Genomic DNA, 57671 nt, shown 5'->3' on the forward strand with positions numbered 1-57671 from the left:
TCCGGTCTATACCGACCTTGCTCCCATCGGAGTACTGCAACTGAGCGGTAGCTTCACGGCGGAGGATAATGCTGCCACTGTCTATCTGCACCTGCTTCCGGGAACGCTGGCCGAGGCTCAGGTTATAGCAATCAAAGAGGGAAAGACCTATACCGGCACTTTGTCCGGTACCGTAGACGTAGGTACTATGTACACAGCTGAGGTAGCCATGCAGCAGTCTGCAACATTCGATGATGCTGCGGCATCGGGAGAGGGCGAAGCACCTGTGCTGCTTACTACAGGGAAAAATACCAAGGATAATCCGTATCTGATAGCTTCCCCTGCTAATCTGCGGTGGTTAGTGAAGCAGCTGGCGGATGCCACAGATAGCAATCCCACTACCGAAAAGTATTACCGTCTGACGACGGATGTTGAGGTGACTGCGAGTACGTGGGTGCCGATAGGAAATGGTAATGGTAATAAATCTTTCGGTGGTTATTTTGATGGAGACGGACATATCATTAGTGGTACACTGCAAGGAGATGCTGGGTATTTCGGTTTCTTCGGTATGTGTAACAAAAACAGCGAAATCACTAATCTGCACATGGCGGCAACGGTGACAAGTACCTCATCATCGGGAAGCTCATGTATCGGCAGTGTGGCCGGATATACTAGTGCTAAGATTACAAGATGTAGCAACAGTGGAAATGTAACAGGAAACAGTTATACGGGTATAGCGGGCGGCATTGTCGGGGCGACTGATTTCATTTCCGGTTGCATCAATACCGGGAAGATTGATGGTGGAAGTAATAACAATATGAGTATTGGTGGTATTGTGGGCAATCTTTATCAAGATTGTAGCGATTGTTACAACGGTGGCGAAGTAACCAGTCAAAGTGTTGGAGCCATGATCGGTGGTATTATAGGTACGCAGGGTTTCGGCTTTAAATCCAATCTGGAAGACTGTACCAATATTGGGAAAGTGGGTAGTTCCACTTCCCGCTATACTGGTGGTATTGTGGGAGTTCAAAATGCCGGCAGCTCTGCCTTTATACATTGTATTAATCGTGGTGCAGTGACGGGGTATGGCAACTATACCGGTGGTATTATTGGATGGGTGGGATCTTCTAATAGTTCTTTTCATTTGTGCCACAATAGCGGTGCTGTGATGGCAGAAGAGGGTAGCGTTGGTGGGCAAATAGGAGGATACTATTCTGGAACTACCATAACATTATTCTATAGCTGCTGCACCAACACCGGCACCCCGGACCAATGGATAGGCAGCGATGCAGATTATAAACCAACGCAGTGCGAAGAACACCATTGATTTATAATGTCTTACCCCATCCTTCTCCGACTCTTAACCCACACGAACGGTTACTCCTCGGAGGAGGCTATAGTGAGACCAGTAGTCTCCCCTTATGTGAGAGTAGTAGTCTCACCCTACCTGAGACCAGTAGTCTCACTATAGGAGAGACCCTTAGTCTCACCACACCCGAGACCAGTAGTCTCATTTGACGTCAGACCTCGGTCTGTCTCCCGGGCCCGTCCCGGTGTCCTCACGCCTTGGTGCGTACTCTTATGGGCAATGCCCCCTTGCCTGATGCCTGCATCCGGGCCACTCGGCACTGAATACGTTGACAAATCATGCAAAAGAAGCTAAACTTAAAACACTTCAACATTATGCAGAAATATAAACTTGTGAAACGCGGCAATCCCTCCAAGCCGGATGCCCCGAAGAAATGGTACGCCATCCCCGTGTCCTACGAGGCACAGAGCGTGAAGGTAATGACCCGTGCTGCCACGGAAAACACTACCACAGCCCCCATCGAGCTGGAAGGTTCGCTGGAACTGCTGGGTGAGTACGCCAAGCAGCAGTTGCTTCAGGGTCACACCGTGCGTGTGGGCAATCTGGGCACCTTGCGCATCACCTTCAAGAGCGCAGGCGTGGACGACATCACAACGTTCAATGCCGGACAGATGATACGCGAACCTCGCATCATCTTCACTCCCTCGAAGGAGCTTCGCGAATCGGTCGTTCAGAACCTTCAGTTCCAGAACGGCGGTGTGCTCGAAGATGGTGTCAGCTATGCCTCGCTTTCGGACTATAAGCGTGCGAAGGGCATCACCGGCGGTGGCAGCGACAATCCCGGTTCGGGTGGCAATCCGGGCGGTAGCGGCGGTGGCAACGATGGCGACCAGAGCGAGAATCCTTTGGGATAACGCGGCAAACGCATCGCTGTGAGCGAAAAGACAGAAGGCTGAATCTATCGAAAAGATTCAGCCTTCTTATTTAACGTCAGTTCGATACAACTAGAGTATCTCAATTGTATTGCTCTTCCTTATTAATAGCATTGCTCTTCTTTAGTCAATAGCATTACATTTTCAATTATAGCTTCACCTCATTCTCCAACGCTTTGTGTTCAATGAAATCTTTCACATTTTGCAGCGTCGTAGTAGCGATATTTGCCAGTGCTTCGCGCGTGAAGAATGCCTGATGGGAGGTTACAATAACATTGTTGAACGACAGCAGGCGTGCCAGCGTATCGTCGTCAATGATCTTGTCCGACTGGTCTTCGTAGAAGTATTCGCTCTCTTCCTCGTACACATCCAGTCCGGCCGAACCGATTTTCTTGTTTTTCAATCCTTCTATCAGGGCATTGGTATGAATCAGCTGTCCGCGTCCGGTGTTGATAATCATCACGCCGTCCTTCATCTTGCTGATGGAGTAGTCGTTGATGAGATATTTGGTCTGTTCCGTGAGGGGACAGTGCAGGGAGATGATGTCCGAACTGTGGTACAGTTCGTCGAGGGTGGTGTAGACCACTTGGTGCTCGCGGGCGAAGTTATGGTCGGGATAGAGGTCGTAGGCAAGAATGTTCATGCCGAAACCACGCAGGATGCATATCAACTTCTTGGCTATCTTTCCGGTGCCGATGATGCCGGCTGTCTTGCCGTACATGTCGAAACCCAACAGGCCGTGCAGGGAGAAGTTGCCGTCGCGGGTACGCCAGGTGGCGCGGGGAATCTTCCGGTTCAAGGAAAGCATCAGGGCAACGGTGTATTCGGCAACGGCATAGGGGGAGTAGGCGGGTACGCGTACTACGGTGATGCCGCAGTCGGCGGCGGCTTTTAAGTCTACATTATTATATCCGGCGCAACGCAGGGCCAGGAGTTTGACACCGTTGGCTGCCATCAGTCGCAGGACTTCGGCGTCGGCGGTGTCGTTTACGAAGATGCAGACGGTGTCTACGCCTTGTGTCAGCATCACGTTATGTTTGTTCAGATGTCCTTTGTAGTAGCGGAGCTCGAAATCAAATTCCCGGTTCTTTTCGTTGAAGGACGCTTCGTCATAGGGTTTGCTTCCGAAAAATGCAATGGTATGTGCCATGGGGTTACAGTTTTTTTTGAATGTTATATAATAGTATAAGGAATAACAAGCGGGGGATTGATAAGGTTCAAGGGGATATACCGATGAGGTAGGTTCGTTTCATTAGAAACTATTGGCCTTTTCAATTAAAATGCCTCCTTATGTATAACTTTCTGCACAAAATGCTTTTTGGTGTGCTATATTATTGTACCTTTGCGCCCGAAACAATAAAAAAAGATTTAGATGAGAAAAATTTCGTTGATTAGCATTGCGATGTTAATCGTTTCAATTCCAACTTTCGCAGGAGATTATCTAACTAATACGAATCAGAATGCTGCTTTCTTGCGTATGATAGCCCGTGGTGCTTCTATCGACCTCGACGGTGTATATAGTAATCCTGCCGGCCTGGCATTCCTTCCTAAAGACGGCTTTCAAGTAGCGTTTACCATACAGAGCGCTTATCAGACGCGCGACATTGCCGCAACAAGCCCCCTATGGACTATGGACGGACAGACCACTACCCGCACTTATGAGGGAAAAGCATCTGCTCCCGTCATTCCTTCCATACATGCTGTATATAAAAAAGGTGACTGGGCACTTTCCGGTAGCTTTGCCGTAGTGGGCGGCGGTGGAAAAGCATCTTTCAACAGCGGTTTGCCTATGTTCGATGCTGCGGCCATCAGCCTGGTAAATGCAGAAGGTCAGGGAATGCTGAAGCCTGATATGTATAATATCAACTCCGCCATGGAAGGCCGTCAGTTTATCTACGGTTTCCAGTTGGGACTAAGCTATAAAATCAATGAGCACTTCTCTGTTTTTGGTGGTGCACGCATGAATTACTTCACAGGTGGCTATAAGGGTTTCCTGAATGTGAAACTGAAAGATGGCGTTGCCGAACAGCTGGGAGCTGCTATGGTGGGGCAGCTTGTGCAGGGTGGAATGCCTTTGGAACAGGCTCAGCAGGTAGTGCAGCAGCAATCGGGAGCATTACTCCAAAAGCTGAATGATACAAAGATCGGACTTGATTGCGACCAGACGGGTTGGGGACTGGCTCCGATTATCGGTGTAGATGCCAAGTTTGGCAAACTGAACCTGGCTGCAAAATACGAGTTCAGAGCTAATATGAACATTGAGAACGATACACATGAGTTTGACTATCCGGCTGCAGCCGAAAAATATATGGAACCTTTCAGAGATGGTGTGAATACTCCGAGTGATGTCCCTGCCATGTTGTCTGTAGCAGCAGGCTATGAATTCCTGCCTTCACTCCGTGCTTCGGTAGAATATCACTTCTTCGACGACAAGAATGCCGGTATGGCCGAGGGCAAGCAGAAAGCGTTGACACATGGCACGCATGAGTATCTGGCCGGTGTGGAGTGGGATATCAATAAGCTGCTTACCATCAGTGGCGGTTATCAGAAGACCGATTACGGATTGAGTGATGATTTCCAGTCGGATACCAGCTTCTCCTGCGATTCATATTCTGTGGGTCTCGGTGGCCGTATCAACCTCAGTGAGGCATTGAGTTTGGACGTTGCTTACTTCTGGACTACCTATAGCGACTATACTAAGTCGAGTCCCCGTGGTTTGGATGCTTCAATTGATAAGGATGTTTACAGCCGTTCCAATAAGGTGTTCGGTGTCAGTGTAAACTATAAGTTCTGATTTCACAATCCTACCTTTATATATGGAGAAAGCCGTCTCGGACATTGTTTCGAGGCGGCTTTCTTGTTTCTGCATGCAGAGGTTAGAAAGAATATTGCACCAGCAAATTTATCCGGTTGGCATGGCTCGTGGAGTCATCGAAGTTGGTGCGCCAGCCGCGCAAGTATTCGGCTCCTACCTGCATGTTCGGAGTTACATTCCAGAATGCATTGGCAACGAAGTATTGTCCGTAGCGATAGCTGCTCGGTGTGTCGTTGGGATAACCGTTCTCTGAATAGAGGCGGGACATACTGTAAGTGCTTGAAAGGAATACCCGGGGGCAAATGTTGTACTGCAAACCTGCATACCATCCCAGCATAGGCAGTGCCTGCATCTTCCCGTCTTTCTCCGGGTTGGGCACGATGTCCACATTCAGATTGCTGATATCATTCAGGTATTGTCCGATACCTTTTCCGTAGTTTGCCTGCCCGAAGACTTGCCACTTCTTGCCCAGGCTGAAGGTGGTGGAAGCTTGTACGCCGTAACCGGTGACGCTGGACGCCTTGTCGCTTTCGGTACTGGTGTACGTCATACTGCGGATAATACCTCCTACGCGCAGATGACTGTTGCTGTTCCAGCCGTATTGTGCATAAGCGGTGAAGTCGGGCATGCGTTGCTGGGCAATGCTCAGTTGGTTGTTGGTAGTACCGTCTACTGCAGGGGCTTCGATGGAAGCGTTGAAGCGGAAGTTCTTCAGCCCTTTGTAGGTGTAGGCCAGTTGCGTGGCACGATAGAAGGCGGCACCGTTAGGTCCTTGGAAGTCGATGGTGGAGGGGAGGGCGCCCAAGTCCATGAATCCGCCGTAGTTGTAGCCCACCGTTATATTGCGGAAGGACATATAGGCGTTGCGCAACTGGAAGGTCTTGCCGCCACCACGGAAATTACCGGCTGTGTATACCACGAAGTCGCCCAGTAACCGGGTATGGCCTACCAACTTCAGGAAGATGGTGGCTGTGCTGGCATCCATCTGGAACTGGTTCCTGATTTTGCTGCTTGCCGGGATGTCTGCCGGGATGAAGTCGATATTGTCTACAATACCTCCGAAGTCGTACTCACCTGTGGCACGGACATAGCCGCCGATACCCAACGCGAATTTCCCCTGTTTATCCATCAGTAGGAAGCGTGGTGCCTGCGGGTCGTGGATGTAGGGTAGCTGCGACTCGTTCATGATGCGGACTATCTCGTCGCCCGCCTTGTCGATGGTAACCATGACGATGCCGTTGGAGGCCTCGTCGTCGATAACTACTTTGTTTTGTGCATAGGTTGCGGACGCTGACAGTCCGATGCTGCACGAGAGAAACATTGCTTTAAAGATTGTTTTCATTTAAGTTAGGTTTTGGTGAATGTGCTTTGAACAACTTAATTTCAAAATGGTTTTGCAGAGCGGATGAGAAAGCCTATCTTTGCACCCGATTTAACGATTACAAATCTCAAATTGTACTTTGTACATGGTTAAATTGTACATGTTATGATGCCGTGAATAGCGGTCGTGTATTCTAGAACACCACGTAAAAAACAGGAGTATGAAGCAAAAAGTATCTGTACCTTTTATGCTGCTGGGCATTTTGTTTAATGTCTGTCTGATAGCAGCCAATCTTCTTGAAACGAAAGTTATCCAGGTTTTCGGTATTACCGTAACTGCCGGATTGCTGGTTTTCCCTATTTCTTATATTATCAATGACTGCATTGCCGAAGTCTGGGGATTTCGCAAAGCGCGCCTGATTATCTGGAGCGGCTTTGCCATGAACTTCTTTGTGGTTTTGCTGGGACTGATAGCGGTGGCATTGCCTGCCGCACCCTTTTGGGAAGGAGCACCTCATTTCAACTTCGTCTTCGGCATGGCACCGCGTATTGTGGTGGCCAGTCTGTCGGCATTCCTTGTCGGCTCGTTTCTGAATGCATACGTGATGAGCCGCATGAAGGTGGCAAGTGGTGGACGGAACTTTTCTGCCCGTGCCATCTGGTCGACGGTTGTTGGAGAGACGGCCGATTCATTGATATTCTTTCCGGTAGCATTCGGTGGAATCATTGCATGGAGGGAACTGCTGGTGATGATGTGCATCCAGATCGTATTGAAATCCATGTACGAAGTGCTGATACTGCCGGTAACCATCCGCGTGGTGAACGCCATCAAGCGGATTGACGGTAGCGATGTGTACGACGAGGGAATATCCTATAACATATTGAAAATAAAAGAAATCTAACGAGATATGGACAGAAAAAAAGCATTAGTAGTTTTCAGTGGTGGGCAAGATTCCACCACATGCCTCTTTTGGGCAAAGCGCGAGTTCGAGGAGGTGCATGCACTGAGTTTCCTCTACGGTCAGAAGCATCAGAAAGAAGTGGAACTGGCAAGGGAGATAGCCCGCAAAGCAGGTGTGGAGTTCGAGGCGATGGATGTTTCCTTTATCGGCAAGTTGGGACACAATTCACTGACCGATGCGACGATGGTGATGGATCAGGAGAAGCCGGCAGACAGCTTTCCGAACACGTTTGTACCGGGACGCAATCTGTTTTTCTTGAGTATTGCTGCCGTATATGCCCGCGAGCGTGGTATCAGCCACATTGTAACGGGAGTTTCTCAGACCGATTTCAGTGGTTATCCCGATTGCCGGGATGCCTTCATCAAGTCGCTGAACGTGACGCTGAACCTGGCGATGGACGAACAATTTGTGCTGCATACTCCCTTGATGTGGATTGATAAGGCCGAAACTTGGGCGCTGGCAGATGAACTGGGAGTGCTCGACTTGATCCGTCATGAGACGCTGACCTGCTATAATGGCGTACAGGGCGATGGATGCGGACACTGCCCGGCATGCAAGTTGCGCCGTGAAGGATTGGAGAAGTATCTGAACTCTAAAAATATATCATTATGACCGAATTGAAAGACCAACTGTCCTTGCTGGGCAGTAAGACCGAATACAAGCAGGATTATGCTCCCGAAGTGCTGGAAGCGTTCGATAACAAGCATCCCGATAACGATTATTGGGTACGTTTCAATTGTCCCGAGTTTACCAGCTTGTGCCCCATTACCGGGCAGCCTGACTTTGCAGAAATCCGCATCAGCTATATCCCCGATATCAAAATGGTGGAGAGCAAGAGCTTGAAGCTATATCTTTTCAGCTTCCGCAATCACGGAGCTTTCCACGAAGACTGCGTGAACATCATTATGAAAGACCTCATCCGGTTGATGAATCCGAAGTATATCGAAGTGACGGGTGTTTTTACGCCCCGCGGTGGTATCTCTATCTATCCTTATGCCAACTATGGACGTCCGGGTACGAAATACGAAAAGATGGCGGAACACCGGTTGATGAACCGGGAGTGAAATCTTCTTTTACCTACAAATAGCGATTGCTGCATATACTATAACCGGTATATGCAGCATTTTTTTTACCTGCTTATTGCGATTGACTAGCCTTCTTTTTATGATGACCTTTGCACCGGTATTAGTAATAACATCTTAATCATTATAAAATTGAAAGCGCATACATTAAAACCTTCCATTCTGCTCATCTTTTTCTTGTTCTCTCTGTCGGCCTACTCCCAAAGAGGGGAGGAGGGAATGCTTTCGGGCAGAATCATATCTACAGAGAAAGAAACTGTAGATTTTGCAACGGTCTATCTGAAGGGTACAAGCTACGGCGGTACTACCAATCAGGAAGGGCTTTATCATCTGAAGGCTCCTGCAGGCAACTATACGCTGGTTGTATCGGCTGTGGGCTATCGAACGGTGGAGATGGCTGTGAAGCTGGCAGCAGGCGGCAGAGTGAAGCAGAACCTGACGATTACTCCTGAAACGCAACTGTTGGATGAGGTTGTCATTGTATCTACCGGAGTGAGCCGCGTGAAGCAGTCGGCATTCAATGCTGTGGCGGTAGATACGAAAGAGTTGCAGAATACGACGAAGAATCTGAGTGACGCACTGACCAAAGCACCCGGCATGAAGCTCCGCGAGGCGGGTGGAGTAGGATCGGACATGCAGTTGATGCTCGACGGTTTCAGCGGAAAGCACGTCAAGGTGTTTATTGACGGTGTGCCGCAGGAAGGCGTGGGCAGCTCGTTTGGACTGAACAATATTCCCGTGAATTTTGCCGACCGCATAGAAGTATATAAAGGTGTGGTGCCCGTAGGATTCGGAACAGATGCCATCGGTGGTGTCATCAATATCGTCACCAACAAGAAGCGCAGGAAGTGGTTCCTGGATGCTTCCTATTCTTATGGTTCGTTCAATACCCATAAATCGTACCTTAACTTCGGACAGACCTTCAAGAATGGTTTCACGTACGAAGTGAATGCCTTCCAGAACTACTCGGACAACGACTATCATGTAGATGCTCCGGTAAAGGACTTCGAGACGGGCAGCTTCAACGAAAGCGAGAAGTACCGTGTGAAGCGCTTCAATGATACCTACCATAACGAGGCCGTTGTGGCCAAAGCGGGTATTGTGGACAAGAGTTGGGCGGACCGCCTGATGTTTGGTTTCACCTATTCCCACATGTATAAGGAAATACAGACGGGCGTGCGTCAAAAGACGGTATTCGGTGAGAAGCACCGCCGGGGGCATTCGCTGATGCCCTCGATGGAGTATAGCAAGCGCAACCTGATGACTAAAGGCCTCGACGTAGTGCTGACTGCCAACTATAACCGCAACGCCACCACCAATGTGGACACCGCCCGCTACGAATATAACTGGCGTGGCGAAAAGAACCCCTTGAACAGCCCCGGTGAGCAGTCCCGCCAATACTCCCGTGCCGACAATGACAACTGGAACGGTACGCTGACCTTGAACTACCGCATGGACCGGATGCAGATGTTGACTTTCAATCATGTACTGAGCACTTTCCGGCGCGATAATACCTCTCTGCTTTCCGTTGAAGAGCAGACAGACCCCATTGCCAAGGAGACCCGAAAGAATATTTCCGGTTTGTCTTACCGGCTGATGCCTTCCGAGAAATGGAATCTATCGGCATTCGGCAAGTACTACCATCAATACGTGGCAGGTCCGGTGGCTGAGACCGAGACGGGCAGTAACTACATACGTACCAGCCGCACGGTCGATTCGTGGGGATATGGCGCTGCCGGCACTTACTTCATCCTGCCCGGATTGCAGGCGAAGCTTTCTTACGAAAAAGCTTATCGTCTGCCCTCCATCGAAGAGATGTTCGGTGACGAAGACCTGGAGACGGGTGATGTTGGCATTCGTCCCGAGAACAGCGATAATGTTAACTTGAATCTTAGCTATTCCAAAGCCTTCGGCAAGCATTCGATTTATGTAGAAGGCGGGGTGGTTTATCGCAATACGAAGGATTACATCCAGCGTAATATTCAGGATTTGAGCGGTGGAAAAGAAGGTGCCACTTATACCAATTACGGCAGGGTGCTGACAAAAGGATATAATGTGTCGGCACGTTATGGACTGGGTCGTTGGCTGAGTGTAGGCGGAAACTTTACGCAGATGAATGTGCGTGATAATGAGAAGACACAAATCGGAAGTACCGGTAATGCAGTAGAGAACCTGGGTTATAAGTCACGGGTGCCGAATGTGCCTTATCAGTTTGCCGATTTCGATGTGAACTTCTATTGGCGGGACCTTTGGAAGAAGGGTAATTCGCTTACCGTGACTTATGATAATCAGTATATGCACAGTTTCTCCTACTATTCGCAGGCCATCGGCAAAAACAGCGATTACGTCGTTCCCGACCAGTTCTCTCACAATCTGGCTTTGAGCTACAGCCTGAAGAACGGACGCTACAACCTTTCATTCGAGTGCCGCAACCTGACGAACGAAGACTTGTACGACAACTTCAGTCTGCAAAAGGCAGGGCGTGCATTCTACGGAAAGGTGCGGATACATTTCGGAGATTGATAAATGGGAATTCAGCACAGTTTTATTTATGTTTTTCCCTCCTTATCTTATTACTGCAATGAATTCAGAAATCATTGCTACAATGATCTCTGAAATGATTGCTGCAATGATTTCTGAAATCATTCAAAATGCTCCATAGGGCTTCAAATTATCATTCAACAGTATTATCATTCACTAACATATTAATAAATGAAGCAAATGAAGAAAAATTATCTTTTAGCCGGCCTCTTCGCTATAGCGATGACCGGAATGACTTTGACGTCTTGTACAGATACCGATGAACCGGGCACCGGTTCCGGTTCCGAATCTAAGGGCAACTATGTGATAGCTGCCACAGCCACCGTTTCGGGCAGTTCGGTCCCCGTATTGCTGACTGCCGAATCGCTGGAAAGCGGTGAGATTACCGCTGCCGGAAACGGTCTTGTGAACGACGGCGCTTCTTACTGGGTGTTCTACGGCAACCGGTACCTGTACGCCCTGAACTACAACCAGGGAAATGCCGGCACAACCCAATCGTTCGTTATGAACGCCAACCATGAACTGGTAAAGCGTACTCAAGAATATAACGTCAACCGCTTCACTACTTACGGTTACTACGATAAGTACATCATGACCACCTCTACCGGTGCCGGCCCTACGGAGCTGAACGATGCGAACGGTTACACCCCGAAATCTTTCCTGATTTCTTATCTGGATGTAGAGAGCCAGACTTATACAAGCAACAAAGTAACCAAAGAGACTCCGTTCCTTTCCGAAAACTTCCTGGGCAATGGTGAGTATGTAACGCTGGCCGGTATAGACCAGGTGGGCAGTAAGATTTATGCCGCTGCCATCCCCATGGGATTGAGCCAATATGGCTGTGTGCAGAAAAACGAAGACGGCAGCTACAAGTGGGTGCTTCCCGGCAACGAAGACCTGATAAAGACTGAATCGGGCGGCAGCAACAGCAGCGCTTACCTGAAGGATGAACTGCAGTGGACTCAGTACCCCGACGAATGTTGGATGGCCATCTTCAGCGACGAGACATTGACATCGCCCCGACTGATCAAGACCGATAAAATCAGCTATGCTGCCGGACGTTTCAAATCGCAATACTATCAGATGAACTGGCTGGCCGACGACGGATACGTATATGTCTTCTCTCCCAGCTATGCCAAGACCATGACCGATAGCCGCCAGCGCACCACGCTGCCTGCCGGAGTAGTACGCATCGACACCAAGACCGAAGATTTTGATCCCAACTACTACTTTAATCTTGAAGAAGAGGCGGGCGGGGTTTCCTTCCTCCGTACCTGGTACATCTCGGGCAATTACTTCCTGATGCTGATGTACGACAAGCCGATTACCGACTCTGATAAAGTAGCCAATCAACTGGCCGTATTCAATGCTTCGACCGGCGCTCTGACCCATGTCACCGGTTTGCCGGATGATGTTTCCGGTTTCGGTAATACTCCCTACATGGAGAAAGGCAATGCATACGTTGCCGTTACCACTGCATCGGGTTATCCGTCCATCTATAAGGTTGAACCCTCCGGTGCAGTAGCAACCAAAGGACTGACTGTGAATGCAACTCAACTGAACGGTGTAGGACAATTGATTCCATAATGAGAAAGCTATTTCGTAACATACACCTGTGGTTATCTGTTCCTTTCGGACTGATCATCACCATAATCTGCTTCTCGGGTGCCGCACTGGTCTTTGAGAACGAGGTGATGGAGCTGTGCCACCGCGACCTCTACTATGTAGATAAAGTCGGGGCCTCTCCACTCCCCATGAGCGAGATAAAGCAAAAGGTCGCTGCCACGTTGCCGGACAGCATATCAGTGAAGGGCGTCACTACCTCACTTAATCCGGAGCGTACCTGGCAAGTCAAACTCTCCAAACCTCGCCATGCTTCGGTCTATGTAGATCCCTACACCGGCGAAGTGAAAGGCAAGCACGAGCGTGCCCCGTTCTTCATGACCATGTTCCGTCTGCATCGCTGGTTGCTGGACAGTAAGCCGGATGGAGGCATCTTCTGGGGTAAGATGATTGTGGGCACTGCCACCCTGATGCTTGTACTGATACTGGTCTCGGGCGTTGTCATCTGGTGGCCTCGCACGAGGAAGGCATTGAAGAACAGTCTGAAGATTGTGACCGGCAAGGGGCTGCGGCGTTTTCTGTATAGCTTGCACGTGGCAGGTGGCATGTATGCCCTGCTCTTCTTGCTGGTGATGGCACTCACCGGGCTGACGTGGTCTTTCCCTTGGTATCGCACCGCATTCTTCAACCTGTTCGGTTTAGAGGCGACGCAAAGAGTCGGTTGGATATTCTCCGTCCATGTAGGCAGTTGGGGAGGGATGACTACCCGTATTCTGACATTTCTTGCTGCATTGCTGGGGGGAACGCTTCCATTAACCGGATATTATTTGTGGATACGCCGTTTGTATTCTGCGAAACGTAGAAAAAAGTCGGTAACACCCTGATGACTGATACTTTGCACCTAACTTTTGTCTTATCTTTTATGATAGTGCAAACTATTATGCTTATTTTTGCTGAATTATTAAAAACGACAAAGTCTGCAGAAATATGAATAAGGACAAAACTCGTAGCTTCCCGGTTATAATGTGCAATTTCCATAGAATATGAGGAAGAACCTAAAAACGTGGCAAGGATGGCTGTTGTTTGGAGGCTCAATGGTCATTGTGTTCGTCTCAGGACTGTGTATTTCGGTTTTGACGGACCGGAGAACCGAAGTAGAGGAGCTGTTTAATAATCATAAAACGGCAATTAAGGGAATTGAAGCCCGTAGCGAACTCTTTAAGGATGATTTCTCTCGTGAATATCAGACCTGGAGTGAAACGGAAAAACCTGATTACCAAAGCGAGCTCAACAAGTATGTAGGAGGCGATATTCTGGAACGGCGCCCCGAGATGGTAGTCCTTTGGGCAGGATATGCTTTTTCTAAAGCTTATTCCACGCCACGCGGACACATGCATGCTATTGAAGATAGCCGTGCTTCCCTCCGCACCGGCGCACCCTTGACGGATACTGACGGTCCGCAACCTGCCACTTGCTGGACTTGTAAGAGTTCGGATGTTCCCCGCATGATGGAAGCTATCGGCGTAGATACTTTCTATCGTAATAAGTGGGGCGCACTGGGTAGTGAAATCGTCAATCCCATCGGCTGTGCCGATTGCCACGATCCCGAGAATATGAACCTGCATATCAGCCGTCCCTCCTTGATAGAAGCTTTTCAGCGTCAAGGCAGGGACATTACAAAGGTTTCTCCTCAGGAGATGCGTTCGCTGGTATGTGCGCAGTGCCATGTGGAATATTATTTCAAGGGTGACGGCAAATACCTGACTCTTCCTTGGGATAAAGGCCTTACTGTGGAAGAGATGGAAGCATATTATGATGAGGCCGGTTTCTCTGATTTTATCCACAAGTTGAGCCGTACCCCGATAATAAAGGCGCAGCATCCTGATTATGAGCTTTCCAGAATGGGCATTCATGGACAACGTGGTGTGTCGTGTGCCGATTGCCACATGCCTTATAACAGTGAAGGCGGTATCAAGTTCAGCGACCATCGTATACAAAGCCCTCTGGCTATGATTGACCGTACTTGTCAGACTTGCCACCGCGAGAGTGAGACTACTTTGCGCAACAATGTTTACGATCGTCAGCGTAAGGCAAACGAAGTACGCGACCGCTTGGAACAGGAGCTGGCAAAGGTGCATATTGAAGCAAAGTTTGCTTGGGATCATGGAGTTACGGAGGATCAGATGGAAGGCATATTGGCGTTGATCCGTCAGGCACAGTGGCGTTGGGATATGGGGGTGTCATCTCATGGTGCTTCTTTCCATGCGCCGCAGGAAGTGCAGCGTATCTTGTCTCATGGACTGGACAGGGCTATGCAAGCTCGTCTTGCCCTGTCCAGAGTGTTGGCAAAGAATGGCTTCACAGAGGATGTGCCCATGCCGGACATTTCGACAAAAGCCAAGGCACAAGAGTACGTCGGCTTGGATATGGATGCCGAACGGGCTGCAAAAGATAAATTCTTGAAAAATGTTGTGCCGGCCTGGTTGGAGAAAGCTAAAGCTAACGGGCGTTTGCTACAAAAATAAATCGTATTCTGTTGTATGTGGAGTAAACCGTGGGGGTATAAGGAAGGTTTTGCTTGCGGAGCAGGTTTGTTGGCTTCGGGCTTGCTGTTGCAAGAAACAGTTGGAGGAGTGCGTTGGGAACTGTTTGCCTGGCCGGTCAACATTATTGTTCTTGTGTTATATCTGCTTCTGCTGTCAGTGATGCACATGCTTCGTAAACGAGTGTATGGCTTCTACTGGCTCAGTCACCATACCTCTGCGGTTTCTTCTCTTGTTTGTGTGGTAGCCGTCACGGTGGTGATGGGATTTCTTTCAAAAAAGATGCTTTCCTTCTGGCCGTTTGTACTGTTTTATGTGTGGCTGGCGTCTTCTTTGGGGCTGACTGTTCTCCGCACCTCTTTTCCATTAGAGCTACGCAAGATTCCTTTTTTGCTCAATCATGTCGGGCTTTTCATTGTTGTGCTGGCAGCTACCTTCGGCAGTGCCGATTTGCAACGCCTGAAAATGGTGGCCCAAATGGAAGAGGCTGAATGGCGGGCTATGGATGAAAAAGGCAGGTTGGTAGAATTGCCGTTTGCTATTGAACTGAACTACTTTACCATCTATGAATACCCTCCTAAACAGACATCGGAAGGCCGGACGGAAGAGGGTATACCGCAACGTTTTGTCTCTGCTGTGACTGTTTATACACAAGAGGGAAGTGCCGTGCAAGATACGATTGAGGTGAATCATCCTTTGAAGGTGTCCGGCTGGAATGTCTATCAAGTAGGGTATGACGCTAAAAAAGGACGATGGAGTGATATCAGTATATTTGAACTGGTGCGCGATCCGTGGCTACCGTTCGTTTATGCCGGAATCATTATGCTGATGTTGGGAGCGGCCTGTCTGTTTGTTCATGGGCGCTTTGGTATTTTTGCCACTTGCCTTATTCTTGTATTGGTCTTTGTCTGTTTCAACTTTTTCCGGCCGGCTATACAGAACGAGACACCGATGCCTGCTTTACAAAGCCCTTGGTTTACGCCGCACATTGTGGCTTATATGTTTGCCTATGCCATGCTTGGAGCCGCTGCGTTGATGGCGGTCTACCTGCTCTGCTTCAAGAAGAAAAGCATTGAATGCCGGGAGATGAATTTGTGTGATAAACTGACTTGGGTAGGACTTGCCTTTATGACTTTGGGCATGCTTTCGGGTGCTATTTGGGCAAAAGCTGCCTGGGGACATTACTGGGAGTGGGACCCTAAGGAGACTTGGGCGGCGGCAACTTGGTTTTCCTATCTGGTATATATTCATTTCCGCTTGGGACGTCCTTCGGCACATTGCAAGGCATTGGTCTTGTTGCTTGTCGCTTTTCTATTGATACAGATGTGTTGGTATGGCATCAATTATCTGCCTTCGGCACAAGGGGTAAGTGTGCATACTTATTGAGCCGCCAAAGATAGAAAGACAGAGAAGCAACTCCCTTTTCCCACCTTGGAACGTACTTCTATGCGCCCTGACAGCTTTTCAATGATTACTTTACTGATAGAAAGTCCCAAACCGCTTCCCTGGCCAAACTCGTCACTCTTATAGAAACGGTCGAATATCATAATCTGTTCTTTCTCATCGATGCCCTTACCGCTGTCTTCCACGTATATGCAGACTTCATTCTGTTCTTCAATAACTTTGCATCCCAACGTTATGTACCCTTCTTGGGTAAACTTATTGGCATTGTCCAAGAAGTTAGAGATAACCTGGATGAAACGTTGACGATCTATGTCTACGGGCAGGTATAGGGCTTCGTCCAGTTTGAGATGGAATTGTAGAGAAGGCTGTATCAACGGCTGGTAAATTGCATAGATTTCTTTGACGATTCCGGTCATATTCCATCTCTCTATTTCAAAACTCATATAGCCGGAGTCCAGGTGTGATATTTCCACCATATCATTAATAAGCTTCAGCAGCAGTTCATTGTTGCGGTTGATAATATCGAGCATGCTTGCTTTTTCATCCGGGCTTATCTCGTCGGAACCTTCACCAACCAATACATTTGTGAATCCCACGATGGAGTTGAGCGGAGTACGGATTTCGTGGCTGATATTATTGAGGAATGATTGCTTTAGCTCTGCTTTCTCGGCCATTTGTTTGGCCAGAATCAGTTGCTGTTCGCGGTCCACCACTTCCTGGATGTTCTGCATGATACCTGCCAGCATCATTTCTCCTTTGGCATCTTTCAGACTGCGGCAACGCAACTCATACCATTGATATTCTTTCTTTTCTGCATCGAAACACAGGCGGGTACGCCGTATCTGTGTGTCCGTTGACTGGCACAGGGTTTCGTAAAGTGCACTTAGTAACTGCCAGTCGTCGGGGTGTGCAAATTTAGAGAATTCAGCTCTTGAGAATTGGCGTTGATGCAGTCCGGTCAGCCGTGCATAGTTCTCATCAAACTCAATGACGTCTCCCTGCATATTCCATAGTGACACTTGACCACCATCGGTAGAAAGAGTTAAACGCTTATGAACCTTCTCGAGCATTTCCATGTTTTTCCGCTCAATCATGGAGCGTCGGCGTATGCGTAGCAGGCTGATGGATATGAAGATAAAAGAGAAAATAAATAAGGCTGCCAATAAGTAAAGTTCCTTGCGGTAATGGTCGTAAAACGGATAATTGATGATGCGCGTATGCTTGGGTACCTTGTTTATATCATTGCTGTTGTAAGCAGAAAAGCGTTTCCAGTCAAGTATGTATTCCTTCTCCAAATCTCTGATTTTAGGCATACCGATCTTTTCTTTATTCATCAGTCGTACGGATAAGTCTACAGCTGTCCGGGCAGAAATCTCTTCGGTAGCCATATAGCCGCCTACAATTTTGGATTCTCCTCCAAAGCCTTCGCGTATGCAACTGAAAGAAGGGATATTAAGTGCATTTACTATCGGGAGTGCCACCAGGTCAAACTTATCCAGCAGGAATACTTTTTTATCCTGTTCACTTTTTGATTTCTCCATCATGACGAGTAGGGACAGCCCTTTTATATATCGGAATGGATAGAGATAAATGGTCTGTTCGTTTTCTTTTATGCGTTCGTTTGCCAATGCGGGCATAAGGTCATAATACTCAACCATGTCATTAATTTCTTTGTACTTGTCTTCCAATGCGTACATTGACTGCTGTCCTAAGATCCGCACATTCTTCCTGTCTACCGATCGGGTCAGCAAGTCAAAGGAGGCTCGTCCCAGAAAAGTCAGGTCAACATTGAACACGATTTCCATGCCTGTATCGGGATGCAATGCTTTTATGAATTCTATGTTACGTCTAAAGTCCGGTGTATCCCGTAAAACATAAATCTTTCTGGATTCGTACTCTTTCAGAAGCTTTTCGTTGGGGAAATTCACATTGCAGGCTACTACCGGAATGGAGGTCAGGAGCTGATGACGGGTAGAAAGCATCGAATAGGTAGCCTGGTCGCCTATGGGTAGAATCAAGTCTATCGGCTTGTTCTTGAGGAGTTCCAGATATTTCCTGATATGGTTGATTTCTTCTTTTTCAGTGAGCTTGTTGCAATCAAGATAGAATTTATCAAACACGGGTTCTATACCTTGCTTCCTGAATTCCTGTCGGACGAGCTTTTCAAAGTTCAGGCATCCGGTTTCATTGACTGCAAACGAGTATATAAGGGAAATATGCTTCTTTATTCTGTGGTTTGCAACATACCATCGTCTGAAGTTATATCCTAATAAAAATATACCCAGTAAGAGTATACAGGCAAGTATGTTTTTATATTTAAGGTTGACAATTCCCATGCTTTTATTGTATGTCTGACAAAAGTAATATAATTTCTATAAAGGGAGAAATATATTACAAAATATCGTAAGCATCTCATTTGTTTTTCCTATGGGGAAAATGTATCTTTGGTGCCGATTAATACAAATACTTAAATATTTATCATGAAAAAGAAACAAATCGTACAACTATTTGGCTTGCTCGTATTTTCGGTGAGCGTACAAGCTGTAGCAAAAGACAAAAACACGCCTTTGTACAAGGATGCCAAGGCACCGGTGGAACAGCGCGTTGAAGACCTCTTGTCACGGATGAACCTGGAAGAGAAGATTTACCAGCTGAACCAATACACATTAGGCTTCAACAACAACATTAATAACCTGGGTGAAGCTGTAAAGAATGTGCCGGCAGAAATCGGTTCAGTCATCTATTTTGAAGCAGACCCGCAACTGCGCAACGGGTTGCAAAAGAAGGCGATGGAGGAATCCCGTTTGGGCATTCCTGTACTTTTCGGTTACGACGTGATACACGGTTTCCGTACAGTTTATCCTATCCCTTTGGCACAGGCATGTTCCTGGAATCCGGCATTGGTGGAGCAATCCAGTGCAGTGGCTGCACAGGAAGCGCGTATGTCCGGTGTGGACTGGACATTTTCTCCGATGATTGACGTGGCTCGTGACGGCCGTTGGGGACGTATAGCCGAAGGGTATGGCGAAGACCCGTATGCTACCGGAGTATATACTGTGGCCTCCGTCAAAGGTTATCAGGGTGATGATATGTCTTCGGACAAACGTGTGGCAGCTTGCTTGAAGCATTACGTGGGCTATGGTGCATCAGAGGCCGGACGCGATTATGTCTATACCGAGATTTCCCGTCAATCATTGTGGGATACTTATCTGCCGCCTTACGAGGCCGGCGTAAAGGCTGGTGCGGCAACTCTGATGAGCGCCTTCAATGACATCAGTGGTGTACCAGCTTCTGCCAATCATTATACGTTGACGGAGGTGTTGAAGAATCGCTGGAAGCATGACGGTTTTGTGGTTTCCGACTGGGATGCCGTAGTGCAACTTGTCAATCAGGGGGTAGCTGCCGATACTAAAGAAGCTGCAGAGAAAGCCTTTATGGCAGGTGTAGAAATGGATATGACCGATAATTGTTATCAACGGCACTTGGCAGAGCTGGTGAACGAAGGAAAAGTTCCGATGCAGAATATTGATGATGCCGTGCGCCGTGTACTCCGCATCAAGTTCCGCTTGGGCTTGTTTGATAATCCTTATACTAAAGAGGTGAAGCAGGAAGAACGCCTTCTGCTTCCGCAGAGTCTTCGTGCTGTGGAGCAGATGGCAGAAGAAACCATTGTTTTGTTGAAGAATGCCGATAATGTCCTGCCACTGTCCGGAGCCAAGAAGATAGCTTTGGTAGGTCCGTTGGCCAAGAACCAGGCTGATCTGTTGGGCAGCTGGTCCGCGCATGGACGGGCTCAAGATGTGTGCAGTATTTATGATGCCATGACCCGTGAGTTTGCAGGTAAGGCAGATATTGTTTATGCACAGGGTTGTGATTTTGACGGTGAGAACCGGGATGGTTTTGCCGAAGCATTGGCCGTGGCAAAGAATGCGGATGTCGTTGTGCTCTGCCTGGGTGAGAAACGTGGATGGAGCGGTGAGAATACTTCCCGGTCTACTATTGCATTGCCGGCTGTCCAGGAAGAATTATTGGCCGAGTTGAAGAAGGCAGGTAAGCCTGTTGTCGTGCTGCTGTCGAACGGTCGTCCTTTGGAATTGGTGCGTATAGAGAAACAGGCGGATGCCATTGTTGAGATGTGGCAGCCCGGCGTTGCAGGTGGTAAGCCGGTAGCCGGTGTGCTGTCCGGGCGTGTCAATCCTTCCGGCAGGCTGGCCATTACATTCCCTTATTCTACGGGGCAGATACCTATCTATTATAACCAACGTCCTCCCGCCCGTAAAGGTAATCAGGGTCGCTATCAGGATATTCCGAGTACCCCTCTGTATGAGTTCGGATATGGTTTGAGCTATACCGATTATAAATATGGCACCATGAAGCTTTCTGCGGACAAAGTGAAGCGGGGTGGCAAGTTGACTGTAGAAATCCCCGTAACCAACGTAGGTGGCCGTGATGGTCTGGAAACAGTACATTGGTTTATTAACGATCCTGTCAGCTCTATCGCTCGTCCCGTCAAGGAACTGAAGTTCTTTGAAAAGCAGTTGATCAAAGCCGGTGAAACCAAAGTATTCCGCTTCGACATTGATGCGGAACGTGATCTGAGCTTTGTAGACAGTGACGGCAAACGTTTCCTGGAACCGGGTGACTACTATATTATAGTAAAAGACCAGAAGCTGAAAATAAGTGTGGAATAGAGTACGCATGATAATAGGTATTATAGCAGGTGTTGTGGCTGTCGTGGCTATTGCGGGAATGATATTTATCAATCAGCCGCGTTTTGGCCGTACACCTCGCGGAGAACGGTTGGAGCGGATTAAGAAATCGCCCCATTACAAGGACGGGCAGTTTCAGAATTTGCATACTACCGTGATGATGACTTCTCAGAAAGGGCGTTTGGGCGCTCTTTGGGGATTCTTGTTCAAGAAAGAGAAGAACTTGCGTCCGGAAAAGGAAATTCCGGTGGTAAGGACAGATCTTAGGAAAATAGGGAAGGATGAAAATGTGCTGGTATGGTTCGGCCATTCTTCCTATCTCATACAGATAGATGGAAAACGTATTCTGGTAGATCCGGTGTTTTGCATGGCTTCTCCGGTTTCGTTCATCAACAAGCCCTTCAAGGGAGCAGATGCCTATAAGCCTGCCGATATGCCGGATATTGATTATCTGGTGATTTCGCACGACCATTGGGACCATTTGGATTATCAGACGGTGATGCAGTTGAAAGACCGTGTGGATAAGGTTATCTGTCCGTTGGGAGTGGGTGAGCACTTTGAATATTGGGGATTTGACAAGGAACGTCTGGTGGAACTGGATTGGTTTGAAGATGCTGTTCCGGATGAAGGCTTCATGTTCCATTGTCTGCCTACCCGCCATTTCTCAGGGCGTTTTCTGAAGTCTAACCAGGCACTTTGGGCGTCTTTCCTCATCGAAACTCCTTCACAGAAAATCTATATGGGTGGAGACGGTGGATATGATACACATTTCGCAGAAATAGGTGAGAAATATCCGGGCATCAATCTGGCTATCCTGGAGAATGGGCAGTACAATGAGGACTGGAAGTATATTCATACCATGCCCCAATACCTGGGACAGGTTGCCAAAGACTTGAAGGCAGAGAAGGTGCTCACCGTTCATCATTCCAAATATGCTCTGGCAAGGCATCCTTGGGACGAACCTCTGAAAAATGCAGTCGGCCTCAAAGAGAAAGATTCGCTGAATGTTTTGATGCCTGTGATAGGGGATGTGGTTCGTCTGGAATAATTATGAATGATGGTTTGGCGCGTAAAGCGCCAAACCATCATTCATTTAAAATTTCTTTCATTGCTTCTTCATACTTCTTTTCATCTCCCAACATTTTCTTCAGTTGCTGTGTCAGCAATTTCAGGTGCAGGCTTTCGTCGGCAATCAGTTTAGTGAGCAGCTTCCGGGCAATGTCTGCCGATTCAGTGCTGGCTGTAATCCGTTCTTTTACCGATTTGTAGAATTTGATGGTGGCCACCTCGGAGTGTGCAGCCAAAGTCAACGCTTCGGTAACTGTTCCGCCTATATTTACATTTTTGCTGTCGTAAGGCTTGGGCAATGTTCCACCCAGCGCCACGATGGCATCCCGCACATGAGCATAATGTTTCATTTCAACTAAAGCGATGCCAAGCATCAATTCACCGATTTCGTCTTCAAAGACAGCTTCCTGCTGAGTGTATTGCAGGATGGCGGTGATTTCCGAATATTCCGCACTTTCTATGGCCGGATAGAACCATTCGGGTTGCACACCGTCGTTGGGTTTCATGTCATCAGGCTCTACCCATTCCACGTCCTGGTTCGAGTACTTTAGCACATCTACTAAGGCATCTGCCATTCTATCTACATAATTGATCATAACAGTTAAGTTTTAGAGTTATGCAGGCGTAACAATCGGCAACAGCGCTTGGTTTAAGGAAATGCTTAAAAAGCACGTCCTTTATATACATTCGATTCGGATAGTGGAACCAAACGACCGTTTAGTGTTAAAGTATTCGAATTGTAGTTGGGGCTGATTCTGGCCGTTGCATTGTTGCCACCATTTGTAAGTGTGATGAATACTTGTGCCGATATACCTACACCTTGTACACTGAAATTGCAGTTCAAGTTTCCCCTCTTGTCGGTAGTTATCTTCAATTCTCTTGTAGTACCGTCCACGGTAATTCCACCAATTCCGTTGGGACCTGCAATGGCACTGTTGGACGCGATTTGAACGGATGCTTGGTTGCCGTTCATCATTACAAAGTTTGTAGTGGGCGATACGTATGCGCTCCGTCCTCTTTTAAAGACCAATTGGTCGGCTTCCAATACAAACTCTCCTTTTTGCAATGCCTGAACTGCTATGGCGTATGCCCGTTCGTTTTCTGCTTTTTCACGTGCCTTCTCGGCTTCACGCTGTGCCTTGCGCTCTGCACGGCGTGTCTCACTCTTGCTTTGTGCATACATCAAGGTCGATGCACTTACCAATACCAATGCGATCAATGTAATGACTCGTTTCATAATTGTTCTTCTTTATTGGTTAATATTCTTTGGTAGATTAACAATTGAAAAGTGAAAAGGATGCAGTGATATTCATAATAAATGTCAGACTTAACACTTCTTAATCCAGGGTGAAGGTTTTTCTTTGTCTATGAATATTAACATCTTATGCATTTCTAACATATAATTGCGCTAATTTGCATGAAAATACTCGGAAAAATGCTCTTTGAGTTGTTTTTTTATTCAGCTTTTATTAATTTAGAAACCAAAATCTAATTGGGGATAGTAAAAAAGTCCTGACCCGCAGGCAAATAATATGAGAATACAATTTGAAATCAAGGAAAACCTATCAGAAATTGTTGATGAGATTCTGAATAGCGAGAAATGGATTGCTGTTGTGAAAGAAGACATCTCAGGTCGAAAACTGGTTGCCATTCGTGACCAGAATTTTGATTCGGAGGCGTCTGTCGAAATTTATGCCCGTGAAATTACTATCAAGACCGCATGGTCCAACTACACCTATCGTCTGTTTGTAATGGGAGATAACATTTGGTGCGAATACAATGGGGCCTATCGTGGATTGCTGGAACAGAAACTGCTGCCTACCATTACTCCCAAAGAAGGTTTGCTCAACTCCGAGGTTTTGGACAGCTCTTTGTACGGACATGAAAAAAGGAAACTGAGAGAGTATGCCGAAGACAATGTGAAGTTGAAGAAATTCCGCCGTGAGAACTTCAATGAGGATCGCAGCGGGATAGCTCCGTTCGATCATCCCAAAAGAGTATATGATGAGTTTATAAAGGAAGATTATGTGACTCCTTCGAAGAAGGAATAGTGTCTCCTTATAGGGTGGGGTGGATGACTTACATGCAATACCCATTCTACGGATATAAAGAGAAAAGTTCTCCGGCATTAAGAGAAAAAGTACAGAAGATAGGAAGAAAAGTTCTTTTCTTTAGTAATAATTCTCTGTTCAAAGCTTGCGAACGGATATTCACAGTGCTTGAATATGTATTCGCGCCTTGCGAACAAGCGTTCGCAAGGCGCGAATCTCAATATACAAATATATAATCTTTATGTGCTTCAGAAGCACATATTTGCAAGTGCGTTGGTTGTTATTGAAAATATGAAGAAGATAAAGACTGCTTTTATTGGTGCAGGGTATAGAGGAAAACAGCTGTTGCGATTGCTACAGAATTTTTCTTTTTTTGAAATAGTGGCAGTGGCAGACCCCGGCATTGAGCCGGCTGATATGCCTGGAATTGTTTGCTATAATAGTGGGGAAGAAGATTATCTGAATATGCTCGACCGGCATAAACCTGAACTGGTGTTTGTTGCTTCTCCTTGGCAATATCATGTCCGGCATGCCATGCAGTGTGTGGAATGGAAGTGTCATGTTGCTTTGGAGATAAAAGGAGGGCTTTATTTAGATGAATATCAACCTTTAATCAATTTGGCAGAGCGAACGAATTGTCGTGTTTATCCTTTGGAGAATACCCTTTTCCGTCGGGAAGTTCTGGCGGTTCATAATATGGTAGATGCGGGTATGCTGGGAGAAATCGTATATATGCGTGGTGGATATCGGCACGATCTTCGTCATCTTCTGCTGGATGATGCCGGGAATATCGGAAATCGGAAAAAGACAGAGAGTGTATGGCGAAGCAAGTTTTATCAGAACGAGAATGGAGACCTTTATCCTACGCACGGTTTTGCTCCCCTTTGCCTGATAGCGGGTATCAACCGAAAAGACAGGATAAAATATTTGACATCATTTGCCTCGAAACCTGCGGGAATGTTACAACGGATTAAAGATTTGGGTGGAAATACGGACATAAAAATTACCATGGGAGACATCATCTCTACTCAAATGGAAACAGAAAATGGAATTTTGATATCCTTAGTTCATGATACTACCTTGCCGCGTCCCCGTAGCCTGGATTTCGAAATTCAGGGAACAAAGGGGATTTGGCAAGGAGACCGGCGTTTAATCTATTTTGAAGGCATCAGTCCTGACGAAGCATGGGAAGCCGATTATGCTTATGTAGAACGTTACGAGCATTCTTACTGGCAGCAGTGGGGAAGGGAAGCTTTAGAGCAAGATACTCATCATCAAGGCATGGATTATATCATGCTCAAGGCTCTGGAAGCGGATCTGAAGGGGGAAGTCCCTTATCCGGCAACCGTCCGTGACCTTGCACTGTGGACTTCCGTCACTCCGTGGTCGAAAGTTTCGATTTCGGAGCGGAGGACTGTTGCTTGTTGCTTTTGCGGTGCGTACGGAAGATGAACTTTATTTCTATTCTTCACGTACTTAATATATTACCTTACTTAGCTTTTTGTACACTTATAAGTGCTTGGCTTACTCTGTCAACGTCTTGCGCGCTTCGCGGTCGGGGTCATAAACTACTTCGCAGCGATCGCTCAGCATCATTGTGGCACCCTTGTCCGGCATGTATTGCGGCCATTCGGGTAGGCTTGCACAATTGGGGTTGCCCGTACGCATGAAACTCAGCAAGGCATCGGCCATCTTCGTGGAAAGGTCGCGCGGACGTTTGCCTCCACCCGTATGGGTAAGCATGATGTCGGTATTCTTCAACCAGAAGCTGATATCCAGGCAATGAAAGGCACGCATGCGCCCGTCGAATAAGGGCGGCTCCCAGCCGAACCATGCCAGGTAAACTGGCGCGTTTTGCTGTGCCTTGGCATTGATGGCTTTAATCACTTTCTCTCGGGAACTCATTATCAAGCCGAGCAATTCAATGGGTTTCTTGTCGGGAAACGCTTTTTCATAAGCCGTCACAATTTTTTCGCCGTTCTTGCCCTTCATTTTATCCACTATTTCCACCAACTGCACCCTGTCCATCTTTTCAAGGGCGGCATTGTCGCGGCTCATGGAGAACTCGCATGTAGTGGTGCTGAATAACATGGGAACATGGGCCGAAGGAGCTTCCGGATCGGTATAAAATGTATCCATCGGGATGTGGAAGCCATCACCCACAGGGCCGAAAGAACCACGCATCATGCCGTTGCCACCCTGCTGCTTGTCATACTTAGCAGCTGCTCGGTTGGCGAGGGCGATGTAGTCGAGCCAAGGCATTTCTTGCAATTTATTTATCTGTGAAGGCTGTAAACCGGCCTCTTTCAGGATGTATTTGCCCAGTTCGGCACTGTAATTGTTATCTATTGCTCCCGTGATGTTTCCGCTCAGGGCAATAGCTTTATGCAATAGACCCTTCGTCTCGGCCATGGCTACCAGCGTGCAGACTTTGGCTCCGCCACCTGACTGGCCCATGATGGTGATGTTGCCCGGATCGCCTCCGAATTGTGCGATGTTGTTGTGTACCCACTTCAGGCCGGCTACAAGATCGAGGATACCGGCATTACCCGACTCGGCAAACTGCTTCTCATTCACCCTCGAAAAGTCGCTGAAGCCGATAGGACCCAGCCGATGGTTTAATGAGACGAATACAATGTCTCCGTAGCGGCTGAGGTTCTCGCCCCGGTAACTGTCCTGCTCAATGCCACTGCCGTTTGTAAAGCCGCCTCCATGCAGCCATACCAGCACAGGACGTTTCTTACGGTCGGTCAAGGCGGGCGTCCAGACATTCAGCATCAGACAGTCTTCGCTGACGTCATAGTAATTCCAATGGTCGGTGAATGTACTGTATGTGTTGCGGTACTTGCCTGTCGTAACCTGCGGGGCTGTATCGCCCCAAAAGACCGCCGGACGGATGCCCTCCCAAGGCTCGGGTTCACGGGGCGGCATGAAGCGATTTTCGCCTACTGTACTTGCTCCATATGGTATGCCACAGAAGGTGTATATACCTCTTAATATATAGCCGCGCACTTTGCCATACTGAGTTTGTGCTACGGCAATGGAGTCTCCTATATATAACTGTTGCCCGTCTTGCGAAACGCTACCCGGTTGTTGCCCTGTCTCTCCGGCAGAGCAAGCGGAGAAGGCATACACGAAAACACCCGCGCAAAGCAGGGAGATGCCTTTCATGATTTTCGATTTAACTGTTTTCATACGCAGTGAACTTTTTTCTATTACAAAGATGAACATTATAAAAAAAGAATCCACACACGGCTATGCAAAGGATAGACCGCGTGCGGATTCTGCATCGTCCATCACAATCTTTTTACTCAACCCTAATAATTGTCCTATAAAGTAACTTCACCTTCCAGGCGGATATCTGCTGAAGAGGTACCGATAAGCAATTTCACCTTACCGGGCTCTACTACGAACTTATCTTGAGCTTCATCCCAATAAGCGAAATCCTCTTTGGGAATATCAAGCACCACTTCCTTTGTATCACCGGCTGCGATAGGCACCTTATTGAATGCTCTCAACTGTTTCATCGGGCGTTCTACCTTCGATTCCGGATAACTGGCATACAATTGCACCACTTCCTCACCGTCGCAGTTGCCCGAATTCTTCACCAATACAGTCACGGTAACCTTATCCTTGCTCTGCTTGACAGACTTGATTTGCTGGTAGTCGAATGTCGTATAGCTCAAGCCATAGCCGAAGGGATAAAGCACATCGCCCTTGTAGTACATGTAAGTACGTCCGTGGCGGATGTCATAATCCATCATGTCGGACAGGTCGGTAATGTCCTTTACCCACGTCTGGGTGGTATGTCCGGAGGGATTGACCTTACCAAACAAGACGTCGGCCAAACCGTTACCTTGTTCCTGGCTGCAATGCGTAATGTGCAAGATAGCAGGCAGATTTTCCTGGCTCCAGTTGATGGTGTATGGGAAACTGCTAACTAGTACCAGGATGGTATTGGGATTGGCCTTATACACCTGCTTCAGCAAGTCTTCATCAGGCAACATCAGCGATTTCCTATCCACAGCCTCTCGTCCGTCACTCGGTACGGGGCAGAAGAACCAGTCCGGACGTGTGCCATACGGGTGGTTACCCACGCATACCACAGCTACATCAGCCTCTTGGGCCGCATTCACGGCTTCATCTATCGCATTGTTGGCAGCATAAATCACTTCTGTCTGTCCACCTTTCACGGCGTTGCGAATACCTTCCAAGATAGTAACCTCATATGCTGGTGTGCCGCTATACCAGTCTTGCACAATCTTATCGGCATAAGGGCCTATCACGGCTATCTTCTTCAGCTTGGAGGCATCAAGGGGCAGCAGATTCTTACTGTTTTTCAGCAGCACCACCGACTTGGCCGTCACTTCGCGTGCCAATTGCTTGGCTTCCTCACGTTCGTAAGGAGGCACTTCGTTGGGGACGGTACCGATGTTCTTATAAGGATCAGCAGAATCCTTTCCGTCCAGTAAGCCCAGCCTCAGGGCTACGTATAGGTTGCCACGAATAGCCTTGTCAATGTCTTCCTCGGTCAGCAGGTTCTTTTCCAAAGCTTCCTCGATATAAGGTTTATAAACATCCAAGAATTGTCCTGTAGTAGCCTTTACCACTGCAGCCGCCCCTTCGGCCATACTGGGATAAGCATGGTGGGCATTGACCAGCAGTTTCAATGCGCCGCCATCTGTGCAGATAATGCCGTTGTTGCCCCATTTGTCGCGGGTAATCTCCTTCAAACAAGGATGCACGCACATGGCCGGACCGTTCCATCCGTTATAGGCAGCCATGAAAGCATGGCTTCCACCTTCAGTGATGCCTTTGTAGAAAGGATAAGCATAATATTCGTAGAATAGGCGCATATCGAAGTTGCTCGATGTGCTGTCTCTGCGGTCTTCATTACTGTTGGCCAGGAAGTGTTTCATCAGGGCAGCAGTGCGCCAATAGCGTGGGTCATCACCTTGTAGGCCTTTGATGTTGGCTACTGTCAGCCTGGCAGTCAGGAAGGCATCTTCACCGTAACTTTCTTCCGTGCGTCCCCAGCGCGGGTCGCGTGCCAAGTCGGCATTCGGAGCACGCATCACCAAGGCTGTACGCTTATCTTCAGGGCGTTGCATGTAGTAGCGCGCTTCAAGGGAAGCCTGCTCGCCCACCTTCTTCACTAAGTCTACATCCCAGGTGGCACCCAGTCCATACGATTGTGGGAAAATAGTCGTAGGCCTATTGGTAGGGATTATTTTCCCATTCTCCCCCTTCTCACGCCCTCCCCAGGCAGCAGGGCCACCCAAAGCCAATCCGTGTAGGCCCTCATGGTGACGACAAGGTAATATGCCCAAACGGGGCACAGCCAGGTCACTGCCGAGTAAAGTAATTTTCTCCTCCAACATAAGCTCTTCCAGTAAGGCGTCGATGCGCTTTTCATCCGATAGCTTCGTGTTCTGAAACTTGTAAGTTTTCTGCGCCCCGACCGACAAGCAAGCCATCATGAGGCACGACACAACAAATAAAGATTTTATTCTCATGGTTATATAAATTTAGTTCGCAAATCTTATATGCAGTAAATTTAGTTCTCTAATTCAAAAAGAATGTGTGGAAAACGGATCTTTTTGATAAGCACATGTTTCTTATCACCAACCCGGATTTTGCTTCAAAACACCGTCAGACAGCAGAATCTGGTTCGTGTTGACCATCATCAAACCAGCCTTGTTTATAAAGTTCTGGGGATTGAACGAGATGGTAGCGGGACCACCGGCTGTCAGCACCTCAACGCCGTCTTGCTTGGCCAATTGGGTAGCTGCATAATCTATGCCTTGGCGCAGCAAATCGTAATAGTTGATGCCCTCGAAAGCAAATTCAAACTGACGTTCGCGCATTATGTTCTCTTTTGTAGCCTGCTTTTCGGTGTATAGCGGAGAAATATTACCGTCTTTATCCTTAAAGGCACGCTCTCGAACCATGTTGAAATACTGTTGTGCCTTGGGACTGCCCAGCTCGGCTGCCATCAACAACACGTCGGCATAGCGAACTCGAACGAAATCCTGGTGGTTTGAAATCATCAAGTTACCCGTACCGTTTTCCATACCGGCATGCGTACCATTGGCAAAGGCCAGCGGAGCATACTTCTTGATGTAGTAACCGGTGTATTCCTGCGATTGGACAATACAAGTTTGAACCAGCTGATTTTCTTCCAATCCCTCACCTTTTATATCAATTACAGAAGCTGTACGCCTGGTATCGCCATTCTCATATTCTTCAACGAATTCTGGATTCACCGTAGCATACCCCCAACCTTGTGCATAAGGAGCCACGCCTGTTGAGGTACGCAAGGCAATATTCACTTGCCAACGATTACCGTCCGAACCGGCCCAGTTGACACTGGCTGTACATTTTACGGTCAATACTGTCTCGCTGTTACCATCACCGGCATAATCGCCATATAAGGTAGTCACATCGCCTACTTCTGCTTTCTGGGCACAGGCTGCAGGCCACAAACGCCGGTACTCAGGTACTAAGGCGTATTCTCCCGAAGAAATAATGTCTTCTACGGCGGACAATGCATCGGCTTTGCTCACGCCCTCAGGCTCCTGACCATAATAACCGGTGTAGTACAAATAAGCGCGTGCCAAGATGGCTTCACAGGCATACTTGGTAATCTTGCCGTCGTTTGTCTCCGATTCAGCTTTGGGATAAGCGTTTGCCGGGATATTTTCGATGGCAAACTTCAGGTCATCGAAAATCAGCTTATACACGTCAGCGGGGTCTGCTTGCGGTATATTCTCATCAGTAGGTTCGGTAAGCAAAGGAATGTTGCCGAACTGACGCACCACATCGAAATATAAGAAAGCACGAATGGCACGGCACTCGGCCATATACTGAGTATGCATGCTGCCCGTTTCGTTCCACTGAATGCCATTTTCGCGCGTGATCAATTCGTTGCAACGGTAAATGCCCGCATAATAACCAGACCAGTTGGAACCTGTGGAAGAAGGCATTTCAGAGAGGTCAAAACGGTCGGTCACACGCATGCCGTTACCATCGGAAGCACCCGAACCACCGAAACATTCATATCCCATTACTTCAGCGCTAACTAAGATATTGACAGCGCTACCACACGTTGCACGTCTATAACCATCGTAGCAACCCAACAAGGCACGATAGGCGTCTTGCTCTGTCTTATAAAAATTTCCTGTCGTAGATTCGGTCTTTGATTCCACATCCAAGAAGCCCTTAGTGCAAGAAGTCATTCCTAAACTCAGGCATAAAATGCCTGTTGCAATTATGTTAGACCTAATATTTTTCATATTCATACGTATTTTTATAAATTAGAATTTAAGATTTACACCTACAAGAACAGTACGGGGACGCGGATAGTAACCGTAATCTAGGCCCGATACCCAAGAATTGTTGGAAGAACCGAAGCCGATTTCTGGATCCATACCGTCATACCCGGTAATGGTGAATAGATTTTGTACCTGGAAGTACAAGCGGGCCTGGCTGACTGCTTTACTTTTGAACAATTTTGCGAAGTCATAACCCAACGTAAGGGTACTCAAACGCAGGTAGTCACCATTTTGTATAAACAAGTCAGAGAACTGATAGTTGATGTTGTTGTCCGTAACACGCGGAATCCGGTTGCTGGTACCTTCACCGTGCCACCGGTCGAGGATAGCCGTTGTGTAGTTCGGCGTAGGACGGGTATGGTTACGGTAAGACTGTACAATCTGCTGTCCAAAGGCGCCGTTTGCCACGATGGAGAAATCGAAGCCTTTGTAATTGAAGCCTAAGTTCAAACCCAATGTGAAATCAGGAATGCCGTTGCCCAAGTTCACCTTATCGTTGTCGTTGATTCGTCCGTCATGGTCTTGGTCCACAAAGCGCACATCGCCCGGCTGTACATTCGACTGCAGGATGCCGTTGCCTGCAGCACGCCAGTCTTCTATTTCCTGCGTGTTCTGGAAAATGCCGGCAGTTTCATAGCCCCAGAAGTAACCGATAGGCTGGCCGTTTTCTGCACGGTAGAATTCGGTAGCATTATTGTACAATTCATCGCCTGCGCCATGGATGATGCCGTCGCTGGTAGGAATATGACCTACCTTATTCTTGTTGTAGGAACCGTTCAGCGTGACGTTATAATTAAAGTCTTTACCTACAGTGTCGTTCCAAGTTAAAGCCAATTCCATACCGGTATTCTTTACGTCGCCACCGTTGATGTAAGGAGCGCCCGTACCGGCTGTATTCAAAATAGGAGCTGTGAGCAACCAATCCTTTGTTTTCTTCACATAGAAATCGAAGTTCATGCCGAAACGACTGTCGAAGAGGCGGGCATCGAAGCCGATATTGGTCTGCTCGGAAGTTTCCCACGTCAACTTTTCATTAGCCAAACGGCTGGGATAAGCGCCCCAGTTGTTACCCAATGCTGCAGCCTCGGTAGACGAATTTTGATGGGAGTTACCGAAATAGTAATATATATATTGTGACGTGATAGGTGCCAGGTATTGGTAGTTATTGATGTTCTGGTTACCTACCTGTCCCCAACTGACACGCAGTTTGAAGTAGTCGAGCCAGCTGCGGGTACTTTCCATGAACTTCTCGTTGGTCATGATCCAGCCTGCGGAGATGGAAGGGAAATAACCGTAACGGTGTCCACGGGCAAACTTGGAGGAACCGTCGGCACGTATCGTAGCATTCAGCATGTAGGTTTCTTTCCAGTTCCAACCAAAGCGGGCGAAGTAAGAAACCGTGCGGGTTTCATCCAGCGGATAACCGCTGACACCCAAACCACTGGCAGTAGAAGCAGCTGTGCCATTAGTGACGTAAGCATGTTCCCAATCATCAAATCCTTCTTTCAAGGAAGAATTGCTGCCACTTAAGTAAGTGCCGTTGTATTGGTAGGACTCCATACCGATCAAGGCATTGAAGGCATGGTCGTTTACTTTCCAGTCATAAGTAGCCGTATTGGTCCACGTGAGTTCCAATACATGTTGCATGTTTTGGGTAACATTGGTATTTGTGTTACGGCTTGTCGAACCGAATTGGTATATCGGGTTGAAGTTACGGTATTCGTTGGTGCTGTAGTTAGCACCGAATACGGTACGAATCTTCAGGTTCTTGACAGGCTGTAATTCAGCATAAGCGTTGCCGGAGAAGAAGACGTTCTTGTTTTGGTTATGGCGCATCATCATCGAACCGTAGGGGTTACCGTCTTCTTGATTCCAATCGGAATTGGAGGTATCGTTGTAGGGCATGTCGTAAATGTTGTTGTTGCTGTAAATGGGAACAAACGGAGCAATTTCGTAAGTGCCACGTAACGAGTTGTCGTACTGGCCGCCTACGCCAATGCCAGTCTTATCACGGTAAACGAAGCTGACTTGTTCACCCACTTTCAGCAGGTCTTTGAATAACTTGTGCTCGGAGTTGATACGGAAGTTATAACGGGAGAAGTTAGATACGTCCTTACCACCGACAATTCCTTCCTGCGACATGTAACCCAACGAAATGGCATATTGGGAAGTAGTCGAACCACCCGTAATGCCAAGGGTATAACTCTGCATTTGGGTATTGTTTTCAAACATTTTGTCCAGCCAATCTATATCATAGAGATTGCCGTTCGCATCATAAATGGACTTATAGCTACTCCAGTCATATCCGGAACCGGTAGAGTTGCGGTGCGATTCGTCCATAATCATCATGTACTGCTCGGTATTCAACAAGTCCACCTTTTTTGCCACGTTCTGCACACCGAAATAACCGTCGAATGAGACCACGGCTTTACCTTCCTTACCGTTCTTGGTGGTCACCAATACTACACCGTTGGCAGCCTGCGCACCGTAGATGGCAGCGGAAGCGGCATCCTTCAAGATGTCGATGCTCTCGATGTCGGCGGGGTTCAGGTTGGAGATGTCACCGCGCACACCATCAATCAGATATAACGGTTCGGCATTGCCTACAGTACCCAAACCACGGATGCTCACCTTGAGGCTTTCACCCGGCTGACCGGAAATAGAAGTGATGTTTACACCCGGTGTCTGTCCCTGCATGGCCTGCAAGGGATTGGTGGTGTTTAGCTCGGCGATTTTATCACCTTTCACTTGGACAGTGGCACCCGTCACCAACTTTTTCTTTTGGACGCCGTAGCCTACAACTACGACTTCGTCCAACATTTCATTGTCTTCCATCAGTACCACGTTGATGATAGAAGATGCGCCTACCTTGATGGTCTGCGACTTAAAGCCAATGTAAGAGAAAACCAGCATTTGCCCTTCACTGGCCTGCACAGAATATCGGCCATCAAGGTCGGTGATGCTACCGGTAGAGTTTTCCTGTACTTGGACACTTACCCCAATCAAGGGAGAACTGTCCGTACCCGATGTTACTACTCCCGTAATCGTCTTCGATTGTAAGGGAGATGCTTGTACCGGAACTGCATACATGCAAGCAAGTGCCAGTACGAATGACAAGACTACGTTGCAAAAACGTAAAACTACACTTTTTTTCATACGTGTTTCTCACATTTTAATTATAAGGAATAATAAGGATAATGTACTATTTCAAAGATTCGCGTGCTTCCTTGTCGGGGTTGTAAACCACCTCACAGACATCGTTGAGCATCATTGTGGCACCTTTCTCAGCCGTGTACTGCGGCCACTCGGGCAGGTTTGCACAACTGGGGGTACCGGTGCGCATGAAATTCAACAAAGCATCAGTCATTTTTGTGGAAAGGTCACGCGGACGCTTGCCACCGCCTGTATGAGTAAGCATCAAGTCGGTATTCTTCAGCCAGAAGCAGATGTCCAGGCAATGGAAGGCGTGCATGCGGCCGTCGAACAAAGGAGGATTCCAACCGAACCACGCCAGGTAGACCGGAGCCTTTTGCGTCAGTTTCTGGTTGGCCGTAGCAATGACATTTTCACGCGAACTCAATATCAAGCCAAGTAATTCGATAGGTTTTTTGTCTGGAAAGGCTTTGGCATAAGCGTCGACTATCTTGTCACCGTTCCCACCTTTCATTTGGTTTATCATTTCGACTAATTGCTTTCTGTCAATCTGCTCCAAAGCGGCATTGTCGCGGCTCAGGGAGAATTCGCAATTGGTAGTGCAGAAAATCATCGGGATATTGGTCGAAGGGGCTGAGGGATTGGTAAAGAATCCACCCATAGGAATATGCGTACCGTCGGCGATAGGACCGAATCCGCCACGGCGACCGGTAATGCCAGCTTGTTTGTTATACTTGGCCACGGCACGGTTTGCTAACTCGATATAGTCGAGCCATGGCATCTGCTGTAGTTTACTTGCCTCGGAAGGCTTCAAGCCAGCTTCCTGCAAGATTACCTTGCCCACGGCTGTACTGTAATTCTTGTCGATGGCATCGGTAGAGTTTCCGCTCAAGGCTACGGCCTTGTGGATAAGCCCTTGCGTTTCGGGCATGGCCACTAGCGTGCACACTTTGGAGCCGCCGCCCGATTGGCCAATGATGGTGATATTGTCGGGATTTCCGCCAAACTGCCCGATGTTGTTGTGTACCCACTTCAAGCCGGCCACCAGGTCGAGAATGCCCACATTGCCCGATGCCTCGAATCCCTTACCGGCCACCGAAAGATCGGAGAACCCGATAGGCCCCAAACGATGATTGATGGACACGAACACGATGTCGCCATAACGACTGATATTTTCGCCATTATAACCGTCCTGCTCAATGCCATTACCGTTGGTAAAGCCGCCGCCATGCAACCATACCAGCACAGGGCGCTTCTTGCCATCGGCCAGCCCGGGCGTCCAAACGTTCAGCATGAGGCAATCTTCGCTTACATCATAATAATTCCAATGGTCGACAAACGTGCTGTAACTGTTACGGTATTTCCCCTTGGTCTTTTGCGGTGCTGTGTCACCCCAGAATACCGCCGGACGAATACCTTCCCACGGTTCGGGTTCGCGAGGAGGCATGAAGCGGTTCTCGCCCGCCGTACTTGCCCCATAAGGCACTCCGCAGAAGTTGTAGATCCCCCTTAATATAAAGCCTTTCACTTTGCCGTATTGGGTCTGAGCTACGGCAATGTCGTCACCAATGAACAATTGCTGTTCATCATTGTTTTCTTCTGTACTCTGCTTGGTCTGGTTAGAGCAAGCCAAAATGCTGCACAGTAAGACGCTCCCCACACATAGCAAGGAAGCCGTCTTCAATTTCATGATACCTGATTTACTTATTCGCATAACATTTGGTCTTTTGTTGACACAAATGTGGGAAAAACTGTTCTTATCAAGTTATCAAAATCTTTAATCGACTTATCAAAATCTACTTAAAGTTGTCTAAAACGTATGATTTCAATATTGAGACAAGCCTCTACCTGCATATTTTTGATAAGTAAACGAGAGCAGGACAGGTTAGGGACATTTATTGCACCTACTAATCACCCATTACTAACCGTTAATCTCTAAAATTGAAATTCCGTTTATCACTCATGTTTCTTTTGCAAAAAGTAAGGATATATTTTGATTATCACTCATTTTATATAATTTTGTGCAGAAAAAAGGATATTGATGTTTCATATGAACCTTAAACGACACACTACTTGCATGGAAAAACTCAAACTGCAATGGAAAGGCATCTATGCCTTGCTGCTGATGTTGTGGTCCGTACCCCTCCCAGCCCAGTTTCCGCTGATGGAACAAATATCGAGCAACTTCATCACTTCGTTTGCTGAAGATCCCAAAGGATACATTTGGATAGGGACTAACCACGGGCTGAACCGTTTCAGCGGCTCGAACTACACTGTATATTATGCGCAAGAGGACTCCACGGCGCTCAATAGTGACTATGTGAGTAACTTGATGTTTGACACTGACAACCGCTTGTGGATGTCGAACGAATGCGGATTGTGTGTGTGGGAAGATGGCATATTCAGACATCCGCAACAGGTAGGCTTCAACCCCATAGGGCGCGTGCTGGACCTGGATAACGAGTGGCTTATTATTACTGACCGCAAGGGTGTGGCCAAGGTAAACAAGCAGACGTTGAAAGAGGAGAAATATTATCTACAACCGGGTATGAGCATAGTCGGTGCCATTACCGTTTCCAGTCAAAAGCAAGTGTGGACGGCCAGCGCCAGGCACCATGCCACAGACATTTATATATTGGACAAAGACTTGAACTTGTTGCGGATGCTGAATGGCCCTAAGGATGCCTACATAGAGGGCATTGTGGAAGACGCCAGTCTCCACATGTGGGTAACCACAAGCAAAGGACTATTGTGTTACGACGCGAGGACGTGGGAGGAACTGCTTTTGCCTACCGACTTTATGGAGGTTACACAGAACAAAAAAATACACTTCGTGCTCCCTTATCGGCAAAACTTCCTGCTGATAGGTATTTCGGGCGATGGAATGTACCGCTATGATGTGGTGCGACGGGTACTGACACGTATCCATGCACAGCAACAGTTGAAGGGGGACAGATATGTCTGTTTCATTGATGCAAACAACGGGATATGGCTGTCTGACCAAGAGAACGACTTTCACTATTATCCCGAAAGGGCAGCCTTTAACAATTTGTCGTCCATTTTCGAACGCTTGGAAGACCCCTTCGTGAAAAATCTTTTGTTCGACCATGAGGGCTATTTGTGGATGCGCTCCTCTCACGATATTGCCAGTTATGATATGGGTGGTGATAAGATAGCTTTCCATTTGGCGGATGGTAGCCTTTATGGGCATATTTTTATTGACTCGAAGAATAGGTTGTGGGTCATCCGGAACCGTTCGGAGCTATGGAAGTATGCTATTCGGGAGGGAAAAATCGTGCGGGAGGAGAACCATTATACCTTCCCAGCTAATGTGTTTTCCATCAGTGAAGACAAGGAAGAACGTATTTGGGTTACGCTGGCCGATAGATTTGCCACGCTGGCGACCGACGGAGAGTTCACTTACCAGTATGCGCCGGGCAGCATTTCGTTTTCGCAGCTGCAGACATTGCGTCCATCGGGCACAATGATTCTCTACACGGTGGCCAACGGTATCTACAAGTTTGGCGAAGACCAGCAGTTCATTCCGTTGGACTCACTCTATTTGCCCAACCCGAATTCACTTATTATCGATAGGAGCAATACGTACTGGATAGGGACTTACAACACCGGACTGATGCATTACGACCCACGTACACAATATTTGGAACGGTTTGACATGTCGTCGGGACTGATAGACAACAGTCTGAAGGCAGTGATCGAAGACAAGGAAGGGAACATCTGGTTTAGTTCGTCTACGCATATAGGAAAGTATGATGTGCAGGAAAAAACATTTTCCTATTTATATGACAACCACTTCTGCAAAGGGAAACTGTATGCGCTGAATTGTGCGGCAGTGGCGCCTGACGGTACTTTGTTTTTCGGAGGTTCGGGCGGCATCACGGCCATTTATCCGGATGTGCCCATTGAGAAGAAACCGGATATCCCGCTGAATCTGGACATGGTATTGGTGAATGGGAGTATACATAATAAGAGCGAGGAAAAACTGTCGTTGTCTTATCGGGAGAATACAGTTACGTTCTACTATTCGGCATTAAAGTTAGAGGCGGGTTCCCTGCTGAACTATGCCTATATGTTAGAGGGCTTCGACAAGAACTGGATTGACGCTGGCTCTAACAAGCGGGTGGTCTATTCCAACCTGCCAGCCGGGAAATATACGTTCAAGGTGAAAGCTCGCATACTGAGTGGAGAATGGTGCAAGAACGAACTGGCCAAGAAGGTGGTTGTCCACCCTGCACCGTGGGCCGCGCCTTTGGTCATTGTGTTGTACTGGCTGATCGGCATCGGGCTGGCGCTGCTGGTCATCCGACTGATTATACGTTGGCGGACACAAGAGGAGAGGCTAGCATTGGCCAAGTACCAAAAGGAGATAAATCAGGCACACATAGACTTTGTGACCAACATTTCGCACGAAGTACGCACACCGCTGGCCATGGTATATGCCCCGTTGAAAGAACTGGCGAAAGAAAGTAATCTGAATGAGCATGAGCGTGGCTTGATGGACATCATGTTGCGCAATACCGACCGCTTGTTGCGGCTTGTGAAGCAGTTGCTGGACTCCAAGGAGGGGGAGAAGGACGAGAAGCAACTTCGGGTTGCCATGACAGACTTGGTAGCTTTCGTACAGGCACAGATAGCCAACTTCCGGTTTATTGCCTACGAAAAAGGGCTGACGATAAACATGCACGATGAACAGAAGCAGGATATGGTGGTTTGTTTTGATGCAGAGAAGGTGGAAAAGATATTTTACAACTTGCTCAGTAACGCCATTAAATACACGCCTGAAGGGGGAAGTATCGACGTTATCGTGGAAAGCGACGGAAAAAACGCACGAATACGCGTGGCCGATACGGGACAAGGTATTCTGCCTGAAAAACAGAAACAACTATTTGGTCGCTTTGAACGGTTGGGGGCCGATAAGAAATATCCCAATGTGAATGGCAAGGGTATCGGTCTGAACTATGCGCAATATTTGGCACATCTGCATAAGGGAAATATAGACTACACGCCCAACCATCCTCAGGGGGCTTGCTTCACCCTTAGTATCCCGCAGTCGCTGACGGCATATAGTCCCGAGGAACGGGCACAAAACAATGAGTACAAGATGCCCATACCGGCAGGTGAGATAAATGCCGTAGAAAAAGTCGCTCCTAAGGAGAACACGTTGCTCATTGTAGAAGACGACCAGGAGGTGCGCGAATACCTGCGGGCGCTGTTGTCGTCGGATTATAATATCATTGCCGTGGAAAATGGAGAGGAAGCTATAGATAGATTGGGAATGAATCTGCCTGAACTGATTGTGAGTGATGTGGTCATGCCTCGGAAAGATGGCTACGAGTTGTGCAAGACTATCAAAGCAAGTGCCGACTGGGGACACATCTCCGTTATCCTGCTGACGGCAAAGAATGATACGGACAGCAGCATCAAAGGGTTGGATTGCGGTGCTGATGCCTATGTGGGCAAGCCTTTCGACCCCTTCTATTTGAAAGCCGTCATAAGCAACCTGCTGGAAAACCGTAGGCGGATGCAACGGATTGTGCAGAACTTTACCTCGGAAAGTCTGTCGAAGGGAAAGGCACGTGAAGTTATGCTCAATGAACAGGACCGCCAGTTCTTGGAGAACTTGCACGCGCTGTTGGACAAGCACTTGGACGACGAGGCATTCGGCATTATTTCGCTGGCAAAGGAAATGCTGATGAGCTATAGTAGCTTATATGCACGTGTCAAGTCGCTGACGGGGCAGACGCCGCAGAACTTCCTCATTACTTATCGCATGAATACGGCCATGCAACTGCTGCAGACGGGCAAATACACCGTGAGCGAAGTGTGCTACAAGGTGGGGGCATCTTCGCTGGCCAACTTCTCGCGCAGTTTCAAGCGGCAGTTCGGTGTTCCGCCTAGCGAAGTATAATTCTTGTCAGCCTATGGATTCCCAGAAAGCTACTTTTGATTTCATCTACCGGTATCCTGATGACGACGTGCCACTCCTTCAATTGGGTGCTACCTCTGGCTGGTAACATCCGCGAGCTGATGACCACTGTCCGCAGCGTCCTGCTGCGGACGATAGCCGTTCATGCACGCAGCTTCAGACCATGCAGATATACTACCTATGAAGAATGCCTGGCTTGCCAACACCGTTTTATGTCCGACTGGAAGCCGGACAAGTCCTTTGCCGAAACTCTGCCGCCATACATCCAGATGTGGAAGCGTACATAGGTCGTGTTATGGAAAAGAAATGATAGGACTATGGGTGACTTAGGCGGTTTGTCTCTAAGATTTATACAAAGATACGAAATACGTATGATTTGAACGCTTGTTAAAATGTTTTTGAGAGGTGTTTAAAGAAGGGCAGAAAATAAATAAAATCTCGCAATTCGTTTTGTGTTAATGACTTTAAAAAGCTCACAAAATGATTTGAGAAAGCATCACAGAACGTTTTGCGGTTTTTAAATGTGTCAATTCGTGGGAGCAAAAACAGCTTTCAAAAAGTCCCACGAATAAGCCACGTGAGAACTGCCTAAAAACGCTATTTTTTGCCGAAGTAGAGAAAAAGAAAAAGCTCTGAAATCCTTGAATTTCAGAGCTTTGCTTTAATTTGCTATTTGCTTTCGCGGTGCGTACGGGACTCGAACCCGTGACCCCATGCGTGACAGGCATGTATTCTAACCAACTGAACTAACGCACCATTATTTCATTCTTTAATTGCTATCTCTCTCGATTGCGGTTGCAAAGGTAGGCATTTCTTTGATATCTGCAATAGCTGTGATAAAGTTTTTTTTGAGCGTTTTGGGCTGCATCGGCTTTATATCCTCATATTGAGAAGTTTGTGGAAATGAAAAAATATGGAGTTTAACAACTATTTAGAAATAGACTTATGTACTATTTTATCACTGATTTGAGCTCTTTGTCTGGAGAAAACGAAACTTTTTGAGGCTTCTTTTAAACTTACTGCTCGAAAACTTCGTTGTTTTGCAATAAATCGTTATTTTTGCGGACTCAAAATGAGAATGTTGTTATTTGAAAACGATAAATAAAGAGATTTTAGGATGATGAAAACAGCCAAACTGTTGCTTCACTGCCCCGACAAACCGGGCATCCTGGCAGAAGTGACAGACTTTATAACGGTGAACAAAGGTAATATTATCTACCTGGATCAATACGTAGACCATGTGGAGAATATCTTTTTCATGCGTATTGAGTGGGAACTGAAAGACTTTCTGGTACCCCAAGAGAAAATAGAAGATTATTTTGCAACTTTATATGCGCAAAAGTACGAAATGAGCTTCCGCCTTTACTTTTCCGACACCAAGCCGCGCATGGCCATCTTTGTTTCGAAGATGTCGCATTGCCTCTTCGATCTGCTGGCACGCTATACGGCCGGAGAGTGGAATGTGGAGATACCTCTTATAATAAGCAATCATCCCGACCTGCAACATGTGGCAGAACGTTTCGGCATTCCTTTCCACCTTTTCCCTATCACGAAAGAAACAAAGGAGGAACAGGAAAAGAAGGAAATGGAACTGCTGGCAAAGCACAAGATTACTTTCATTGTCCTGGCACGTTACATGCAGGTCATTTCCGAGCGGATGATTAATGCTTACCCCAACCGGATTATCAACATTCATCATTCTTTCCTTCCTGCATTTGTGGGTGCAAAACCCTATCATGCAGCTTTTGAACGTGGTGTGAAGATTATCGGTGCTACCAGCCATTATGTGACTACGGAATTGGATGCCGGTCCTATCATTGAGCAGGATGTAGTGCGTATTACGCATAAGGATACCGTGCAGGACCTGGTGAACAAAGGGAAAGACCTGGAGAAAATTGTCCTTTCCCGTGCCGTTCAGAAGCATATTGAACGCAAGGTGTTGGCATATAAAAATAAAACTGTGATATTTAACTAAAAGGCTATGAAAGTTGCGGTCATCAAATATAATGCAGGCAATATCCGTTCGGTGGATTATGCGTTGAAGCGCTTGGGCGTGGAGGCGGTGATTACGGCGGACGAGGCAGTACTTCGTGCTGCGGATAAAGTTATCTTTCCCGGTGTGGGAGAGGCGGGAACAACAATGAACTTCCTGCGTGCCAATGGTATGGACAAGCTGATAAAGGAGTTGCGCCAGCCGATATTAGGCATTTGTCTGGGCATGCAGTTGATGTGCCGTTATTCGGAGGAAGGAGATGCAGATTGCCTCGGTATTTTTGATGCAGACGTAAAGCGCTTTATTTCTCAAAAACATGAAGACAAGGTGCCTCACATGGGTTGGAACACCATTGCACAAACTAATAGTGATCTTTTCCGAGGTTTTACGAAAGACGAGTTTGTGTATTTTGTACATAGCTATTATGTCCCGTTGAATGATTGTACCGCAGCTGTGACGGATTATATTTTCCCGTTCAGTGCCGCCTTGCATAAAGATAATTATTACGCTACCCAGTTTCACCCCGAAAAGAGTGGGAGTGTGGGCGAGCGTATCTTACAGAACTTTTTGACATTATGATAGAACTGATCCCCGCTATTGACATCATCGACGGAAAGTGCGTACGCCTTTCCCAGGGTGATTATAACAGTAAGAAGGTGTACAATGAGAACCCTGTAGAGGTTGCCAAAGAATTGGAAGATCATGGCATCCGCCGCCTTCATGTGGTCGACCTCGACGGTGCTGCTTCGCATCATGTGGTGAATTACCGTACATTGGAGCAGATCGTTGCGCATACTTCTCTGACTGTTGATTTCGGTGGCGGAGTGAAGAGCGATGAAGACTTGGTGATAGCCTTTGAAAGCGGTGCGCAGATGGTGACCGGTGGCAGTATTGCCGTGAAGAATCCGGAACTGTTCCATCATTGGCTTCGGACGTATGGTTCGGAGAAAATCATTCTTGGGGCCGATGTGAAAGACCGAAAGATTGCTGTCAATGGCTGGAAAGACGAGAGTGCCTGCGAATTGTTCCCATTCTTGAAAGATTATGTAGAGAAAGGCATCCGTAAGGTTATCTGTACTGATATCAGTTGCGACGGTATGCTGCAAGGACCGTCAATCGAACTGTATAAAGAGGTCTTGGAGCAGCATCCCGACCTTTATCTGATAGCCAGTGGAGGTGTGAGTGGTGCCGACGATATCTACCGGCTGGAAGAAGCCGGCGTGCCTGCCGTTATTTTTGGTAAGGCGTTGTACGAAGGCCGTATAACCTTCAAGGAATTAGAAAACTTTTTAGAGTGATAACTCATAACCCATAACTGAATAAAGTGTTAGCGAAAAGAATCATTCCCTGTCTCGACATCAAAGACGGGCAGACCGTAAAAGGAACCAATTTCGTGAACCTGCGCCAGGCAGGCGACCCCGTTGAGTTGGCACGTGCTTATAGCGAGCAGGGAGCCGATGAACTGGTATTCCTTGATATCACCGCCAGTTTTGAAGGCCGTAAGACTTTCACCGAACTGGTGAAGCGCATTGCCGCGAATATCAGCATCCCGTTTACTGTTGGTGGAGGCATCAATGAGCTGAGCGATGTGGACAGACTGTTGAATGCCGGTGCCGATAAAATTTCCATCAACTCTTCTGCAATTCGTCGTCCGGAGTTGATAGACGAGATTGCAAAGAACTTCGGTTCTCAGGTCTGTGTATTGGCGGTCGATGCCAGGCAGACGGAAAAAGGGTGGTGGTGCTATCTGAACGGTGGTCGGGTGGAAACTGATAAAGAACTGTTTGCATGGACTAAAGAGGCCCAGGAACGTGGTGCGGGCGAAGTATTGTTTACCAGCATGAACCATGACGGTGTGAAGACCGGTTATGCCAACGAGGCCCTTGCCACCCTTGCCGACAGGCTTTCCATTCCTGTCATCGCATCGGGTGGAGCCGGTGCCAAAGAGCACTTTCGCGATGTGTTTCTGCAAGGAAAAGCAGATGCTGCCTTGGCAGCCAGTGTTTTTCATTTCGGAGAAATCAAAATTCCCGAATTAAAATCGTATCTTTGCACCCAGGGAATAGAGATGAGAAGATAATAGATTACTCATAACTTATAACTTAAAGAAATGGCTTTGGACTTTGACAAGATGAACGGACTCGTTCCGGCAATTATACAAGATGCAGACACAGCTAAAGTGCTGATGCTGGGCTTTATGAACAAGGAGGCCTATGACAAGACGGTAGAAACCGGAAAGGTAACTTTCTTCAGCCGTACCAAGAACCGTCTTTGGACGAAAGGGGAGGAGAGTGGTAACTTTTTGAACGTAGTCTCCATGAAGGAAGATTGCGACCAGGATACCCTGCTTATTCAGGTACATCCCGTAGGTCCCGTTTGTCACACCGGTGCGGATACTTGCTGGGGCGAGAAGAACGAGCAGCCTGTCATGTTCCTGAAACTTCTTCAGGACTTCATTTGCAAACGCTATGAAGAAATGCCGGAAGGTTCATATACTACCAGTCTGTTTCAATCCGGTGTCAACAAAATGGCACAGAAAGTAGGTGAGGAAGCAGTGGAAACTGTTATCGAAGCTTGTAACGGTACAGACGAACGTCTGATTTATGAGGGTGCCGATATGTTGTATCACCTCATTGTGCTGCTCACTTCCAAGGGATATCGCATTGAAGATCTTGCCCGTGAATTGGAAGAGCGTCACAGTGCAAACTGGAAGAAGCATTAAGCAATTAGATATTAAGAAATAAAGGTGGCGGATGGGCGAAGCGCTGATACGATACAAGGACGTAGAAATACACCAACAGGAGTTGTGCGTACTGAACGATGTGAATCTGGAACTTCACAAAGGAGAGTTCGTGTACCTGATTGGTAAGGTTGGCTCCGGTAAGACGAGCCTGCTCAAGACTTTCTACGGCGAACTGGATGTTGCATCGGGCGAGGCTGAAGTATTGGGCTTTGATATGCTCCATATCAAGCGCAAGCATATTCCGCAGTTGCGCCGTAAACTGGGCATTGTGTTTCAGGACTTCCAGTTGCTCACTGACCGTACGGTGTACGACAACTTGCAATTTGTTCTCCGTGCCACAGGCTGGAAGAACAAGGGCGAGATTAAAGACCGGATTGAGGAGGTGCTGAACCTGGTGGGTATGAACAACAAAGGCTATAAGTTGCCCAACGAACTGTCGGGTGGCGAGCAGCAGCGTATTGTCATAGCCCGTGCCGTGCTCAACTCTCCCGAGATCATCCTTGCCGACGAGCCGACGGGAAATCTCGACTCGGAGACAGGCCGCGCCATTACCGAACTTTTGCACAACATCAGCGAAGCCGGTTCCCTGGTAGTGATGACCACGCACAACCTGCAGTTATTGCGCGAGTTCCCCGGCAAAGTCTATCGTTGTACCGATCATTTGATGACCGATGTTACGGCAGAATATGTAGAAGAATTGAAAATTGAAAAATAATAGCTTACGACTTATAGCTCGTAGCTTGTAACTATAAACTAATTAATACAGGAACGAAAATGAAAGTTTTAAAGTTTGGAGGTACTTCAGTAGGTTCGGCTCAACGAATTAAGGAAGTAGCCAAATTGATTACCGATGGTGAACGTAAGATTGTGGTTCTCTCTGCCATGTCGGGTACCACAAACACATTGGTTGAGATTTCGGACTATCTGTACAAGAAGAATCCGGAAGGTGCCAACGAGATTATCAATAGATTGGAGAGTAAATACCGCCAGCATATTGATGAGCTCTATGCTACTCCGGAGTATAAACAGAAAGGTCTGGAGCTTATCAAATCTCATTTTGACTATATCCGTTCTTATACCAAAGATCTCTTCACCTTGTTTGAGGAGAAGGTGGTGCTGGCTCAGGGCGAATTGATATCTACCGCCATGATGAACTATTACTTGCAGGAATGCGGTGTGAAGTCAGTTTTACTTCCGGCTTTAGAATACATGCGTACAGACAAGAATGCCGAGCCCGATCCTGTATACATCAAAGAAAAACTTCAGGTTCAGTTGGAGTTGCATCCCGATGCCGAAATCTATATCACCCAGGGCTACATCTGCCGCAATGCTTACGGCGAGATTGATAACCTGCAACGTGGCGGCAGCGACTACACCGCTTCATTGATCGGTGCAGCCATCAACGCTTCCGAAATTCAGATATGGACCGATATCGACGGTATGCACAATAATGACCCGCGTATTGTGGACAAAACTTCTCCCGTGCGTCATCTTCACTTCGAAGAGGCTGCCGAGTTGGCTTACTTCGGTGCCAAGATTCTGCACCCCACTTGCATCCAGCCGGCCAAGTATGCCAACATTCCGGTGCGTCTGCTCAATACAATGGACCCCACTGCTCCGGGCACATTGATTTCTAATGATACGGAGAAGGGAAAGATCAAGGCAGTGGCTGCCAAAGATAATATCACGGCTATCAAGATTAAGTCCAGCCGTATGTTGCTTGCACACGGTTTCTTGCGTAAGGTATTCGAGATATTCGAGAGTTACCAGACTTCTATCGACATGATTTGTACTTCCGAGGTTGGTGTATCGGTTTCTATTGATAACACCAAGCATCTGAACGAAATTCTGGATGACCTGAAGAAGTATGGTACGGTGACGGTAGACAAGGATATGTGTATTATCTGCGTGGTGGGCGACCTGGAGTGGGAAAACGTAGGTTTCGAAGCCAAAGCACTGGATGCCATGCGCGATATTCCGGTTCGTATGATTTCCTTCGGCGGTAGTAACTATAACATTTCTTTCCTCATTCGTGAGTGCGACAAGAAGGTGGCGTTACAATCGCTCAGCGATGCACTGTTTAATGAGCAATAAAAAGAAACTACATACAAGGTTGCCTTTATCACATCTAAACAAAGTTTTAAGATTATGAAAGGAGCATTTCCCGTTAATAAATTCCGTGAATTGCGCACTCCCTTCTACTATTATGATACGAAGGTGCTGCGCGACACGCTTGCTTGCATCCATACGGAAGCGGCAAAGTACGATAACTATTCGGTGCATTATGCCGTGAAGGCAAATGCCAATCCTAAGGTGCTTACCATCATTCGTGAGAGTGGACTCGGTGCCGACTGCGTGAGCGGTGGCGAAATTCGTGCAGCCATCAAGGCCGGTTTTCCTGCCGGTAAGATTGTATTTGCAGGAGTGGGTAAGGCTGATTGGGAGATCAATTTGGGGCTGGATTACGATATCTTCTGCTTCAATGTAGAGTCTGTGCCCGAGTTGGAGATAATCAATGAATTGGCTGCTGCCAAGGGGAAGGTTGCCAATGTGGCTTTCCGTATCAATCCTAATGTAGGTGCCCACACTCATGCCAATATTACTACCGGACTGGCCGAGAACAAGTTCGGTATCAGTATGCAGGACATGGATCATGTCATCGACCTTGCACAGGATATGAAGAATGTGAAGTTTATCGGACTGCATTTTCACATCGGTTCCCAGATATTGGATATGGGAGATTTTGTTGCTTTGTGCAACCGCTTCAATGAGTTGCAGGATAAGTTGGAAGCACGTCACATCCGCATTGAGCATGTCAATGTAGGTGGAGGATTGGGTATTGATTACAGTCATCCCAACCGTCAGCCTATACCGGATTTCCAGAAGTTCTTTGCCACGTATTCCGGTCATCTGAAGCTTCGTCCTTATCAGACGCTTCATTTCGAGTTGGGGCGTTCCGTAGTAGGACAATGTGGTTCGTTGATATCGCAAGTGCTTTATGTGAAGCAAGGCACCAATAAGCAGTTTGCTATTTTGGATGCGGGTATGACGGATTTGATTCGCCCGGCACTCTATCAGGCATATCATAAGATTGAGAATATCACTTCGGATGCTCCGGTTCAGACTTACGATGTGGTAGGTCCTATCTGCGAATCTTCCGATGTCTTCGGAAAAGCAATCGACTTGAACGAAGTGAAACGCGGCGACCTTATCGCGCTCCGTTCTGCCGGTGCTTATGGTGAGATTATGGCTTCGGGCTATAACTGCCGTGAGTTGCCGCAGGGGTATACGTCGGACGAGTTGGTGTAATATGGAATAACATCTTGTTTTTGGTTCAGCCGGAATAATATATCCGGCTGTTTTTAGTATCTATGACAGAATTAAATTCTTTCATGGACAAAGTCTATAATACAAAATAAAGCCTTATATTTGTATCAGGTAAAAATAAAGCCGACAAAGACATGAGTAAATTTATCAATCCCTTTACCGATATAGGATTTAAAAAAATATTCGGGCAGTCTATCACAAAGAACCTGCTGATTGATTTTCTGAACGACCTGTTGGAAGGGGAAAAACATATAGCGGACATTACGTTTCTGGATAAGGAGCAAATGCCCATTTATGATGGTGACCGCGGACTGATATACGATATATACTGCACCACAGAAACCGGAGAAAAGATCATTGTGGAGATGCAGAATAAGTATCAGGACCGCTTCAAGGAACGTTCCCTTTATTACCTTTCCCAGGCGGTGGTGCGTCAGGGAGAACGGGGAACCAAATGGCAGTATGATATAAAAGCCGTGTACGGTGTGTTTTTCATGAACTTCCGTCTGTCAACGAGCAAGGGGCGTTTTCGTACGGATGTTATACTGGCCGACAGAGATACGCATGAACTGTTTATCGACAAAATGCGTTTTATCTTTTTAGAGCTTCCGTCTTTCTGCAAAGAAGAGGATGAATGCGTGAATGATTTTGAACGATGGATTTATGTATTAAAGAATATGGAAACGCTTAAACGTATGCCTTTCAAGGCACAGAAGTCTGTATTCGACGAACTTGAGAAGATCGTCGATATCTCTGCTTTGAGTAAAGAGGAGCGCTTGAAGTATGATGAGAGCATCAAGATTTATCGTGATAACCTCGCTATTGCCAGCGGACAACGCAAGTTGGGACATAAGGAAGGGTTTGAAGAAGGATTTGGAGAAGGAATAGAGAGAGGTATAGAAAAGGGAATCGAGAAAGGAATAAAGAAAGAACGTCAGGAAATCGCCTTTAAAATGAAATCCTCTGGCATGACTCCTGAACAGATCATGCAGATGACAGGTCTCTCCCTGAAAGAGATACGGGAACTTTAGCTTCTATAGGCTTATATCATAGTTTTCGTCCCGCTCCGTGCATAAACAAGTGCACGGGGCGGGACGTTTTTGTTTTTCCGCTCCGGGCTTCCCGGTGGTGCGGGGAAGGTGCGGAATGTAGAAATTTAAAACTTTAAGATTATGGATGAGGAAGAAGAAACGAAAGAAAAAGAGCGAAGGCATCTGGCAGATTGCATGAATACCATTATCAGGCAACTGGGCACGGACAAGAAGAATCCGGCGGTGCATACCTACCGCAGCACGCTGAACTCTTTTAGGAAATTCTCCGGAGGAGCAGAGGCGGAGATGCCTATAGACGAAGTGTTTAAGCCCGGAAAACTGAAAGAGTATGAAACGTGGTTGAGACAAAAAGGACTGAAGTGGAACAGCGTGTCTACTTACATGCGCACGCTCAAAGCAGTGTACAATCGGCTCTACCTGCCGGGCAGTGCGGAGCACGACCCCGGTCTGTTCGACGATGTGTACACCAAAGTAGAGTCGCAGACCAAGCGGGCGCTCGACAAAGAGCAGATGCAAACCCTGCTCGATGCTGCCTCCGCCGGCCTGCCCGAAGACGTGCAGTGCGTACTGGTCTATTTCCTGCTGATGTTCCTCTTTCGGGGCATGCCGTTTATAGACCTTTGCTACTTGCGCAAGCAAGACTTGCAAGGCAACTGCATTGTGTACTGCCGCCACAAAACCGGACGGCAGATCGTGGTGCGCATCCCTCGGGAGGCACAGCAATGGTTCGAACGTTATCGGAACAAGAAGGCGGGTTCCACCTACCTGTTCCCTATCCTGAGCGAGGCCGCCAAGGAAGACGAGGAAGTGTATGCATGTTACCGGCAAGCCTTGCGCCGATTCAACAGGCAACTAAAGAAGATGGCAAGCCTCTCAATGCCCGGTGTAAAGATCAGTTCGTACACCGCGCGGCACACGTGGGCCACGCTGGCCTACCATCAAGGCATAAATACAGGCGTCATCAGCCAGGCATTGGGACACTCTTCTATCAAAGTAACAGAAACTTATCTCAAGCCTTTTAAGGACGAGATGGTGGATGCTGCCAATGAAGAACTGATTGTATCTGTGATGAAAAGCAAAAAGGACAAGAATGCAGCATAAAAGCAGCAGTACGGGACTTTAAAAGAGGGGTGGAATTACTTACCAAGTAACGGAAGGTTATAGTGCACAAAGTTGAAAATAATCTTTTATTTATCCAAACAAAATACTAACCATTTGTATTTATTCTTTAAAATTCGTCTATTTGACAACACATTAACCGATAAAATACATATTGTACAGACTACGGGTTCTGAAACACACACAAAGTCTTACTCCATTTTTGATGTCTCGAAAACGGCTTGTCTTTTTATTCCCTTTACTGATCTATAAAGAGTCTTTTGCAACTAAATAATTGGCAGAAAAACGCTTTTTTCTTCTTGCATCGGGAGGTGGTGTTCCGTTACTTGGTAAGTAATATTAAAAACCGTCACGACATGAATAAAGTTATAAAATTGCTACTATTTGCAGTCGTATCCCATTCATTAAGCAGTTGTTCAAAGGACGATCCTTCCAACACGCCGCATCCCGACGAAGGCGCGGTTGTGGTCACTACCGACTGGAACGCCCGCTCGTCGGATGCTGTACTACCGGATAACTACATCCTGCGCATTGGTGCACAAGAGCAGACCGTCAGCGGAGTAACGAACGCTTTCCATGCGCTGTTCCTTCCCGGCGAACAAGAACTTCTGGTCTATCATCAAGCCGAAGGAATCACTATCAGCGGAAACACCGCCACGGTAAACACACTGTCGGACGGCATGCTGGAACCCTTGCCCGGCTACTTGTTCTCTGCCTCCCGTAAACTGGAAATCGTGAAAGACGATACGCTGAAAGTAACCGTACCGATGCAGCAATACATCCGCCGCCTGGCGTTGTCGCTGCAGTTGAAGCCCGGTGACGAACAACGTATCGCCCATACTGCCGCCACTCTGACGGGCATCGCCTCTACCATAGATTTGACCACCGGAGCCATCACGTCCACCGAAGGAAAAACCGTCATCCCGACATTCACTCTCCAAACGGACGGCAGCGGAACACGCGCCGCAGGACAATCGCAGCTCAAAACTGTCCTGCGCCTGCTGGGAGTGGTGACCGCAGAAAGGCAGATACTGACAATCGACGTTACCTTGCACGACGGATCTGTGCAGACCATCACCACCGACCTGACGGATATGCTGAAGAATTTCGGCAGCGATATGGAGCCTTTGGAACTGGATGCCACGTTGGAACTGCCCACAGCAGCAGGCATGAGTGCCACTATCACGGGCTGGAATGTGATAGACAATGGGGAAGTGGGAATTCATTGAGAATGAAAAGTTAAAAATCAAATAGAATAAATGATATGAAAAGACAGTTATTATGTATTTGTGTATCTGCTGCCTTACTGGCAGGATGCACGGGCGACGGCGAAACTACAGTACCGGACCACGACGGACGAGTACCCCTGCAAGTGAATAGCGGCATCCATGTGCAGACGCGTGCCTACGATGACAAGTGGGAGACGGGCGATGCCATCGGTATCTACATGCTGAACGGCGAAACGGCTGAGAGTGAAAACAACCGCTACACCACTGCCGCCGATAAACAGGCGACCGGCAGCTTCTCTGCCGCCGACGGACAGACCATCTACTTTCCCGCAAGTGGTGATGCAAGGGACTTCATCGCTTACTATCCCTGGCAGGACATCCCGAGGGGGAGCACCACGTACCGTGTGGACGTAGCCGCCCAGACCTCGCAGCAAGCCATCGACCTGATGGGCGCCGCCAAAGTGACGGGCAAGGACAAGAGCGACCCGGAGGTAACATTCCGGTTCACCCACAAACTGGTGAAGCTGGTACTCACCATCCGGCCTGCCGCAGGGATGAGCAGCAGCAACCTGCAAGGGCTGCAAGTGACGCTCACCAACCAGCGCACCCAAGCAACGTATGACGTGCTGAAGGGGGACGACGTAACCGTTGATACGGATGTCGCTGCTACCGCCATCCCCCTGAAGACTGCCGCTGACGGAGCAAGCGCCGAAGGCATCGTACTGCCTGCCGCTGATACCGCCGACATGCTGCTGACCTTTACGTTAAGCGATGGTGGCGCGCCTCTGACATGGGCCGTAAAAGACGCCCCGTTGTCCCACCGATTTGTTGCAGGCAGCAAATACCTGTATACCATCACCATCGGTAAGACCAACCTCGAAGTGACTTCCACCGTGACCGACTGGGCGCCGGGCAACGGCAGTGGTGAATCGGGCAGTGCCCAATGACAGAATGATAACAATTTAATTAAAAACCATAAAGATGAAAACAAGATTATTTATGACAATGGCTGCCGCCACGCTACTGCTGGCAGGATGCAGCAACGACGAGAACGAGTTGGATAACTGGAACGGTGAGATCCGCCTGAGTAGTGGCCTGGTGGTGCAGACACGTGCCAACACTGCTGACGTGCCCGACAAGCAGATTGCAGCGGACGAACAGATAGGCGTCTACGTGACCGGCATTTCAGGCGAAACCGATTACAACGGATATACCAACGTCTCCGCCACCGCCGACGGTGCAGGAAAGTTCAGCAATTACTCCACCAACATGTATTATCCCCAAAGCGGAAACGATGTGCAGATTTCCGCCTATCATCCTTATGATAGCCGAACGGATGCCGACGAGTACGACTTCACAGTAGAAACGGCCCAATCCACGGCTACCAATTACTTCAAGTCCGACTTGCTCTACTGCACTACGGCTACTTATGCCCGCAGCAAGGATGCGCATAACCTTACCTTCGACCATAAACTGGTGAAAGTGGTGTGTAACCTGACTGCCGGTGCCGGAAGCCCTACCGTCGCTGGTGCAACTGTAGAAATTGTAACCCCGGAACGTGCCGTCAAGTTCAACCGGACAACAGGTGACGTAACTACTGCCGGTACACCTGTCCAAAGCGGCAATGTAACATTGGGACAATACGGTGCCATCATCGCTCCCCAGACTTATGCCATGGGCACAAAGTTCCTGAAAGTAACTTTAGCCGGTGGCAGCGGTGCATTCTATTATACCATTCCTAAGAACGAAGAGGATTTGGATTTGGCCGCCGGTAGCGTCTATACCTTTAACATCACCGTAGATCTTACCGGACTGACGGTTACCTCTGCAATCAATGAATGGACGCCGGTAACTGCCAAGGACGGCACCGCCGTAATGGAGTAAAACTTAATAACCTCAGCCACCGTCGGACACTTGTGTGCGTAAGTCCGGAGTGAGCTGCCTTTCAGGGGTAGCACTGACCACGTCGCTGTGGTCGGTGGCGCACAACGTAAGATATTGAAAACAAAAGCGTTCTTTGAAAGATTGTGTTGGAGATTCCGTTTTACGAATTAGTCTCCTCCAATACCTCTCCTTTCATTCCGAACGCTTATAACGACATTGTAGAAACAATAAAAATTATAAGCGATATGAACTATAACAATTTATTCCGGTCTCTCCGGCAGACAATGCACCACCGCCCTACAGCGGGGATGTTCATGGTGATGCTGATGATGCTTGCCGCCGCAGGATGTACGGACGATGCCGACAACGACAACCGCCTGCCCGACGGGAAATACCCGATGACATTCACCGCTGCCGTGGACGGGTTGACCGCCACCCGTGCCACAACGGACAATACCTGGACGGGCAACGAAGAAGTAGCCATACAGATAGGCAGCGACGGTGAGCCAAAGAAATACATAGCTGCATCCGGTGGAAGCCTGACCGTAGAAAGTGATAAAGAACCTTTTTACTGGACTAACCGGACTATGAACGTTTCGGCATGGTACTCCTCCACTTATACAGCCACAAAGCCCGCCACCTTCAACGTGCAGACAAACCAAAGCAGCACCGGCTATCAAACGAGCGACTTCCTGTATGCCGCCCCGCAGGACATCACCTTTCAAAGTGGCGGCAGCAGTTCTGAACTTAAATTCAAGCACCTGCCCGTCAAGGTTATTGTCAACTTGAAAAACGAAGATAGTAATGCAACGGTTACAGCGGACGAAGTAAGCGGTGCCACCGTCAGCATTGTCAGCCAGGCAACCGCTTCGGGAACGATTGCTGATGACGGCACAGTGGCGCAAGTCACCTCCGGCAACGCCACCATTGCCCCCAATGTACTATCCTCCGCCGCCTCCGGCTATCAGAAGAGCGTGCAAGCCCTGCTTGTTCCGCAACAGCTAAAAGCGAAAACGTCCTTCATCAAAGTATCCATTACTAACAGTGGCGTTGAACGTGAATACTTCTATACCCCTGACGCTGATGCCACTCTCAGCGCCGGACAGCAATATACCTATAACATCACCGTGAAGAAAGAGGGCTTGCAAGTAGAACAGGTTTCCGCTTCGTGGACGGATGATGCACAAAATGGTGACGCAGAAAGTGCCACCTTCAAGATACACTTGGCAGACTTCACTGCACCGACAAATACCTCAGGTTATGCAGTGACGGATGCAAACGACGGAACTCTGACAATTTCTGATGGTGTATATAGTACCACCAGCAACGAAATCAACATCTCGCTTTCCGCCTCTGATGGCTACCGCCTGAAGAAGTTTCTGACCAAAGTAACTTCCGGCATCTGCAAGCAGAAAATGAGCTACACTGCCGCTTCCCGCACCTATACTTATACCTTCTACGATATTCACTCCGACCTCCGGTTGCAGACGTCCGTGGAAACCATTGCGGCTTCTTCCCTGACTTCTGCTTCCCCTCAGGTAGGCGATTATTATTATTCCGACGGGAGCTGGTCTGCTGGTGCAGCCCGGGATAACTCCAAGAACTGCATCGGCATCGTGTTCAAGGTGGGCAATGGGGGTGGCAATGATGCTTTGGACAATTATGGCAAATTTTTGACGGGAGGAGACATTCACGGCTATGTGGTAGCCTTGACCGATGCCCTTTCCACCGCAGGTAGTTGGGGCAAAAGAGGGACTGAAACTCCGATAGACAATGTTGATAATGAAAATGTTACCGCCTATACCGGCTATTCCGATACCAAAACCATCATCGATACTTACTCGAATGGAACGGACTGGAATTATTATCAGGCATTCAGTTCCGTTGTAACTTATCACGTTGCGGCTCCCGACTTGTCCAGCGGCTGGTATCTTCCTTCTTTGGCACAGCTTAGCGATGTGCAGAGTGCGCTTAGCTCTATCAGCACTTCGCTTACAACAGCGGGTGGCAGTGCCTTCAAAACAGACAACGACGGCAGGTATTGGACAAGTTCCGAGTTGACCAATAATGGGTATGATGCCTGGTACATCGAGATGGGTAGTGGCACTAAAACGGCATACTCCAAAGGCGAAACTTATCTAAGGCCTTGCTATGCCCGTGCCATATTAACCTTTTAAACTCCGTATCAACGATGAAAACGAAATCCATATTTCTCTTTCTCTTCCTCGCCCTGCTCTGCGCTTGCAGCAGCGACGAAGAGCTTACAACTACAGAACAGCAGCCTTGCAGTGCTTTGGAGTTGAGCGTCAGTGCCAGTGACTTTGTGACGTACGGCGATGCTCCCGATACCCGCGCCGCAGACAACGGCGCAACCATCACTTTCGAGAACGGCGACCGTGTAGGCGTTATCGTGCTGGAAGGCAGTGAATTGAAAGGCAACAACCTTCCTTATCTATACAACGGTACAAGCTGGTCTTTCGATGCCAATGAAAACAGCGGTAAAAGCGTGTATTATCATGACAATAAAGCCACGAATGTCACTTATATCGTCTATTACCCGTATAGTGCCGATGCCGACAATGTCACCTCCATTGATGGCGAAAGAGGGTTGAAGAGTAAATTCACTCCTAAGGAAGACCAGCAATCAGAAGACAATTACCGTGCTTCCGACTTGATGACATGGACTTCGGGTAGCGGCAATCCTCAGAAGAAACTTTCCGCCACCCTGACCCATGCCTACAACTCCATCTCCATTTTGCCGGAAGTGCATTATACATTGGATGACGGGAAGAGTACTAATTTTGGTTCTCCTTCCCTTGCCATCTCCGATGTGAACTTCATTATGGACGATAAAATCTTCTATCCCTATGCGGCAGAAGACGGTAGTTACCGATACATCCTTTCTTCCAGCTTTACAGGCAGCGTGCGTTGTTTCTTTACCTTAGGGGATGAAACTTACGGTAAAGAGCTTACAGTACCCTCTTCTCCTACGCCTGCACCAGTTAATACCAGGTACAGTTCCACCCAAAAGATAAGTGCCGGAGCATACAGCCTCGATAAAGCCCGGATTGGTGATTTCTATTGCAGCGCTGAAAATACTGACGGTACTACTACCGGCTATCTGATACCCGGCGAAGCCACCGCCCTTCCCGAGGGTACGGATTGCCTTGGCATCGTGTATTGGTTAGGCAACATTGCGGGCGACAACTACAACCTGTTGGACAGTAAATTATCCAGCGGTACTCACGGTTTGGTCGTTTCTTTGTGGAATTTGGCTGACCCGGATAACGGGAATCCTGATATGTATTGGACGTATGGCAGTTATGAGTTTGTGAAAGACCAGCTAAGCAACGCTTGGGGGAATGATATGCCTTCAGGATATAATTTTCAGGCAGCTGATAAGATGCAGGGTTACATCAATACCATTGCTTTGCAGAAGTACAATGATTACGTAGTGAACTATACAGGAGAAAGGACAGATTACGGACAAACCAGTCAGAAAAGGATTAAGCCCATTTACGCTTTGGAGAACTTCAAGAAGTTGCATTCCGCCCCCTCTAATAGTAGTGATTGGTACTGGCCTTCCCATCGTGAATTGGAATATGTGTGTTG

40 protein-coding genes, 1 tRNA gene and 3 pseudogenes (1 of these 44 running past the window's edge) are annotated in these 57671 nt (G+C 47.8%); 33 read left to right on the forward strand and 11 right to left on the reverse strand.

Annotation, left to right across the window (positions count from 1 at the left end; translation table 11 throughout):
• Both AAE250_RS20875 and AAE250_RS20880 read left to right on the forward strand, forming a co-directional pair.
• Positions 1 to 1306: pseudogene (locus tag AAE250_RS20875) on the forward strand (hypothetical protein); the annotation flags it as partial.
• Positions 1307 to 1662: 356 nt separating this feature from the next.
• Positions 1663 to 2202 carry an HU family DNA-binding protein gene (locus AAE250_RS20880; RefSeq protein WP_342288782.1) on the forward strand — a complete coding sequence of 180 codons (540 nt, stop codon included), beginning with the start codon at positions 1663 to 1665 and terminating at the stop codon, positions 2200 to 2202.
• Positions 2203 to 2368: 166 nt separating this feature from the next.
• On the opposite strand, the gene AAE250_RS20885 is transcribed toward AAE250_RS20880, so the two are convergent.
• On the reverse strand, positions 2369 to 3370 hold the full coding sequence (locus tag AAE250_RS20885; protein WP_294602267.1) for a 2-hydroxyacid dehydrogenase: 1002 nt from the start codon (positions 3368 to 3370) through the stop codon (positions 2369 to 2371).
• A gap of 222 nt (positions 3371 to 3592) precedes the next feature.
• Between AAE250_RS20885 and AAE250_RS20890 the strand changes: the two genes are divergently transcribed.
• Complete coding sequence (locus tag AAE250_RS20890) at positions 3593 to 5014, forward strand: OmpP1/FadL family transporter (RefSeq protein WP_294602264.1); 1422 nt, start codon at positions 3593 to 3595, stop codon at positions 5012 to 5014.
• An 82-nt stretch (positions 5015 to 5096) separates the two neighbouring features.
• On the opposite strand, the gene AAE250_RS20895 is transcribed toward AAE250_RS20890, so the two are convergent.
• Positions 5097 to 6377: a DcaP family trimeric outer membrane transporter gene (locus AAE250_RS20895; RefSeq protein ID WP_294602263.1), complete on the reverse strand. Its 1281-nt coding sequence runs from the start codon at positions 6375 to 6377 to the stop codon at positions 5097 to 5099.
• 199 nt (positions 6378 to 6576) lie between these two features.
• Between AAE250_RS20895 and AAE250_RS20900 the strand changes: the two genes are divergently transcribed.
• The 9 genes and pseudogenes from AAE250_RS20900 to AAE250_RS20940 form a co-directional block, all read left to right on the forward strand.
• Complete coding sequence (locus AAE250_RS20900; protein WP_294602261.1) at positions 6577 to 7257, forward strand: queuosine precursor transporter; 681 nt, start codon at positions 6577 to 6579, stop codon at positions 7255 to 7257.
• 6 nt (positions 7258 to 7263) lie between these two features.
• Positions 7264 to 7929 carry a 7-cyano-7-deazaguanine synthase QueC gene (queC, locus tag AAE250_RS20905; RefSeq protein ID WP_294602257.1) on the forward strand — a complete coding sequence of 222 codons (666 nt, stop codon included), beginning with the start codon at positions 7264 to 7266 and terminating at the stop codon, positions 7927 to 7929.
• Positions 7926 to 8381 (forward strand): preQ(1) synthase, encoded by a 456-nt coding sequence (queF, locus tag AAE250_RS20910; RefSeq protein WP_294602255.1) that lies wholly within the window; start codon positions 7926 to 7928, stop codon positions 8379 to 8381. Before queC ends, queF begins: the two co-directional genes overlap by 4 nt.
• A gap of 237 nt (positions 8382 to 8618) precedes the next feature.
• A complete protein-coding gene (locus AAE250_RS20915; RefSeq protein WP_294602272.1) occupies positions 8619 to 10922 on the forward strand; it encodes a TonB-dependent receptor in 2304 nt (767 codons plus the stop codon).
• A 198-nt stretch (positions 10923 to 11120) separates the two neighbouring features.
• Positions 11121 to 12527: a DUF4374 domain-containing protein gene (locus AAE250_RS20920; RefSeq protein ID WP_294602252.1), complete on the forward strand. Its 1407-nt coding sequence runs from the start codon at positions 11121 to 11123 to the stop codon at positions 12525 to 12527.
• Positions 12527 to 13387, forward strand: coding sequence for a PepSY-associated TM helix domain-containing protein (locus AAE250_RS20925; RefSeq protein ID WP_294602250.1), 861 nt, complete (start codon positions 12527 to 12529; stop codon positions 13385 to 13387). The genes AAE250_RS20920 and AAE250_RS20925 overlap by 1 nt, the downstream gene beginning before the upstream one ends.
• A gap of 159 nt (positions 13388 to 13546) precedes the next feature.
• The gene (gene nrfA, locus AAE250_RS20930; RefSeq protein WP_294602247.1) at positions 13547 to 15028 is read left to right on the forward strand and encodes an ammonia-forming cytochrome c nitrite reductase; all 1482 of its coding nucleotides are present in this window, start codon (positions 13547 to 13549) and stop codon (positions 15026 to 15028) included.
• 15 nt (positions 15029 to 15043) lie between these two features.
• Positions 15044 to 15877 (forward strand): annotated as a pseudogene (locus AAE250_RS20935) (cytochrome c biogenesis protein ResB); the annotation flags it as partial.
• Positions 15878 to 16432 (forward strand): annotated as a pseudogene (locus AAE250_RS20940) (cytochrome c biogenesis protein); the annotation flags it as partial.
• Here AAE250_RS20940 and AAE250_RS20945 read toward each other — a convergent pair.
• Entirely contained in the window at positions 16426 to 18786 is a 2361-nt protein-coding gene (locus tag AAE250_RS20945) for a sensor histidine kinase (RefSeq protein ID WP_294602245.1), read from the reverse strand. The pseudogene AAE250_RS20940 and the gene AAE250_RS20945 overlap by 7 nt on opposite strands.
• Positions 18787 to 18930: 144 nt before the next feature.
• On the opposite strand from AAE250_RS20945, the gene AAE250_RS20950 reads away from it, so the two are divergent.
• Entirely contained in the window at positions 18931 to 21141 is a 2211-nt protein-coding gene (locus AAE250_RS20950; RefSeq protein WP_294602243.1) for a glycoside hydrolase family 3 N-terminal domain-containing protein, read from the forward strand.
• Positions 21142 to 21148: 7 nt separating this feature from the next.
• Entirely contained in the window at positions 21149 to 22207 is a 1059-nt protein-coding gene (locus AAE250_RS20955; protein ID WP_294602242.1) for an MBL fold metallo-hydrolase, read from the forward strand.
• 37 nt (positions 22208 to 22244) lie between these two features.
• Here the strand turns inward: AAE250_RS20955 and AAE250_RS20960 are convergent, their stop codons facing one another.
• Both AAE250_RS20960 and AAE250_RS20965 read right to left on the reverse strand, forming a co-directional pair.
• The gene (locus tag AAE250_RS20960; protein WP_294602239.1) at positions 22245 to 22823 is read right to left on the reverse strand and encodes a ferritin-like domain-containing protein; all 579 of its coding nucleotides are present in this window, start codon (positions 22821 to 22823) and stop codon (positions 22245 to 22247) included.
• 65 nt (positions 22824 to 22888) lie between these two features.
• Positions 22889 to 23464 carry a DUF4251 domain-containing protein gene (locus tag AAE250_RS20965; protein WP_294602236.1) on the reverse strand — a complete coding sequence of 192 codons (576 nt, stop codon included), beginning with the start codon at positions 23462 to 23464 and terminating at the stop codon, positions 22889 to 22891.
• A 295-nt stretch (positions 23465 to 23759) separates the two neighbouring features.
• Between AAE250_RS20965 and AAE250_RS20970 the strand changes: the two genes are divergently transcribed.
• Positions 23760 to 24278 carry a hypothetical protein gene (locus tag AAE250_RS20970; RefSeq protein WP_294602233.1) on the forward strand — a complete coding sequence of 173 codons (519 nt, stop codon included), beginning with the start codon at positions 23760 to 23762 and terminating at the stop codon, positions 24276 to 24278.
• Positions 24279 to 24569: 291 nt separating this feature from the next.
• Entirely contained in the window at positions 24570 to 25730 is a 1161-nt protein-coding gene (locus AAE250_RS20975; protein WP_294602230.1) for a Gfo/Idh/MocA family protein, read from the forward strand.
• A gap of 72 nt (positions 25731 to 25802) precedes the next feature.
• On the opposite strand, the gene AAE250_RS20980 is transcribed toward AAE250_RS20975, so the two are convergent.
• From AAE250_RS20980 to AAE250_RS21000, 5 genes are all read right to left on the reverse strand, one after another.
• Positions 25803 to 27509 (reverse strand): carboxylesterase/lipase family protein, encoded by a 1707-nt coding sequence (locus AAE250_RS20980; RefSeq protein WP_446715780.1) that lies wholly within the window; start codon positions 27507 to 27509, stop codon positions 25803 to 25805.
• A 98-nt stretch (positions 27510 to 27607) separates the two neighbouring features.
• A complete protein-coding gene (locus tag AAE250_RS20985) occupies positions 27608 to 29794 on the reverse strand; it encodes a glycoside hydrolase family 3 C-terminal domain-containing protein (RefSeq protein WP_294602225.1) in 2187 nt (728 codons plus the stop codon).
• Between the two features lie 105 nt (positions 29795 to 29899).
• On the reverse strand, positions 29900 to 31573 hold the full coding sequence (locus AAE250_RS20990; RefSeq protein WP_294602223.1) for a RagB/SusD family nutrient uptake outer membrane protein: 1674 nt from the start codon (positions 31571 to 31573) through the stop codon (positions 29900 to 29902).
• 21 nt (positions 31574 to 31594) lie between these two features.
• A complete protein-coding gene (locus AAE250_RS20995; RefSeq protein ID WP_294602221.1) occupies positions 31595 to 34768 on the reverse strand; it encodes a SusC/RagA family TonB-linked outer membrane protein in 3174 nt (1057 codons plus the stop codon).
• A 46-nt stretch (positions 34769 to 34814) separates the two neighbouring features.
• Positions 34815 to 36479: a carboxylesterase/lipase family protein gene (locus tag AAE250_RS21000; protein ID WP_446715781.1), complete on the reverse strand. Its 1665-nt coding sequence runs from the start codon at positions 36477 to 36479 to the stop codon at positions 34815 to 34817.
• 363 nt (positions 36480 to 36842) lie between these two features.
• Here AAE250_RS21000 and AAE250_RS21005 point away from each other — a divergent pair, with 363 nt between their 5' ends.
• Together AAE250_RS21005 and AAE250_RS21010 are read left to right on the forward strand one after the other, a co-directional pair.
• Entirely contained in the window at positions 36843 to 40694 is a 3852-nt protein-coding gene (locus tag AAE250_RS21005) for a hybrid sensor histidine kinase/response regulator transcription factor (RefSeq protein ID WP_294602218.1), read from the forward strand.
• 35 nt (positions 40695 to 40729) lie between these two features.
• Entirely contained in the window at positions 40730 to 40999 is a 270-nt protein-coding gene (locus AAE250_RS21010) for a hypothetical protein (RefSeq protein WP_294602216.1), read from the forward strand.
• Between the two features lie 395 nt (positions 41000 to 41394).
• Here AAE250_RS21010 and AAE250_RS21015 read toward each other — a convergent pair.
• Positions 41395 to 41468: transfer RNA gene (locus tag AAE250_RS21015), tRNA-Asp, on the reverse strand.
• Positions 41469 to 41829: 361 nt separating this feature from the next.
• Between AAE250_RS21015 and purU the strand changes: the two genes are divergently transcribed.
• From purU to AAE250_RS21090, 15 genes are all read left to right on the forward strand, one after another.
• Positions 41830 to 42687 (forward strand): formyltetrahydrofolate deformylase, encoded by an 858-nt coding sequence (gene purU, locus AAE250_RS21020; RefSeq protein ID WP_294602213.1) that lies wholly within the window; start codon positions 41830 to 41832, stop codon positions 42685 to 42687.
• 6 nt (positions 42688 to 42693) lie between these two features.
• Positions 42694 to 43284, forward strand: coding sequence for an imidazole glycerol phosphate synthase subunit HisH (gene hisH, locus AAE250_RS21025; RefSeq protein WP_294602212.1), 591 nt, complete (start codon positions 42694 to 42696; stop codon positions 43282 to 43284).
• Positions 43281 to 44003, forward strand: a complete 723-nt coding sequence (gene hisA / locus AAE250_RS21030; protein WP_294602208.1) for a 1-(5-phosphoribosyl)-5-[(5-phosphoribosylamino)methylideneamino]imidazole-4-carboxamide isomerase — start codon at positions 43281 to 43283, stop codon at positions 44001 to 44003. Before hisH ends, hisA begins: the two co-directional genes overlap by 4 nt.
• Before the next feature lie 26 nt (positions 44004 to 44029).
• Positions 44030 to 44785: an imidazole glycerol phosphate synthase subunit HisF gene (gene hisF / locus AAE250_RS21035; RefSeq protein WP_294602204.1), complete on the forward strand. Its 756-nt coding sequence runs from the start codon at positions 44030 to 44032 to the stop codon at positions 44783 to 44785.
• Positions 44786 to 44815: 30 nt separating this feature from the next.
• Positions 44816 to 45427 carry a bifunctional phosphoribosyl-AMP cyclohydrolase/phosphoribosyl-ATP diphosphatase HisIE gene (gene hisIE / locus AAE250_RS21040; RefSeq protein WP_294602201.1) on the forward strand — a complete coding sequence of 204 codons (612 nt, stop codon included), beginning with the start codon at positions 44816 to 44818 and terminating at the stop codon, positions 45425 to 45427.
• Between the two features lie 31 nt (positions 45428 to 45458).
• Positions 45459 to 46163 carry a cell division ATP-binding protein FtsE gene (locus AAE250_RS21045; RefSeq protein WP_294602198.1) on the forward strand — a complete coding sequence of 235 codons (705 nt, stop codon included), beginning with the start codon at positions 45459 to 45461 and terminating at the stop codon, positions 46161 to 46163.
• A 59-nt stretch (positions 46164 to 46222) separates the two neighbouring features.
• Positions 46223 to 47542: an aspartate kinase gene (locus AAE250_RS21050; RefSeq protein WP_294602195.1), complete on the forward strand. Its 1320-nt coding sequence runs from the start codon at positions 46223 to 46225 to the stop codon at positions 47540 to 47542.
• 54 nt (positions 47543 to 47596) lie between these two features.
• Complete coding sequence (gene lysA, locus AAE250_RS21055) at positions 47597 to 48757, forward strand: diaminopimelate decarboxylase (RefSeq protein ID WP_294602193.1); 1161 nt, start codon at positions 47597 to 47599, stop codon at positions 48755 to 48757.
• A 152-nt stretch (positions 48758 to 48909) separates the two neighbouring features.
• On the forward strand, positions 48910 to 49806 hold the full coding sequence (locus AAE250_RS21060; RefSeq protein WP_342289424.1) for an Rpn family recombination-promoting nuclease/putative transposase: 897 nt from the start codon (positions 48910 to 48912) through the stop codon (positions 49804 to 49806).
• 141 nt (positions 49807 to 49947) lie between these two features.
• Positions 49948 to 50928 (forward strand): tyrosine-type recombinase/integrase, encoded by a 981-nt coding sequence (locus AAE250_RS21065; protein WP_342289425.1) that lies wholly within the window; start codon positions 49948 to 49950, stop codon positions 50926 to 50928.
• A gap of 374 nt (positions 50929 to 51302) precedes the next feature.
• Positions 51303 to 52175, forward strand: a complete 873-nt coding sequence (locus AAE250_RS21070) for a FimB/Mfa2 family fimbrial subunit (protein WP_342289426.1) — start codon at positions 51303 to 51305, stop codon at positions 52173 to 52175.
• Between the two features lie 35 nt (positions 52176 to 52210).
• Entirely contained in the window at positions 52211 to 53122 is a 912-nt protein-coding gene (locus tag AAE250_RS21075; protein WP_342289427.1) for a fimbrillin family protein, read from the forward strand.
• 34 nt (positions 53123 to 53156) lie between these two features.
• Positions 53157 to 54059 carry a fimbrillin family protein gene (locus AAE250_RS21080; RefSeq protein ID WP_342289428.1) on the forward strand — a complete coding sequence of 301 codons (903 nt, stop codon included), beginning with the start codon at positions 53157 to 53159 and terminating at the stop codon, positions 54057 to 54059.
• Between the two features lie 245 nt (positions 54060 to 54304).
• Complete coding sequence (locus tag AAE250_RS21085; protein ID WP_294602454.1) at positions 54305 to 56236, forward strand: fimbrillin family protein; 1932 nt, start codon at positions 54305 to 54307, stop codon at positions 56234 to 56236.
• 14 nt (positions 56237 to 56250) lie between these two features.
• Positions 56251 to 57671 carry the 5' portion of a fimbrillin family protein gene (locus tag AAE250_RS21090; RefSeq protein WP_294602456.1) on the forward strand. 226 nt of this gene lie beyond the right edge of the window, so 1421 of the gene's 1647 nt are visible here — the first part of the coding sequence; it begins with the start codon at positions 56251 to 56253; the stop codon falls past the right edge of the window.

This window comes from Bacteroides sp. GD17 (assembly GCF_038448625.1).
In the GTDB taxonomy this organism is placed as follows: Bacteria; Bacteroidota; Bacteroidia; order Bacteroidales; family Bacteroidaceae; genus Bacteroides.

What these genes read in the sequence shown, in the direction of transcription:
- AAE250_RS20880 (WP_342288782.1), top strand. Translation starts at nt 1,663, where the DNA reads ATGCAGAAATATAAACTTGTGAAACGCGGCAATCCCTCCAAGCCGGAT.
- AAE250_RS20885 (WP_294602267.1), bottom strand. Translation starts at nt 3,370, where the DNA reads ATGGCACATACCATTGCATTTTTCGGAAGCAAACCCTATGACGAAGCG.
- AAE250_RS20890 (WP_294602264.1), top strand. Translation starts at nt 3,593, where the DNA reads ATGAGAAAAATTTCGTTGATTAGCATTGCGATGTTAATCGTTTCAATT.
- AAE250_RS20895 (WP_294602263.1), bottom strand. Translation starts at nt 6,377, where the DNA reads ATGAAAACAATCTTTAAAGCAATGTTTCTCTCGTGCAGCATCGGACTG.
- AAE250_RS20900 (WP_294602261.1), top strand. Translation starts at nt 6,577, where the DNA reads ATGAAGCAAAAAGTATCTGTACCTTTTATGCTGCTGGGCATTTTGTTT.
- queC (WP_294602257.1), top strand. Translation starts at nt 7,264, where the DNA reads ATGGACAGAAAAAAAGCATTAGTAGTTTTCAGTGGTGGGCAAGATTCC.
- queF (WP_294602255.1), top strand. Translation starts at nt 7,926, where the DNA reads ATGACCGAATTGAAAGACCAACTGTCCTTGCTGGGCAGTAAGACCGAA.
- AAE250_RS20915 (WP_294602272.1), top strand. Translation starts at nt 8,619, where the DNA reads ATGCTTTCGGGCAGAATCATATCTACAGAGAAAGAAACTGTAGATTTT.
- AAE250_RS20920 (WP_294602252.1), top strand. Translation starts at nt 11,121, where the DNA reads ATGAAGAAAAATTATCTTTTAGCCGGCCTCTTCGCTATAGCGATGACC.
- AAE250_RS20925 (WP_294602250.1), top strand. Translation starts at nt 12,527, where the DNA reads ATGAGAAAGCTATTTCGTAACATACACCTGTGGTTATCTGTTCCTTTC.
- nrfA (WP_294602247.1), top strand. Translation starts at nt 13,547, where the DNA reads ATGAGGAAGAACCTAAAAACGTGGCAAGGATGGCTGTTGTTTGGAGGC.
- AAE250_RS20945 (WP_294602245.1), bottom strand. Translation starts at nt 18,786, where the DNA reads ATGGGAATTGTCAACCTTAAATATAAAAACATACTTGCCTGTATACTC.
- AAE250_RS20950 (WP_294602243.1), top strand. Translation starts at nt 18,931, where the DNA reads ATGAAAAAGAAACAAATCGTACAACTATTTGGCTTGCTCGTATTTTCG.
- AAE250_RS20955 (WP_294602242.1), top strand. Translation starts at nt 21,149, where the DNA reads ATGATAATAGGTATTATAGCAGGTGTTGTGGCTGTCGTGGCTATTGCG.
- AAE250_RS20960 (WP_294602239.1), bottom strand. Translation starts at nt 22,823, where the DNA reads ATGATCAATTATGTAGATAGAATGGCAGATGCCTTAGTAGATGTGCTA.
- AAE250_RS20965 (WP_294602236.1), bottom strand. Translation starts at nt 23,464, where the DNA reads ATGAAACGAGTCATTACATTGATCGCATTGGTATTGGTAAGTGCATCG.
- AAE250_RS20970 (WP_294602233.1), top strand. Translation starts at nt 23,760, where the DNA reads ATGAGAATACAATTTGAAATCAAGGAAAACCTATCAGAAATTGTTGAT.
- AAE250_RS20975 (WP_294602230.1), top strand. Translation starts at nt 24,570, where the DNA reads ATGAAGAAGATAAAGACTGCTTTTATTGGTGCAGGGTATAGAGGAAAA.
- AAE250_RS20980 (WP_446715780.1), bottom strand. Translation starts at nt 27,509, where the DNA reads ATGTTCATCTTTGTAATAGAAAAAAGTTCACTGCGTATGAAAACAGTT.
- AAE250_RS20985 (WP_294602225.1), bottom strand. Translation starts at nt 29,794, where the DNA reads ATGAGAATAAAATCTTTATTTGTTGTGTCGTGCCTCATGATGGCTTGC.
- AAE250_RS20990 (WP_294602223.1), bottom strand. Translation starts at nt 31,573, where the DNA reads ATGAAAAATATTAGGTCTAACATAATTGCAACAGGCATTTTATGCCTG.
- AAE250_RS20995 (WP_294602221.1), bottom strand. Translation starts at nt 34,768, where the DNA reads ATGAAAAAAAGTGTAGTTTTACGTTTTTGCAACGTAGTCTTGTCATTC.
- AAE250_RS21000 (WP_446715781.1), bottom strand. Translation starts at nt 36,479, where the DNA reads ATGCGAATAAGTAAATCAGGTATCATGAAATTGAAGACGGCTTCCTTG.
- AAE250_RS21005 (WP_294602218.1), top strand. Translation starts at nt 36,843, where the DNA reads ATGGAAAAACTCAAACTGCAATGGAAAGGCATCTATGCCTTGCTGCTG.
- purU (WP_294602213.1), top strand. Translation starts at nt 41,830, where the DNA reads ATGATGAAAACAGCCAAACTGTTGCTTCACTGCCCCGACAAACCGGGC.
- hisH (WP_294602212.1), top strand. Translation starts at nt 42,694, where the DNA reads ATGAAAGTTGCGGTCATCAAATATAATGCAGGCAATATCCGTTCGGTG.
- hisA (WP_294602208.1), top strand. Translation starts at nt 43,281, where the DNA reads ATGATAGAACTGATCCCCGCTATTGACATCATCGACGGAAAGTGCGTA.
- hisIE (WP_294602201.1), top strand. Translation starts at nt 44,816, where the DNA reads ATGGCTTTGGACTTTGACAAGATGAACGGACTCGTTCCGGCAATTATA.
- AAE250_RS21045 (WP_294602198.1), top strand. Translation starts at nt 45,459, where the DNA reads ATGGGCGAAGCGCTGATACGATACAAGGACGTAGAAATACACCAACAG.
- AAE250_RS21050 (WP_294602195.1), top strand. Translation starts at nt 46,223, where the DNA reads ATGAAAGTTTTAAAGTTTGGAGGTACTTCAGTAGGTTCGGCTCAACGA.
- lysA (WP_294602193.1), top strand. Translation starts at nt 47,597, where the DNA reads ATGAAAGGAGCATTTCCCGTTAATAAATTCCGTGAATTGCGCACTCCC.
- AAE250_RS21060 (WP_342289424.1), top strand. Translation starts at nt 48,910, where the DNA reads ATGAGTAAATTTATCAATCCCTTTACCGATATAGGATTTAAAAAAATA.
- AAE250_RS21065 (WP_342289425.1), top strand. Translation starts at nt 49,948, where the DNA reads ATGGATGAGGAAGAAGAAACGAAAGAAAAAGAGCGAAGGCATCTGGCA.
- AAE250_RS21070 (WP_342289426.1), top strand. Translation starts at nt 51,303, where the DNA reads ATGAATAAAGTTATAAAATTGCTACTATTTGCAGTCGTATCCCATTCA.
- AAE250_RS21075 (WP_342289427.1), top strand. Translation starts at nt 52,211, where the DNA reads ATGAAAAGACAGTTATTATGTATTTGTGTATCTGCTGCCTTACTGGCA.
- AAE250_RS21080 (WP_342289428.1), top strand. Translation starts at nt 53,157, where the DNA reads ATGAAAACAAGATTATTTATGACAATGGCTGCCGCCACGCTACTGCTG.
- AAE250_RS21085 (WP_294602454.1), top strand. Translation starts at nt 54,305, where the DNA reads ATGAACTATAACAATTTATTCCGGTCTCTCCGGCAGACAATGCACCAC.